General features: G+C 73.5%; 60 protein-coding genes (1 of these 60 only partly in view). 34 read left to right on the top strand and 26 right to left on the bottom strand.

The features are described 5' to 3' along the window. Nucleotides 1-159, top strand: the final stretch of a protein-coding gene (locus F9B16_RS08270; protein WP_151539391.1) for a phosphoribosylaminoimidazolesuccinocarboxamide synthase. The gene continues 675 nt to the left of window position 1, outside the view; the window shows 159 of its 834 coding nt (coding positions 676-834); its start codon lies off the left edge, out of view; the stop codon is at nt 157-159. 8 nt (nt 160-167) lie between these two features. Here F9B16_RS08270 and F9B16_RS08265 read toward each other — a convergent pair whose 3' ends face one another. Continuing rightward, nucleotides 168-962, bottom strand: a complete 795-nt coding sequence (locus tag F9B16_RS08265) for a phosphotransferase family protein (RefSeq protein WP_151539390.1) — start codon at nt 960-962, stop codon at nt 168-170. 93 nt (nt 963-1055) lie between these two features. On the opposite strand from F9B16_RS08265, the gene F9B16_RS08260 reads away from it, so the two are divergent. Beyond that, nucleotides 1056-1568, top strand: a complete 513-nt coding sequence (locus tag F9B16_RS08260; protein ID WP_151539389.1) for an ATP-binding protein — start codon at nt 1056-1058, stop codon at nt 1566-1568. Here F9B16_RS08260 and F9B16_RS53530 read toward each other — a convergent pair. Continuing rightward, the gene (locus F9B16_RS53530) at nt 1552-1674 is read right to left on the bottom strand and encodes a hypothetical protein (RefSeq protein ID WP_264159689.1); all 123 of its coding nucleotides are present in this window, start codon (nt 1672-1674) and stop codon (nt 1552-1554) included. The two genes, F9B16_RS08260 and F9B16_RS53530, sit on opposite strands and share 17 nt — an antisense overlap. Nucleotides 1675-1763: 89 nt before the next feature. Between F9B16_RS53530 and F9B16_RS08255 the strand changes: the two genes are divergently transcribed. The 5 genes from F9B16_RS08255 to F9B16_RS08235 all read left to right on the top strand — a co-directional run bounded on the left by F9B16_RS08255 (nt 1764) and on the right by F9B16_RS08235 (nt 6861). Next, complete coding sequence (locus tag F9B16_RS08255; RefSeq protein ID WP_151539388.1) at nt 1764-2006, top strand: hypothetical protein; 243 nt, start codon at nt 1764-1766, stop codon at nt 2004-2006. A 24-nt stretch (nt 2007-2030) separates the two neighbouring features. Continuing rightward, entirely contained in the window at nt 2031-2981 is a 951-nt protein-coding gene (locus F9B16_RS08250) for a GlxA family transcriptional regulator (RefSeq protein WP_151539387.1), read from the top strand. Then, entirely contained in the window at nt 2978-3580 is a 603-nt protein-coding gene (locus F9B16_RS08245) for a DJ-1/PfpI family protein (RefSeq protein ID WP_151539386.1), read from the top strand. The genes F9B16_RS08250 and F9B16_RS08245 overlap by 4 nt, the downstream gene beginning before the upstream one ends. A 113-nt stretch (nt 3581-3693) precedes the next feature. Then, on the top strand, nt 3694-5205 hold the full coding sequence (locus F9B16_RS08240; protein WP_151539385.1) for a hypothetical protein: 1512 nt from the start codon (nt 3694-3696) through the stop codon (nt 5203-5205). Nucleotides 5206-5253: 48 nt separating this feature from the next. Then, the gene (locus F9B16_RS08235; RefSeq protein WP_225991463.1) at nt 5254-6861 is read left to right on the top strand and encodes a CocE/NonD family hydrolase; all 1608 of its coding nucleotides are present in this window, start codon (nt 5254-5256) and stop codon (nt 6859-6861) included. A 1-nt stretch (nt 6862) separates the two neighbouring features. Here F9B16_RS08235 and def read toward each other — a convergent pair whose 3' ends face one another. Further along, nucleotides 6863-7390 carry a peptide deformylase gene (gene def, locus F9B16_RS08230; protein ID WP_151539384.1) on the bottom strand — a complete coding sequence of 176 codons (528 nt, stop codon included), beginning with the start codon at nt 7388-7390 and terminating at the stop codon, nt 6863-6865. Nucleotides 7391-7558: 168 nt separating this feature from the next. On the opposite strand from def, the gene F9B16_RS08225 reads away from it, so the two are divergent. Together F9B16_RS08225 and F9B16_RS08220 are read left to right on the top strand one after the other, a co-directional pair. Next, a complete protein-coding gene (locus tag F9B16_RS08225) occupies nt 7559-10693 on the top strand; it encodes an AfsR/SARP family transcriptional regulator (RefSeq protein ID WP_151539383.1) in 3135 nt (1044 codons plus the stop codon). A gap of 539 nt (nt 10694-11232) precedes the next feature. Then, nucleotides 11233-12159: a dienelactone hydrolase family protein gene (locus F9B16_RS08220; RefSeq protein WP_151539382.1), complete on the top strand. Its 927-nt coding sequence runs from the start codon at nt 11233-11235 to the stop codon at nt 12157-12159. Between the two features lie 47 nt (nt 12160-12206). On the opposite strand, the gene F9B16_RS08215 is transcribed toward F9B16_RS08220, so the two are convergent. Together F9B16_RS08215 and F9B16_RS08210 are read right to left on the bottom strand one after the other, a co-directional pair. Further along, nucleotides 12207-13427 carry a PucR family transcriptional regulator gene (locus tag F9B16_RS08215; protein ID WP_225991462.1) on the bottom strand — a complete coding sequence of 407 codons (1221 nt, stop codon included), beginning with the start codon at nt 13425-13427 and terminating at the stop codon, nt 12207-12209. A gap of 155 nt (nt 13428-13582) precedes the next feature. Further along, nucleotides 13583-14014 (bottom strand): MarR family winged helix-turn-helix transcriptional regulator, encoded by a 432-nt coding sequence (locus F9B16_RS08210; RefSeq protein WP_151539381.1) that lies wholly within the window; start codon nt 14012-14014, stop codon nt 13583-13585. An 87-nt stretch (nt 14015-14101) separates the two neighbouring features. Here F9B16_RS08210 and F9B16_RS08205 point away from each other — a divergent pair, with 87 nt between their 5' ends. The 3 genes from F9B16_RS08205 (at nt 14102) to F9B16_RS08195 (ending at nt 17218) form a co-directional block, all read left to right on the top strand. Further along, nucleotides 14102-15886, top strand: coding sequence for an ABC transporter ATP-binding protein (locus F9B16_RS08205; protein WP_151539380.1), 1785 nt, complete (start codon nt 14102-14104; stop codon nt 15884-15886). Nucleotides 15887-16151: 265 nt separating this feature from the next. Continuing rightward, nucleotides 16152-16400, top strand: a complete 249-nt coding sequence (locus tag F9B16_RS08200; protein ID WP_151539379.1) for a hypothetical protein — start codon at nt 16152-16154, stop codon at nt 16398-16400. 11 nt (nt 16401-16411) lie between these two features. Further along, complete coding sequence (locus F9B16_RS08195) at nt 16412-17218, top strand: hypothetical protein (RefSeq protein ID WP_151539378.1); 807 nt, start codon at nt 16412-16414, stop codon at nt 17216-17218. Nucleotides 17219-17277: 59 nt separating this feature from the next. Here F9B16_RS08195 and F9B16_RS08190 read toward each other — a convergent pair whose 3' ends face one another. Beyond that, a complete protein-coding gene (locus tag F9B16_RS08190) occupies nt 17278-17466 on the bottom strand; it encodes a hypothetical protein (RefSeq protein ID WP_151539377.1) in 189 nt (62 codons plus the stop codon). A 71-nt stretch (nt 17467-17537) separates the two neighbouring features. On the opposite strand from F9B16_RS08190, the gene F9B16_RS08185 reads away from it, so the two are divergent. Next, nucleotides 17538-17756 carry a hypothetical protein gene (locus F9B16_RS08185; RefSeq protein ID WP_151539376.1) on the top strand — a complete coding sequence of 73 codons (219 nt, stop codon included), beginning with the start codon at nt 17538-17540 and terminating at the stop codon, nt 17754-17756. 6 nt (nt 17757-17762) lie between these two features. On the opposite strand, the gene F9B16_RS08180 is transcribed toward F9B16_RS08185, so the two are convergent. Then, a complete protein-coding gene (locus tag F9B16_RS08180) occupies nt 17763-18971 on the bottom strand; it encodes an MFS transporter (protein ID WP_151539375.1) in 1209 nt (402 codons plus the stop codon). 73 nt (nt 18972-19044) lie between these two features. Here F9B16_RS08180 and F9B16_RS08175 point away from each other — a divergent pair, with 73 nt between their 5' ends. Continuing rightward, nucleotides 19045-19401 (top strand): DUF488 domain-containing protein, encoded by a 357-nt coding sequence (locus F9B16_RS08175; RefSeq protein ID WP_151539374.1) that lies wholly within the window; start codon nt 19045-19047, stop codon nt 19399-19401. A gap of 80 nt (nt 19402-19481) precedes the next feature. Further along, on the top strand, nt 19482-19919 hold the full coding sequence (locus F9B16_RS08170; protein WP_151539373.1) for a hypothetical protein: 438 nt from the start codon (nt 19482-19484) through the stop codon (nt 19917-19919). Between the two features lie 40 nt (nt 19920-19959). Here F9B16_RS08170 and F9B16_RS08165 read toward each other — a convergent pair whose 3' ends face one another. Beyond that, the gene (locus F9B16_RS08165) at nt 19960-20403 is read right to left on the bottom strand and encodes a hypothetical protein (RefSeq protein ID WP_225991461.1); all 444 of its coding nucleotides are present in this window, start codon (nt 20401-20403) and stop codon (nt 19960-19962) included. A 129-nt stretch (nt 20404-20532) separates the two neighbouring features. Here F9B16_RS08165 and F9B16_RS08160 point away from each other — a divergent pair, with 129 nt between their 5' ends. Beyond that, nucleotides 20533-21855, top strand: a complete 1323-nt coding sequence (locus tag F9B16_RS08160; protein WP_151539372.1) for a HEAT repeat domain-containing protein — start codon at nt 20533-20535, stop codon at nt 21853-21855. Nucleotides 21856-21877: 22 nt separating this feature from the next. Here F9B16_RS08160 and F9B16_RS08155 read toward each other — a convergent pair whose 3' ends face one another. Then, nucleotides 21878-22720, bottom strand: coding sequence for a helix-turn-helix transcriptional regulator (locus F9B16_RS08155; protein ID WP_225991460.1), 843 nt, complete (start codon nt 22718-22720; stop codon nt 21878-21880). A gap of 101 nt (nt 22721-22821) precedes the next feature. Between F9B16_RS08155 and F9B16_RS08150 the strand changes: the two genes are divergently transcribed. The 4 genes from F9B16_RS08150 (at nt 22822) to F9B16_RS08140 (ending at nt 24881) form a co-directional block, all read left to right on the top strand. Continuing rightward, nucleotides 22822-23412 carry a YbhB/YbcL family Raf kinase inhibitor-like protein gene (locus F9B16_RS08150; protein WP_151539370.1) on the top strand — a complete coding sequence of 197 codons (591 nt, stop codon included), beginning with the start codon at nt 22822-22824 and terminating at the stop codon, nt 23410-23412. 43 nt (nt 23413-23455) lie between these two features. Beyond that, complete coding sequence (locus F9B16_RS50730) at nt 23456-23611, top strand: hypothetical protein (RefSeq protein ID WP_192808666.1); 156 nt, start codon at nt 23456-23458, stop codon at nt 23609-23611. Continuing rightward, nucleotides 23608-24234 (top strand): HAD domain-containing protein, encoded by a 627-nt coding sequence (locus F9B16_RS08145; protein WP_225991459.1) that lies wholly within the window; start codon nt 23608-23610, stop codon nt 24232-24234. The genes F9B16_RS50730 and F9B16_RS08145 overlap by 4 nt, the downstream gene beginning before the upstream one ends. 122 nt (nt 24235-24356) lie before the next feature. Then, on the top strand, nt 24357-24881 hold the full coding sequence (locus F9B16_RS08140) for a VOC family protein (protein WP_192808665.1): 525 nt from the start codon (nt 24357-24359) through the stop codon (nt 24879-24881). 9 nt (nt 24882-24890) lie between these two features. Here F9B16_RS08140 and F9B16_RS08135 read toward each other — a convergent pair whose 3' ends face one another. After that, entirely contained in the window at nt 24891-25991 is a 1101-nt protein-coding gene (locus F9B16_RS08135) for a serine hydrolase domain-containing protein (protein WP_151539368.1), read from the bottom strand. 161 nt (nt 25992-26152) lie between these two features. On the opposite strand from F9B16_RS08135, the gene F9B16_RS08130 reads away from it, so the two are divergent. From F9B16_RS08130 to F9B16_RS08095, 8 genes are all read left to right on the top strand, one after another. Continuing rightward, entirely contained in the window at nt 26153-26929 is a 777-nt protein-coding gene (locus F9B16_RS08130; RefSeq protein WP_151539367.1) for an Fpg/Nei family DNA glycosylase, read from the top strand. A gap of 274 nt (nt 26930-27203) precedes the next feature. Then, on the top strand, nt 27204-28295 hold the full coding sequence (cbiM, locus tag F9B16_RS08125) for a cobalt transporter CbiM (protein ID WP_151539431.1): 1092 nt from the start codon (nt 27204-27206) through the stop codon (nt 28293-28295). Next, entirely contained in the window at nt 28292-29236 is a 945-nt protein-coding gene (gene cbiQ, locus F9B16_RS08120) for a cobalt ECF transporter T component CbiQ (protein ID WP_225991458.1), read from the top strand. The genes cbiM and cbiQ overlap by 4 nt, the downstream gene beginning before the upstream one ends. Beyond that, nucleotides 29226-30017, top strand: a complete 792-nt coding sequence (locus F9B16_RS08115) for an energy-coupling factor ABC transporter ATP-binding protein (RefSeq protein ID WP_151539366.1) — start codon at nt 29226-29228, stop codon at nt 30015-30017. The genes cbiQ and F9B16_RS08115 overlap by 11 nt, the downstream gene beginning before the upstream one ends. Before the next feature lie 99 nt (nt 30018-30116). Then, a complete protein-coding gene (locus tag F9B16_RS08110) occupies nt 30117-32645 on the top strand; it encodes an ATP-dependent Clp protease ATP-binding subunit (RefSeq protein WP_151539365.1) in 2529 nt (842 codons plus the stop codon). Nucleotides 32646-32771: 126 nt separating this feature from the next. After that, complete coding sequence (locus tag F9B16_RS08105; protein ID WP_151539364.1) at nt 32772-33401, top strand: DUF4232 domain-containing protein; 630 nt, start codon at nt 32772-32774, stop codon at nt 33399-33401. A gap of 51 nt (nt 33402-33452) precedes the next feature. After that, a complete protein-coding gene (locus tag F9B16_RS08100) occupies nt 33453-33911 on the top strand; it encodes a recombinase family protein (protein ID WP_151539363.1) in 459 nt (152 codons plus the stop codon). A 60-nt stretch (nt 33912-33971) separates the two neighbouring features. Beyond that, on the top strand, nt 33972-34790 hold the full coding sequence (locus tag F9B16_RS08095; RefSeq protein ID WP_225991457.1) for an IclR family transcriptional regulator: 819 nt from the start codon (nt 33972-33974) through the stop codon (nt 34788-34790). 6 nt (nt 34791-34796) lie between these two features. Here the strand turns inward: F9B16_RS08095 and F9B16_RS08090 are convergent, their stop codons facing one another. The 10 genes from F9B16_RS08090 to F9B16_RS08045 form a co-directional block, all read right to left on the bottom strand. Then, the gene (locus F9B16_RS08090; protein WP_151539362.1) at nt 34797-36041 is read right to left on the bottom strand and encodes an amidohydrolase family protein; all 1245 of its coding nucleotides are present in this window, start codon (nt 36039-36041) and stop codon (nt 34797-34799) included. Nucleotides 36042-36113: 72 nt separating this feature from the next. Next, complete coding sequence (locus tag F9B16_RS08085) at nt 36114-36884, bottom strand: alpha/beta hydrolase (RefSeq protein WP_151539361.1); 771 nt, start codon at nt 36882-36884, stop codon at nt 36114-36116. Continuing rightward, a complete protein-coding gene (locus tag F9B16_RS08080) occupies nt 36881-37732 on the bottom strand; it encodes a fumarylacetoacetate hydrolase family protein (RefSeq protein WP_151539360.1) in 852 nt (283 codons plus the stop codon). Before F9B16_RS08080 ends, F9B16_RS08085 begins: the two co-directional genes overlap by 4 nt. Beyond that, complete coding sequence (locus tag F9B16_RS08075) at nt 37729-38598, bottom strand: fumarylacetoacetate hydrolase family protein (protein ID WP_151539359.1); 870 nt, start codon at nt 38596-38598, stop codon at nt 37729-37731. The genes F9B16_RS08080 and F9B16_RS08075 overlap by 4 nt, the downstream gene beginning before the upstream one ends. A gap of 38 nt (nt 38599-38636) precedes the next feature. Next, on the bottom strand, nt 38637-39455 hold the full coding sequence (locus F9B16_RS08070) for an ABC transporter permease (RefSeq protein WP_151539358.1): 819 nt from the start codon (nt 39453-39455) through the stop codon (nt 38637-38639). 1 nt (nt 39456) lies between these two features. Next, on the bottom strand, nt 39457-40437 hold the full coding sequence (locus tag F9B16_RS08065) for an ABC transporter substrate-binding protein (protein ID WP_151539357.1): 981 nt from the start codon (nt 40435-40437) through the stop codon (nt 39457-39459). Further along, the gene (locus F9B16_RS08060; protein ID WP_151539356.1) at nt 40434-41192 is read right to left on the bottom strand and encodes an ABC transporter permease; all 759 of its coding nucleotides are present in this window, start codon (nt 41190-41192) and stop codon (nt 40434-40436) included. The genes F9B16_RS08065 and F9B16_RS08060 overlap by 4 nt, the downstream gene beginning before the upstream one ends. Continuing rightward, complete coding sequence (locus F9B16_RS08055; protein ID WP_151539355.1) at nt 41189-42007, bottom strand: ABC transporter ATP-binding protein; 819 nt, start codon at nt 42005-42007, stop codon at nt 41189-41191. The genes F9B16_RS08060 and F9B16_RS08055 overlap by 4 nt, the downstream gene beginning before the upstream one ends. Before the next feature lie 4 nt (nt 42008-42011). Continuing rightward, complete coding sequence (locus F9B16_RS08050; protein ID WP_151539354.1) at nt 42012-42794, bottom strand: SDR family NAD(P)-dependent oxidoreductase; 783 nt, start codon at nt 42792-42794, stop codon at nt 42012-42014. A 14-nt stretch (nt 42795-42808) separates the two neighbouring features. Further along, complete coding sequence (locus F9B16_RS08045) at nt 42809-43597, bottom strand: SDR family NAD(P)-dependent oxidoreductase (RefSeq protein ID WP_225991456.1); 789 nt, start codon at nt 43595-43597, stop codon at nt 42809-42811. 114 nt (nt 43598-43711) lie between these two features. On the opposite strand from F9B16_RS08045, the gene F9B16_RS08040 reads away from it, so the two are divergent. The 4 genes from F9B16_RS08040 (at nt 43712) to F9B16_RS08025 (ending at nt 47371) form a co-directional block, all read left to right on the top strand. Then, on the top strand, nt 43712-44551 hold the full coding sequence (locus F9B16_RS08040; RefSeq protein WP_151539353.1) for an IclR family transcriptional regulator: 840 nt from the start codon (nt 43712-43714) through the stop codon (nt 44549-44551). Next, the gene (locus tag F9B16_RS08035) at nt 44548-45099 is read left to right on the top strand and encodes a carboxymuconolactone decarboxylase family protein (RefSeq protein ID WP_151539352.1); all 552 of its coding nucleotides are present in this window, start codon (nt 44548-44550) and stop codon (nt 45097-45099) included. Before F9B16_RS08040 ends, F9B16_RS08035 begins: the two co-directional genes overlap by 4 nt. Before the next feature lie 81 nt (nt 45100-45180). Continuing rightward, entirely contained in the window at nt 45181-46452 is a 1272-nt protein-coding gene (locus tag F9B16_RS08030) for an MFS transporter (RefSeq protein WP_151539351.1), read from the top strand. Nucleotides 46453-46558: 106 nt separating this feature from the next. Continuing rightward, entirely contained in the window at nt 46559-47371 is an 813-nt protein-coding gene (locus F9B16_RS08025) for an ABC transporter ATP-binding protein (RefSeq protein WP_151539350.1), read from the top strand. 30 nt (nt 47372-47401) lie between these two features. Here the strand turns inward: F9B16_RS08025 and F9B16_RS08020 are convergent, their stop codons facing one another. From F9B16_RS08020 to F9B16_RS08005, 4 genes are read right to left on the bottom strand one after another with little or no spacing between them, the layout of a single operon-like run. Beyond that, nucleotides 47402-47698 carry a cytochrome C oxidase subunit IV family protein gene (locus F9B16_RS08020; protein ID WP_151539349.1) on the bottom strand — a complete coding sequence of 99 codons (297 nt, stop codon included), beginning with the start codon at nt 47696-47698 and terminating at the stop codon, nt 47402-47404. 5 nt (nt 47699-47703) lie between these two features. Further along, entirely contained in the window at nt 47704-48294 is a 591-nt protein-coding gene (locus F9B16_RS08015; protein ID WP_151539348.1) for a cytochrome c oxidase subunit 3, read from the bottom strand. Then, the gene (locus tag F9B16_RS08010; RefSeq protein WP_151539347.1) at nt 48291-49070 is read right to left on the bottom strand and encodes a hypothetical protein; all 780 of its coding nucleotides are present in this window, start codon (nt 49068-49070) and stop codon (nt 48291-48293) included. The genes F9B16_RS08015 and F9B16_RS08010 overlap by 4 nt, the downstream gene beginning before the upstream one ends. After that, nucleotides 49067-49807 carry a hypothetical protein gene (locus F9B16_RS08005; RefSeq protein WP_151539346.1) on the bottom strand — a complete coding sequence of 247 codons (741 nt, stop codon included), beginning with the start codon at nt 49805-49807 and terminating at the stop codon, nt 49067-49069. Before F9B16_RS08005 ends, F9B16_RS08010 begins: the two co-directional genes overlap by 4 nt. A 183-nt stretch (nt 49808-49990) precedes the next feature. Between F9B16_RS08005 and F9B16_RS08000 the strand changes: the two genes are divergently transcribed. Then, the gene (locus F9B16_RS08000; RefSeq protein ID WP_192808664.1) at nt 49991-50572 is read left to right on the top strand and encodes a TetR/AcrR family transcriptional regulator; all 582 of its coding nucleotides are present in this window, start codon (nt 49991-49993) and stop codon (nt 50570-50572) included. Between the two features lie 27 nt (nt 50573-50599). Here the strand turns inward: F9B16_RS08000 and F9B16_RS07995 are convergent, their stop codons facing one another. Continuing rightward, on the bottom strand, nt 50600-51934 hold the full coding sequence (locus F9B16_RS07995) for a carotenoid oxygenase family protein (RefSeq protein WP_151539344.1): 1335 nt from the start codon (nt 51932-51934) through the stop codon (nt 50600-50602). Beyond that, entirely contained in the window at nt 51934-52566 is a 633-nt protein-coding gene (locus F9B16_RS50725) for a TetR/AcrR family transcriptional regulator (RefSeq protein ID WP_192808663.1), read from the bottom strand. The genes F9B16_RS07995 and F9B16_RS50725 overlap by 1 nt, the downstream gene beginning before the upstream one ends. A 129-nt stretch (nt 52567-52695) precedes the next feature. On the opposite strand from F9B16_RS50725, the gene F9B16_RS50720 reads away from it, so the two are divergent. Further along, nucleotides 52696-53142, top strand: a complete 447-nt coding sequence (locus F9B16_RS50720) for a DUF6234 family protein (RefSeq protein WP_192808662.1) — start codon at nt 52696-52698, stop codon at nt 53140-53142. The last annotated feature ends 123 nt before the right edge of the window (nt 53143-53265 follow it).

The raw sequence follows: 53265 nt of genomic DNA, 5'->3' as shown, positions 1-53265 counted from the left end.
CGCTCGTACGACAAGCAGTACGTCCGCGACTGGAGCAGCACGCTGGACTGGGACCGCACGCCGCCCGGCCCGGCCATCCCGCAGGACGTCGTGGACGCCACCCGCGCCCGCTACATCGAGGTCTACGAGCGCCTCACCGGCCGCCCCTGGCGGTCCTGACCGCCAGGTCAGAGCAGGCCGAGCAGATGCTCGGCCTGGTGGTGGAGGGTACCGGGCGGGTTGCGCGGGTGCTCCGGGTCGTCGGACAGCAGGGCGAGCAGCCAGAAGACGGCCAGCAGGCGCCGGCATTCGGGAAGCCGGGCCCGCTCGGACGGCGCCAGCTCGAACCGGCCGAGCAGGACGTCGGGGGCCAGGACGTTCTTCGCGGAGACGTGTTCGGCGACCTCGGCGAGCTCGTAGGCCCGGTCGCCGCGTCCGGAGAACTCGAAGTCGACGAGGCGGACGCGCGACCCGTCCCACAGGAAGTTGGCGAGGTTGCCGTCGCCGGTGCCGAACACGGGCGGCGGCTCGGCGGCGAACACGGTGTCGAGGTGGGGTCGGCGGAGCCAGTCGCGGGCGCCGCGGAGGGCGGCGGCGGTCAGGGGGTCCGGGGGCGGTGGCACCCGCTCTGACCAGGCGCGGAGGTTCTTCAGGGCGTCGAGCGGGCGGAGCAGCCGCGGGGGCAGGGCGGCGACGGCCGCGGCGGGGATCGCGTTCTGGGAGGCCGACATCGCCTCGACGAGCGCGGTGAGCTGCGCGTCCGTGAGCGGGGCCGAGAGCGGCTCGCCGGGGAGGCGGGACATGGTGATGCTCGGCGGGTCGTCCCCGGCGGCGTAGCGCAGCGGTTCGGGGGCGAGGGCCGGCGCGTGTTCGGCCAGCAGGGTCAGCGCCCGCCATTCGCGTTCCGGCTGCCCCAGGTCCCAGGTCCGGTACCGCTTGGTGACGGTCGCGGGCCCCATCTCGACGGCGTGGGTGGTCGCCATGGTGGGGAGCGTAGCGGTGGGGTGAACGGGGGGCGGGTGCGGAGACGTACTGGGCGGTGACGGGCTGCTTTCGGACCGAGGGGGGCCGTCTGCGTGGGCGTCGAGGACGTGCTCGGAACCGCCGGCCGCGTCGCCGGCCATGGCCGGTACGGGGGAGGCGGTGGTGTGGACGGGGAAGGGCTCGTGGTGCTCGGCTCGGTGACGCTGCCGGGTGTCGGCAGGTCGGTGGGATGCGCGCGGGCGTTCGTCCGGGACCTCCTGGCGGGCCTCCCGGACCGCGACGACGTGGTGATGACGGTCAGCGAGACCGTCGCGAACGCGGTGACGCACACGGCGTCGGGCCTGGAGGGCGGCCTCGTGACGGTGACCGTGGCGGCCGGGTCCGGGGCGGTGCGGCTGGAGGTGACCGACGACGGGGCGTGGGGGACGCGGCCGTACGTGAAGGACGAGCCCGGCGCGGAGACGGGCCGGGGGATGCGGATCGTCCAGGGCCTCGCCGCGCGGTGGGGCTACCGGGCGGACGGGACCCGGACGGTGGTGTGGGCGGAGTTCCCGGCCCCGGACGGGTGGGTCCGGGGCCGGGATGCCGTCAGCGGCCCCGGTTGAACTGCCGGGTGGGCATCCGGCCGGCGGCGCGGCGGTTGTTCGCGAACGTCGCCGACCTGAAGTCGGTCTTGCTCTTCTTGACCTTCTTCTTCGTCGGGAAGGGCACGTTTTCGGGATTGTGGGAGCGCATGGAGAAACCACCTCCGGGCATGGGCGTATCGCCGCCGTGAAAGGGTGTCGGAAAAGGCCGCAGGCATGACGGGAACGCTGGTCACGCGAGTGCGCGTCGACCAGTGGAAGTGTTCGCGGAATGTCGCCTTCGGCGTGGAGAACGGGAGCGGGCCCGGCGGAATGCGGGGCGGCTCGACCTGGAAGTATCAAAGCTCCATGCCGATGATCATGCCTGAGCCCGGCAATGGTGTCAACCGCTTTTTCGGCGAATTCACGGCGGGCGAGGCGATGACGCGAACTGTGGGGTACGTGTCGTTGACGCCATGACCGGCCGGGACACACCCTGGAGCCATGCGCGTCGCGTTCGTGATCTATGACGGGTTCCAGGGGCTGGACCTGACCGGGCCGTTCGAGGTCCTCCAGGCGACCGGGCGGTACGAGTGCCTGGTCGTCGGGCCGCAGGCGGGCCCGGTGACGTCCAGCAGCGGGCTGCCCGTGATCGCCTCGCACGGCGTCGGCGACCTCCCGCCGGAGGGGTTCGACACGGTGCTGGTGGTGGGCGGGACCGGCGTCGACCGGGCCCGCGGGGACGCGGCGCTGGTCCGCTGGGTGACGGGCGCGGCGCGGGACGCGCGGCGCGTCGCGGCGGTGTGCAGCGGGGTGATCCTGCTCGCCGAGGCCGGGCTGCTCGACGGGCGGCGCGTCACGAGCCACTGGGGGCGCGAGGCCCAGCTCAGGGCCGAGTACCCGGCGCTGCGCGTCGACTGCGACCCGATCTTCATCCGGGACGGGCGGATCTGGACGTCCGCGGGCGTCACCGCGGGCATGGACCTCGCGCTCGCGCTCGTCGAGGACGACCACGGGCGGGCGGCCGCGCACGCGGTCGCGCGGGAGCTGGTGATGTTCCTGCGGCGGCCGGGCAGCCAGTCGCAGTTCAGCGTGCCGCTGTGGTCGGCGCAGCCGGCGTCGGACCCGATCCGGGTCGCGGTGACGGCGGTGCAGACCGATCCGGGCGCCCGGCACAGCGTCGCCGACCTGGCCGAATGTTCGGGGCTGAGCCCGCGGCACCTGCAGCGCCGGTTCACCGCCGAGATGGGGGTGCCGCCGTCGGTGTACGTGGAGCGGGTGCGGATCGAGGCGGCGCGGCGGGCGCTGGCGGAGGGCGACGAGCCGGTCGAGGCGCTGGCGCGGCGGCTCGGGTTCGGCACCGGCGAGACGCTGCGGCGGGCGTTCCACCGGCGGGTCGGGGTGGCGCCGTCCGACTACCGGGACCGATTCCGAGGGACGAAGGAGTACGCATGACGACCTACGGGCTGCTGGTGTTCGAGGACGCCGAGGAGCTGGACTTCGCGGGGCCGTGGGAGGTGTTCACGGCCTCGGCGATGCTGCGGGAGCAGGACGACAGGGCGGTGCTGGTCGCGGAGCGGCCCGGGCCGGTGCGCTGCGCGAAGGGGATGCGGGTCGTGCCGGACTGCACGTTCGACGACCACCCGGAGCTGGACGTCCTGCTGGTGCCGGGCGGGCGGGGCGCCCGCGTGACGCAGATCGGCAACGCGGCGCTGACGGGCTGGATCGCGAAGACCTCCGAGCGGGCCGACTGGACGGCGAGCGTGTGCACCGGCTCGTTCCTCCTGCACGAGGCGGGCCCGGCCAAGGGGCGGAGGGTCGCGACGCACTGGGCGTCCGAGGACCAGCTCGAGGCGCGCGGCGACGTGACGGTCGTCCGGGACGCGCGGTACGTCGTGGACGGCGACCTGGTCACGAGCCAAGGCGTGTCGGCCGGTATCGACATGGCGTTGTGGCTGATCGGCCGCATCCACGGGCGGGACCACGCGCGCGCGGTGCGACGCTACATCCAGTACGAGCCGGCCCCGCCGTACATGGCCGACGAGCCGCTCTAGGCCCGCCCCCGCGCGCGCCCTACAGCCGCCGCAGGGGCCGGGTTGGTTCCGAATCGGGATCGAACATTCCGCCATACCAGTGATGATCTTCGCTTATCGGCATAATCACGCGAATGGCGATGGCGCTTCCGGTGCGGATCCGCGGGGACGGCGTGCGCGTCGCGGTCGAGACCGACCCGGCGCACGCCCCGCTGCGCGACTTCCTGCTCAACGACCTGGGCGAGGACGTCGCCGCGATCGTCCGGGCGAAGGGCCTGCTGAGCGCGGGGGCGGCGGAGCCCGGCGGGCACCGGCCCTGGCAGGAGCTGTACCGCTTCCACCGGCTCGACTTCGACGGCGCGGTCGTCCACCTGCGGGACGTCGGCGGCTGGTCGTCCTGCGACCTCGACCCCGGCGTCCTGCTCCGCTGCCTGGAGGAGTACCTGGACAAGGTCGGGGCGGTGCGGCACCGGCAGATGCTCGAAGGCGTCCTCCAGGCCGGCACGGAGCGGTTCGTCCCGGACCGGGAGCTGCCCGTCGCGTTCCGCGTGGACGGCCCCGGGGACGTCGCGTGCGTCCCGGCGCCGGGCAACGAGCCGCTCGCCGGGCTCCTCGCCGACACCGAGTTCGTCCTCGGGCTGGACTGGATGCTCGCCGAGCTCGGCCGCCCCGGCGCCGCCGTGACGTGGCCGGGACGGGTGTTCCGGGTCGGCGTCGCGGTCGGCGTCGCCACCATCGAGGGCGAGAACGGCGCCTACCTGTGCCTGGACGCGGAGACGTTCCGGCAGGTCGTCGCGGCGTTCCGGCAGGCCCACGCGGACTCGCACCGCCCCGCCGGGCAGCACCGCGCGCCCGGGCACAGCGAGCCGGGACATGGCGAGCCCCGGCGCGGCGAGCCGGTGGCGGCGGTGCTCGCCCTCGGCGGGACGTCCCGGCGGACGCGCGGCTGGGCGCTCGTCCGCACGCCCCGCGCCACCCTCGAGGACGTCGCCGGCCTCACCCCGCACCCCGACGCCTGCCTCCCGCACGGCGTCCTCGGCACCGGTTCGGGCGCGTGCTGGGCCGACCTCGCCGTGCTGGACGAGGCGGGCGGGCGGCTGCGCGGCGGCACCAAGACCTTCATGCCGCGCGGCATCGACGCGGACAGGCTCGTCCCCGACCTGCGGGACGCGCTGTCCCGCGCCCGGTTCCTCGCGTCCGTCCCGGGTGCGTGGGCGTCGTTCGTCTCGGGCGTCCCGGTGCACGGCTACGTCGACCCCGACGCGGTGGTGCGGCTGCCGTGCGAACCGGTGGAGGCGGAGGGCGTCGCGCAGCACGTCCGCGTGTTCTTCCCGGAACTGGTCGAATCGGGCGTGGACCTGGAGGCGGCCGCCTCGCGCGCCGCCGGGACCGCCCGCGCGGTGAACGGCGCGCCGCACGTCCTGACGGCGTTCCTGCTGCACGACGTGCAGTGCCACCGGCACCACCTCGACGTCGTCCGCGCGGCGCGCCCCGGGTGGGAGCACACCGGGAACGCCTGCCATCTCCGGGTGGACGTCCGGACGGTCCGGCTCGAGCACCTCTGGCTGGACGGGCACGCCTGCGAGCTGCCGACCGGCGAGTTCGCGCGCGTCCTGGAGGAGTACGAGCGCCTCGCCGCGCTCTGACCGGCCGGGGCGTGGGACGGTGGGATTCCGATTCGTGGGAGGTTGCGCATGTCCATGGCGGGACGGCTCATCGACCGCCTCCTCGGGCTCCCCGAGGCCGATGACGCGGCCATCGACGTCGGCATGGCCCGCGACCTGCGGGTTCCCATGCCGGACGGAGCGGTGCTGGTCGCGGACCTGTACCGGCCGCGCGGCGCCGGGCCGCTGCCCGCCGTGCTCATCCGGACCCCGTACGGCAAGCGGCAGGCGCTCGTCCGGCTGCTCGCCGGGGTCCTCGCCCGGCGCGGCTTCCAGGTCGTCATACAGAATGTACGTGGGATACACGGGTCGGGCGGCGAGTTCCACGCGTTCCACGACGAGCGCGAGGACGGCCTCGCGACGCTGAAATGGGTGCGGGCGCAGCCGTGGTGCGACGGGCGCGTCGCGACGGCCGGGGCGAGCTACCTCGGCTACACGCAGTGGGCGATCGCGCCGTACGCGGACCCGCCGCTGGCGGCGATGGGGCTCGGCATCACCGCGTCCGAGTTCGTCAGCTCCTTCTACCCGGGCGGCGCGCTCGCCCTGCACAACACGCTCGTGTGGTCGTCGCTGATGGGGACGCGTGACGACCGGAGACACCCGCTCCACAACCGGCGCGTAAGGAACGCTATGCGGCACCTGCCGGTCGGCGAGGCAGACATGGCCGCGATAGGGCGAGCCGAGTCGTTCCTACGCGAGGTCACCGGCAACGCCGAGAACGCCGCGTTCTGGCGGGAGACCGACCACAGCGCGGGCGTCGCCACCACCACGTCGCCCGCGAGCATGGTGACGGGCTGGTGGGACCTGTTCCTACGCGGCCAGCTCCGCGACTTCGCCGCCCTGCACGCCGCCGGCCGCCAGGTCCGCATCACCATCGGCCCCTGGGGGCACGACGCCAAGGCGCTGCGCGCCGTCCTCGCCGACCAGGTGTCCTGGCTGAACGCGCACCTCCACGGGGACGCGGCGGAACTGCGGCGCGCACCCGTCCGCCTCTACCTGCAGAAGGCGGACCGCTGGCTCGACTTCCAGCAGTGGCCGCCGCCGGAGACCACCCCGGCGCCGCTGTACCTCTCCCACGGCCTGACCTGGGACGAGCCGTCCGGCCCGCTCGACCCGGTGGCGTTCACCTACGACCCGTACGACCCGACGCCGTCCACCGGCGGGCCGCTGCTGGCGCCCGGCCGGGGCGGGCAGCGCGACAACGGCCGGATCGAGGCGCGCGGCGACGTCGCCGTGCTGACCGGCGCCCGCCTCGACCGCGACCTCGACCTGATCGGGCCGGTGTCGGCGGCGTTCCACGTCCGGACGGACACCGGGCACGCCGACCTGTTCGTCCGGCTCTGCGACGTCGGCCCGGACGGCGCGTCCCGCAACGTCACCGACGGGATGCTCCGCATCGACGCCGCGCCGGGCGAGGTCGTCGCGGCGGAGATCGAGATGCACCCGACCGGCTACCGGTTCCGGCGCGGCCACCGGCCGCGCGTCATGCTCGCGGGCGGCGCGTTCCCGCGCTTCGCCCGCAACCACGGGCGCGGCGAGCCCGCCGGACGGGCCGTCGCGTCGCGCCGCGTCCGCATCGAGGTGCTGCGCGGCGCCGGGCACCCGTCGGCGCTGCACCTGCCCGTCTGGGCGCCATGACTTATTCGCCCGACGCGCGGAGTTCCTCGTACTCCTTGAGGACCTTCTTGCGCGCGCGGGCCGAGAGCCGGTCGATGTAGACCTTGCCTTCGAGGTGGTCGGTCTCGTGCTGGAGGCAGCGCGCGAGCAGGCCCGTCCCCTCGACCATGACCGGGTTTCCCTTGACGTCGAAGCCGCGCACGGTGGCGTGGTCGGGACGGGCGACGCGGGCGTGCGGGCCCGGCACCGACAGGCACCCCTCCTCACTGTCGTCGAGCCGCCGGTCCGCCAGATCGGGCAGCTCCAGCACCGGGTTCACCACCGTCCCCTTGTGCCGCTCGCCGTCCTCGTCGGGGCAGTCGTAGACGAATATCCGCAGGTCGACGCCGATCTGGTTGCCGGCGAGGCCCACGCCCTCCGCCGCGTACATGCTGGCGAACATGTCGTCGGCGAGCTCCGCCAGCGCCGCGTCGAACTCCTGCACCGGCCGGCACGCCCGGTGCAGGACCGGCGTCCCGACCAGCGTGATCGGCCGCACCTGTCCCGCCATCCGATCTCCTTCCGCGCTCGGTGACCATCCTGTCAAACGGCGGGCGGCGGCTCCGCCGCGGCACTTTTTTCGCACGACCGTGCAGAAATACCCGCACCGGACCCGCCGTGACTTTGATCAAATGGTGGAGTTCACTGTGCACCGGAGGCGACGTCGGGAGTGACGGACATGCGCACCGAGCGCGGGTCTGACCGGGAGCGCGAGCACGTCCGGATCGTCGTGCTCGGCCGGGTCGGCGTGGAGCGCGCCGGCCGGCGGACGCTGCCCTCCTCCGGCATCGCCCGCGCGCTGCTCGGCGCGCTCGCCGTCGCCTGGCTCGCCGGGCTGTCCGGCCTCGGCGACGACACGCTCAAGTCGCTGCTGTGGGGCGCCCGCGAGACCGTCATCTCCGACTCGACGCTGGCCGTCGCCGTCTACCGGCTGCGCCGCTGGCTGACCGAGACCGCGGGGCCGGGCGTCGAGGTCGTCCGCACCACCAACGGGTACGCGCTGGAGCTGCCGGGCGCCGACATCGACGCGGCCGCGTTCCGCCGCGCGGTCGCCGACGCGGCCATGCTGCCGGCCGACCGGCGCGCCGGTGCGCTGGAGCGCGCGCTCGGGCTGTGGCGGGGCCGCGCGCTGGAGGACGTGTCGCCCGACTCCGTCGACCAGGCCGCCGTCGACCGGCTGGAACGCGAGCGCGTCGAGGCGACGATGGAGCACGCCCGGACGGTGCTCGGCGCGGGTTCGCCCGAGCGCGCGCTGCCGCACCTCAGCCCGCTGGTGCGCGCCCACCCGCTCGACGAGCAGCTCCTCACCGTCTGGATCGAGGTGCTCGCGTCGTGCGGGCGGCAGGCCGAGGCGCTGGAGGCCTACGAGGAGGCGCGGGTCCGGCTGCTCGACCAGCTCGGCGTCGACCCCGGGCCCGAGCTGCGCGACGTCCACGTCCGCGTGCTGCGCCAGGAGACCGCCGGCGCGCCGGGCCCCGCCGAACCGCCGCGGGACGAGACCGACGACGGCTCCGAGGCCGACGCGGGCCGGGACGGCGACCGCGTCCCCCCGGCGCGGCCGAGCCAGCTGCCGCCCGCCGTGCCCGACTTCACCGGGCGCGGCGACCAGATCGACAGCATGCTCGCGCTGCTGACCGCCGGCGACGGCAACGAGCCCGTGTCGGTGTCGGCCGTCGCCGGGATGGGCGGGATCGGCAAGACGACCCTGGCCGTGCACATCGCGCACCGCATCCGCGACGCCTTCCCCGACGGCCAGCTCTTCGTGGACCTGCGCGGCGCCGAACGCGATCCCGCCGACCCCGCCGAGGTCCTCGGCCGGTTCCTGCGAGCGCTCGGCGTCAACGCCGCCGCCGTGCCGGAGAGCCCAGGCGAGCGCGCCGCGCTGTACCGCAGCCTCCTCGCCGACCGGCGCATCCTCGTCGTCCTCGACAACGCCGCCGACGAGACGCAGGTCGAGCCGCTGCTGCCGGGCGGGCGGCTGTCCCGCGCCGTCATCACCAGCCGCACCCGGCTCACCGCGCTGCCCGGCGCCCGCCTCATCGAGCTGGACGTGCTGACCCCCGCGCAGGCCGTCGACCTGCTCGTGCACATCGTCGGACGGGACCGGCTCGCCGCCGAGCCGGAGGCCGCCGCGGAACTCGCCCGCATGTGCGGGCACCTGCCGCTCGCGCTGCGCGTCGCCGGCGCCCGCCTCGCCGCGAAGGCGCACTGGAGCATCGCCGGGTTCGTCCGCCGGATGCGCGAGCAGGGCCGGCTGGACGAGCTGACGCAGCGCGGCCTCAGCGTCCGCACCACCCTGCACCTCAGCTACCGGGGGCTCGGCGCCGACGCGCGGCGGCTGTACCGGCTGCTCGGCCTCCTCGACGCCCCCGACTTCGCCTGCTGGACCGCCGCCGCGCTGCTGGACCGCCCGCCCGCCGAGGTCGCCGAGCTGCTGGAGACGCTCGTCGACGCGCAGCTCCTCGACGCGCAGCTCCGCACCGCGCAGGGGCGGCCCGCGATGCCCGGCGCGGTCCGCTACCGGTTCCACGACCTCGTCCGCGACCACGCCCGCGAGCTGTGCCTGGAGCAGGACGGCCCGGACGAGCGCACCGAGGCGCTGCGCCGCGCCCTCGGCGGCCTGCTGGCGCTCACCGACCGGGTCGTGGAGCTGGTCACGGGCGGCGGCGACTGCCTCGCCGCGGGCCGCGCCGTCCGGTACCCGCTGGACGAGGCGGTCGTGGAGCGGACGCTCGCGCAGGCCCCCGACTGGTTCGAGGACGAGCGGTTCGGGCTCACCACCGCGGTCCGGCAGGCCGCCCGGCTCGGCGAGGACGGGCTGGCCTGGGAGATCGCGGTCCGCTCGTCCATCCTGTTCCAGCCCGCGCACTACACCGACGACTGGCAGCAGGTCGTCGCGGACGCGCTGCCGGTCGTGCGGGCGGCGGGCGACCTGCGCGGCGAGGCGGCGCTGCTGGAGCGCACCACGGAGCTGGCGTGCGCGCGCCGCGACTACGACCGGGCGCTGCGGTCCGTCCGGGAGGCGCTGCGGCTTTTCGAGGAGACGGAGAACCCGCACGGCACCGCGCTCGCGCTCCGCCAGCTCGCGACCGTGCACCGGATGACGGGCCGGTTCGGCGACGCCGAGGCCGACGGCCGGCGGGCCCGCGAGCTGTTCCAGCGCGTCGGCGACGTCGCGGGCGAGTCGCACGCCGTCCTGGTGATCGGCTGCGCGCAGTACGAGCGCGGCGACGCCGGCGACGCGCTCGGCGTGCTCACCATGGCGCGTGACCTGGCGCGCCGCGCCCGCTACACCGGCGTCGAGCTGCAGGCGGTGTACTGGATCGGGCAGGCGTTGCTCGCCCTCGGCCGCCCCGGCGAGGCCCAGCCGCTGTTCGAGCACATCCACGAGGCGGGCACCGCGGCGGGCAGCCGGCTCGTCGGCATGTACGCCGCGCACGGCCTCGGCTGCACCAGCTTCGCGCTCGGCCGCACCGAGGAGGCCGAGCGGTCGCTGCGGCTGGCGCTGCGGCTCGCCGAGGAGCGCGGCGACCCGCTGATGCGCGCGCGCATCATGTACGTGCTCGGCGACCTGTACTGGGACCGCGGTGACCTCCTCTCGGCGCGGCGGCTGCTGGAGCGCGCGCTGGCGCTGGCGACCGAGGTCTCGGTGCCGCTCTGGCGGGCCAAATGCCTCTTCCTGCTCGGTGCCCTCCTTCAGGTGTCCGGCGAGGACGCCGGCGGCGCGGCCGACCCGCGCCGCGAGGCGCTGGAGATCTTCGGCGCGCTCGGCGTCCCGACCGAGGACGGGACGGCCGCGCACCTGCTGTGGTGACGGCGGCCTGCGGGCCCACCCCCGTGCGGCCCGCCGGCCCGCCGGCCGGTCTCCCGGCCGATCTCCACGCGGCAACGGTAGGCGGGGCCGATTACACCTCGCTTACATCCCGCTCCGCGCCGAACCGCCCGTGCGGGACGGGAGTCCGCGCGCGGGACAGAGGGATGGCCGATGCGGAGCGTGGTCCGTTCGTCGCACACCGTGTACCGTTCATCGACAGGCACGGTTGAAGCCTCGAACGGCGGGCGAGGGGCTCGCTACCTTCTTCTCATCCGCCGGGCGCCCCGCGCCGAAGCCGCTTCGGGGGGAGCGGCCGTCCCCAGTGCGCGTATCGGGCCGGCCCGCGGAACGGGGGGAGAGGGGTCACTCTGGGGGGAGTGGCCCCTCTCCGTTGCCCCCGCGTTTGTAACTTCGCTATAAGCGCCCCGAATTTAAGGCGTCGCCGCTTAAGCAGCGCCCGGCGGCGGCGCGGCCCACAATTCTGGCACCCGCGGACACCCACCCGCCGCGGTTCCGTCCAGTGAAGGGCACGCCCCCCGATGCACAGGAATCTCGCGCATTCGTTCCGGCTCCTCTCCGCCGCCTCCCTCATCGCCGCGGGCGCGGCACTGGCCCCGCCCGCGAGCGCCGCGGCGCCGGCCGGACCCGCGGCCGCGGAACGCGCGGCCGTGCGACGCGCCGCCGACAATCCGTACCAGCGCGGTCCCGCGCCGACCGAGGCGAGCATCACCGCGGAGAAGGGCCCGTTCGCCATCGAGACGATCCCCGTTCCGGCGGGCAGCGGCACCGGATTCAACAAGGGCACCGTCTACGCGCCCACCGACCTGAGCCAGGGCACGTTCGGCGCCATCGTCGTCTCGCCCGGCTTCGTCTCCCCCGAGGCGTGGATCTCCTGGTACGGGCCGCGGCTGGCCTCGCAGGGCTTCGTCGTCATGACGCTGGAGACCGACAGCCTCCTCGACGTCCCCGCCTCGCGCGGCGACCAGCTGCTCGCCGCCCTCGACTGGCTGACCGGCAAGAGCAGCGTCAAGAACCGCGTCGACGCGTCCCGAACCGCCGTCATGGGCCATTCCATGGGCGGCGGCGGGACGCTCGAGGCCGCGAACAAGCGGCCGTCCCTCAAGGCCGACATCCCGCTCGCGCCCTGGGACACCAACTACAGCTTCCCGAACATCAGGACCCCGACGCTGATCATGGGCGCGGACAACGACTTCATCGCGCCCGCGTCGTCGATGGCCGAGTCGTACTACAACAACGTCAAGACGGCGCCGGAAAAGGCGTACCTGCTGCTGAAGAACGCCGGCCACATGACATTCGTGTCGCCGAACACCACCATCGCGAAGTACTCCATCGCGTGGATGAAGCGGTTCGTCGACAATGACGCCCGCTACGACCAGTTCCTGTGCCCGGCGCCGAAGCCCGACGCGAACATCGCGAAATACTTGGACACCTGCCCGAACGGCTGACCCGCCCCGGACGGCGGCGGCGTCGACGGCGCCGTCGCCGTCCCGCGTCACGCGGGCGAGAGGCGCCGGTCCCCGGAGTCCAGCCGGACGAGGTGGTGCAGCAGGAGCAGCAGCTCGATCCGCCGGTCCGGGTCCAGCATCGCGCCGCCGAGGATCTCCTCCAGCCGCCGGATCCGGTACCGGACGGTCTGCTCGTGTACGAGGAGCCGCTCCGCCGCCGCCACCGCGTTGTCGCGGCACTCCATGTAGGTCAGCAGCGTGCGCGTCAGCGCGTCCCGGCGGTGCGGCGCCAGCTCCATCAGCCGCCCGAGCCGGGCGCCGAGCGCCACGTCCAGCAGCTCCTCGCTCTGCGCCGCGACCAGCGTCGGCAGGTGGTCCAGGCAGCGCAGCGGCTCCTTGCCCGGCAGGGCGCCGCGCTCGATCAGCGCGAGGCCGCGCCGGGCCCAGCGCAGCGACAGCGCGGCCCCCGCCGGCGGGACGGTCGGCCCGATCGCCGCCGCCCGCGTCCCCTTCACCGCCGCCGGCAGCCGGTCCCGGCCGGGACCGTCCGGGTCCGGGCAGATCAGATAGGGGTCCGCGGCGTCCCAGTCGGCGAGGAACGCGGGCGGCAGCACCGGGGCCGGCCCGCCGGGCGCCGGGCGGAACGCGACGACCGCGAGCGTCCGCGGCACCTGCCAGCCCGCCTCCCCGGCGAGCTCCCCGATCGCCGCGTCGCTGGCCGGCGGGTCCATGACCAGCAGGTCGCGCAGCCGCCGCCGGAACCGCTCCCGCTCGCCCGCGAGCTCGCCCTGCGCCCGCGCGTACCCCTGCCCGGCCGCGGCGGCGATCCGCTCCAGGAACACGAACAGCGACTCGGTGATCTTGCCGAGCACCTCCAGCGACCAGCCGAGCCGCCGCGCGTCCTTGATGAACCGGCGGCACGCGACCTGCCCGCCGACCCGGATCGCCGTCTGCAGCCCGTCCAGGCTGCGGCCCTGGCGCGCCTCGTACGCGCCGATGCCCTCGAAGATGCCGGCGACCGTGCCCCAGTCGATGTCGGGCCGGCCGATCGCGTCGACGAACTGCCGGACGGTCTGCTCGACGGCCCACCGCATCCTGCGCCCGTAGCGGCTCTCCGGCGGCCGCGCGTACTCGGGGACGAGCCCCTGGATCTCGCCGACCATCTCGATCGCGGCGGCCTCCAGGTACGGCCGGAGCGGCTCGGCGAGGCCGGCGGGGACGCCGGAGAGCGGGAAGTCCGGGGCGGCGGGATCGACGGACCGGCTCAAGGCACCCTCCTGGAACTCGCGAACCCCCGATGCCACTGGGCCTTCCAGGGTCCGCCGGTCCCGCCCGGCGACGCTAGGCAGAGCCGAGAAGGATCCGCCCGCCCCGATTGTCAGCCCGCTGACAGCGGGACGGGCCTCCGGCGGGCCCGGCCGGGCTAGCGGTGCGTGTGCGGTTCGGCGGCGGCGTCGACGACGGTGAGGAGTTCGCGGAGGGTCTCGCGCTGCGCGTCCGACAGGGGCGACAGCACCTCGCGGGCGGCCTCGCGGCGGGTCCCGGCGATGCGCGCGCGGACGGCCCGGCCCTCGTCCGTCGGGCGGACGAGCAACGACCGGCGGTTGGCCGGGTCGGGCTCGCGGGTGACGAGGCCGTCCGCCTCCAGGGCGTCCACCAGCGTCGTCGCCGAGCGGGGGACGATGTCGAGGCGGCGGGCGAGGTCGGTCATCCGCAGCGGGCCGTCGGTGCCGACGATCACCCGGAGCGCGCGCGACTGGGCGGGGGTGAGGCCGAGCGGCGCGAGCCGCTCGACCTGGTGCCGGCGGATCCGCTTGGCCGCCTTCAGGAACAGGTCGGCCAGATCGTTCTCCATGGATCCGAGCTTAGCTCATAGTTGTTCGGAAATAATTATGAGCTAACCTCAGTTACGTTGAGGGTCACCCCCCGGAAGGAGCCGCCCATGGCGAAGGACCCCACCGCTTCCAAGGAGACCACCGCTCGCACCGACCGCCGGCGCATCCTGCGCCTGTTCGTCCCGTACCGCGCCCGGCTCGCCGCCGTCGCGCTGCTCGTCGGCCTGTCCGCGCTCGTCTCGCTGGCCTCGCCGTTCATGCTCCGGCACATCCTGGACGTCGCGCTGCCGCAGCACCGCACCGGGCTGCTGTCCGCGCTCGCCCTCGGCATGATCGCGATCTCGGTCGCGACCAGCGTGTTCTCCGTCCTGCAGACCTACATCTCCACCGGCGTCGGGCAGCGCGTCATGCACGACCTGCGCACCGCCGTCTACGCGCACCTGCAGCGGATGCCGCTCGCGTTCTTCACCCGGACCCGCACCGGCGAGGTCCAGTCGCGGATCGCCAACGACATCGGCGGCATGCAGTCCACCGTCACCACCACCGTCACCTCGCTCGTCTCCAACTTCACCTCCGTGACCGCGACCGCGATCGCGATGCTCGCCCTCGACTGGCGGCTCACCCTCGTCACGATGGTCACGCTCCCGTTCTTCGTCTGGATCAGCCGCCGCGTCGGCGCCGAGCGCCGGAAGATCACCTCCCGGCGGCAGCGGCAGCTCGCCGCGATGTCGGCGATCGTCGAGGAGTCGCTGTCGGTCAGCGGCATCCTGCTCGGCCGCACCATGGGCCGCTCGCCCGCCCTCACCGACCGGTTCGCCGGCGAGTCCCGCGACCTCGCCGACCTGGAGATCCGCGCCGGCATGGCCGGACGGTGGCGGCAGTCCACGATCCAGATCGTCATGGCGGCGATGCCCGCCCTCACCTACTGGGCCGCCGGCCTCACCGTCTCGCACGGCCACCCGCTCGTGTCGATCGGCACCCTCGTCGCGTTCACCACGCTGCAGACCAGCCTGTTCCGGCCGACCGTCCAGCTGCTCCAGACCGCGGTGGACGTGCAGAGCTCCATGTCGCTGTTCCGGCGGATCTTCGAGTACCTCGACCTCGAACCCGGCCTGGAGGAGCCGGCCTCGCCGCGCCCGCTGCCGCGCGCCCGCGGCCACGTCCGGTTCGAGGACGTCGGCTTCTCCTACGACGCGGACTCCGCCGCGCTCACCGGCATCGACCTCGACGTCCCCGCCGGCACGTCCCTCGCCGTCGTCGGCGAGACCGGATCCGGCAAGACCACCCTCAGCTACCTGGTGCCGCGGCTGTACGACGCCACGTCCGGGCGCGTCACCATCGACGGCGTCGACGTGCGGGACCTGTCGTTCGCCGACCTGTCCGCCGCCGTCGGCGTCGTCTCCCAGGAGACGTACCTGTTCCACGCGTCCGTCGCCGACAACCTCCGGTTCGCCAAGCCCGGCGCGACGGACGCCGAGCTGCACGCCGCCGCCCGCGCCGCGCAGATCCACGACCACATCGCCGGCCTGCCCGACGGCTACGACACCGTCGTCGGCGAGCGCGGCTACCGGTTCTCCGGCGGCGAGAAGCAGCGCCTCGCCCTCGCCCGGACGATCCTGCGCAACCCGCCGATCCTCGTCCTGGACGAGGCGACCAGCGCCCTCGACACGCAGACCGAGCACGCCGTCCAGCAGGCCGTCGACGCGCTCGCCGAGGGCCGCACCACCATCACCATCGCGCACCGGCTCTCCACCGTCCGGGACGCCGGCCAGATCGTCGTCCTCGACCACGGGCGCGTCGCCGAGCGCGGCACCCACGCCGAGCTGCTCGCCGCCGGCGGCCTCTACGCCGCGCTGGTCTCCCGCGACGAGGACCTCACCCCCGCCGCCTGACCCCCGCCGTACGCCGCCGGCCCGGTCGCGGCGCCGCCCGCCGGAAAAGGCGATCTCCCCGCCGCCGCCCAACCGGAATTCTTGGCAAAGGAATCCACATCATCGGCCAAAAGGAACCGGATTACCGGGCAATGGCGAGAAGATCGGTGAGGCCGATGGGACGGTTCCGGCGGACTGTCGCGATGACCCTTTTCCGCGATCCCGCGCGAAAAACTTGACGCGTCGGAGGTCGACTTCCGCGGCACGCTGCGGAATGGTCTCCCGCATGGATTCCCGAATTCGAACCTCCACCGCCGCCGGCCCCACCGGGTGGCTCCTCACCTTTCTCGGCGCGCGGGAACAGGGCGTGCGCCCGCACAGCGGCCTCGCGGCGGGTCCCGCGGAATGGCTGCTGGTCTTCCTCGAGGTCGAGCGCGCGGAGCTGGCCGCCCGGCAGCGCCCCGCGGCCGTCCCGCACCGCTCCGGCCGGACCGAGGAGCACCCGTTCGGCCGCATGAACGCCCGCAGCGCATAGAGACGAAGGTCATGATCATCGAGATGTTCCTCGCCGCCCTGATCGGCGGCGCGATCGGAGTCGCCGAACTCGTCGCCCGCTACCGCGACAAGCCCGTCGCGGCGCTGCTGTCCCCGGGCGGCCTGCTGTTCGCCCTGGTCAACACCGGCGCGTCCGTGGTCGCGCTGATCGCGGTCACCGCCGCCGGCTGGCGGTTCGGGCTGCCCTACACGATGCCGCCGACCGCGCTGCTGGTCGTACACGTGATCGCCGCCGGGCTCGGGTCCGCGGCCGTGCTGCGCATGTCGTTCGCCCCGGCGCAGACCTCGACGCCGGGCACCGGGCCGATCGCCCTGCTCAACGGGATCCTGCGGATCGCCGACGGGGAGCTGGAGCGCAAGCGCGCCCTCAGCCGGCTCTCCCACAACGACCTCGCGGACCTGTCGTTCGAGCGCGACCACGCCGCGCTCGCCGAGCTCTGCTGCCACCTGCTGCGCGAGTTCGACCTGGCCGAGGCGCAGCGGCTCGGCGGGCTCGCCGCCGAGCTCAGCGCCCGCGACGACCTCACCGACGCCGACAAGCTGGACTGCTGGGGCCTGGAGCTGACCCGGCTGGTCGGCGAGCGGGCGCTGCGCCAGGCCGCCCGCCGGCTGCGCGACCGGCCGCAGGAGGAGCGCCGCCCCGCCGAGGACGAGCGGCTCGCGTCGGTCGCGGCCGAGCCGGACCCGCCGGCCGAGCCCGCGTCCGTCCCGCCGCCCCGGCCGCCGCTCGGCAAGACCTCCCGGCTCGCCCCGCACGCGAACGGCCGGAGCGAACGCAAATCGTTCAGCGATGTCTGACGCTCGGTGAGAACCGGTGTGCCCCTCGCCCGGGGCACACCGGTATTTCATTGCCCGCGCTATTTCGGCCGGGGGATCGGCGGCGCCGTTTCACCCCGCTCTTCCAGCACCGCGGCGATACGGTGCAGCGCCTCCGCCATCGAGATCATCGCCTGCACCTGCGCGGCCGCCATGAGATTCGCCGGCGACGGGTCCGCGGCCTGCGCCTCCGCAGCCGCGTCGCACGCTTGCTGGCTCCACCAATGCACCCGCCGATCCTATTCGAACCGACCATTCCGCACCGGCCGCCGCGCGGTCGCAACCGAAAGGCCCGAATTCCGTGAGCGCCCTCCCGCCCGCCCCGCGTCCCGGCCGGCCGAACGTCCCGCACCCGCGCTGGACCGGCAAGCCGCTCCGCCGCCTCACCGCCGGCGAGCTCGCCGAGGCCCTGGAGTACCTGGAGCGGCACCGGCCGGACGACGACGTCCTCGGCCGCGCGCTGGCCGGGGAGTTCGCCCGCCGCACCGCCGCCGAGCACCACGCCTTCCACTTCGACTGACTCCGGTCAGACCGGCGCGGGCTCCGGCAGCGGGCGCCCGGTGCGCCGGGCGAGGAGCGGGACGCACAGGAAGATGGACGTCCCCATGACCGCGAAGTACAGCGCCGTCCCCGCGTCCAGCAGGAACCCGCCCGCGACCGGCCCCAGGAAGAACCCGAGCTGCCGCACCTCCGACAGCCCGAAACAGGCGCCCTTCAGCTCGTCGGACGCCATCTCGTGGACGGCCATGTCCGGCATCGGCAGCAGGACGCCCTCGCCCACCGTCCAGAACACAATGCCCGCGTATAGCCAGGCGAGGCCCGCGGGGCTCGCCCAGAAGCAGCCGAACGCCAGCGTGAAGCCCGCCGCGCCCGCCCAGACCATCGTGGTGCGGCCGAGGCAGCCGGACACGCGGTCGATCGGGAGCTGGAACAGCAAGGCCAGGACGGCATTAGTGATGAACAGCGCCGCGAAGTACCCCTCGGCGCGGTCGCCGTACCGGCCCTTCATGTAGAGCGGGATCATCGACTCCAGCTGCGAGAACACGAAGAACACCAGGACGCCGCCGGCGACCACCGCGAGGAGCCGCCGGTCGCGCAGCGTCGCGCCGAGCGCTTGGAGCGTGGACGGGGCGGACGCGTCGCCGTCCCCGCTCGCCGGGTGCAGCGCCGCCAGCTCCCGGTTCCGCACCAGGACGAGCAGCAGGTAGGCGAGGTAGAAGGCGGCCGGGACGGCGAAGAACGCGACGGCGCCGACGTGGTACAGGACGCCGCCGATCGCGGGCCCGGCGATCGCCCCGGCGCACAGCGTCATGTACCGGATCCGGAAGATCCGCCCCTCTTCGTCGGCGGCGTGGGACAGCAGCTTCTTCGCGCCCGGCTCCACCAGCAGGCGCGCCGCGCCGAGCATCAGGAACAGCGCGACGATCGCGGCGGGGGCGCGCGCGGCGGCCAGCAGCCCGTACACGGCGACGTGGAGGACGAGCCCGGCCCGCATCAGCGGCACCGCGCCGAGGCGGTCGACGAGCACGCCGCCCGCGAGGCCGCCGAACGCGGCGGTGAGCGCGACGGCGCCGACCACCGCGCCGACGGCCGGTTTTCCGAGCCCGGTGTGCTCGCTCATGTAGAGGGGTGCGAAGGGCATGGCGGCGAAGAAGGCCACCGAGTTCAGCAGCGCGCCGCCTTCCAGCAGCCGCTGCGCCGGCGTCAGCCGCCACAGCGGTGTCCGGGCGCTCATGGCCCGAGTGTGCGCCGGGTGTCCGACATTTCCCGGGGCTCGTGGCGGCCGGGTAGCGGGTATGAACGGGTTCATGGGACGTGACGTGAGGGTGCGCCGGGTCTACGACGGCGCCACGGACGGGGACGGCGAGCGGGTCCTGGTGGACCGCGTGTGGCCGCGCGGCCTGTCGAAGGAGAAGGCCCGTCTCGACCGGTGGGAGAAGGACGTCGCCCCGTCCACCGAGCTGCGCAAGTGGTACGGGCACGATGTGGACAGGTTCGAGGAGTTCCGGCGCCGCTACGGCGCCGAGCTGGCGGACCCCGAGCGCGCCGCGGCCCTCGACCGCCTGCGCGGCGACGCCGATCCGGGCCCGTTGACGCTGCTCACGGCCACCAAGGACGTCGACCACAGCCAGGCCGCCGTGCTCGCGGACATCCTCGGCTCCTGACCGTCCCGGCCTCCTACTCGCGGGTAACTGAGTAGGAGCGCTCATGTGCCCGGACGGCCCGGTGCGGCATCGTGGCGGGCATGAGCGATCGCACGCCCCTTCTCGGCCCCGTCCTCGGCCGCCGCCTGGTCGTCGCGGCCCGCGCCGTCCTGTGGGCGCAGGCGGTGCTGCTCGTCTCCGCCGGGGCGGCGATGGTCGCGTACGGGGAGGCGGCGACCGGCGCCGAGGCCCGCGTGGGCGCCGCGATGATGTTCCTGGCCGTCTACCCGTTCGCGCTCGCCGCGGCGGCCGTCGCGCTGGCCGCCGCGTTCCGCGGCCGGCGGGCGAGCACGCGCGGCTGCGTCGCCGGGTACGAGGCGTTCCTCCTGGTGGTGACCGGGCCGTTCGTGAACCACCCGTCGCCCGGCGTCGCCGCGCTCGGCCTCTGCTCCATCCTGACCACCGCGTTCGTCATCGCCGTCATGGCGTCGCCCGCCGGTGCCGCGCACTTCGCCGCCTACCGGCACCTGAGCGCATGAGAAGGGCGGCGTCCCGGAGGACGCCGCCCTTCCGGCGGGGTCAGCGGGTCGCGAGGCCGAGGGCGCGGAAGGTGACCCGCTGGTCGAACCACAGCAGCGCGACGGTCGCGGCGGCCATGACCCCGGCGAGCGCGAGGTGCGCGGCGGTCCCGGTCACGTCGGCGCCGGCAGCGCCGAGGACGACGTGCAGCCCGATCCGCAGCGCGATCAGCCCGAACGCGATCACGCGGGTGCGGCCGTTCTTCAGCATCGCCTTGACGAGCTTGATCCGTCGGCGCAGCACCGTCAGGCCGAGGACGGCGTTCACCGCCGCGATCCCGGCGACGACCATCCACGCGGAATGCCACGCGTGGCAGATGTCGTACGCCGCGCCGAGCACGCCCTCGAAGGCGAAGAACCAGATCGGGAGCGGCTTGATCGCGTCCAGCCCGTCCTGCCGGGCGGGCTCCGCGGCGGCCTGCCGGCGGGTGAGGGTGGCGTTCATGTCCGCTCCTTCGGGTGCGCGTCCTGCTGACATCCCGATCGTGCCGCCCGCACCGGAACCGGCGGCAGAGCCGTTCCGCGCACCTTCGGCCGGGACAAATGTCCTAGACCACCGATACCGTCGGGGCGCGTGAGCATCGAGGAACTGATGCGGCGGCTCGCCGCCACGGAGACGCAGCGGGCGGCCGCCGACGAGCTGGTGGCGCTCGGCGCGCCCGCCGTCCGGCCCGTCCTGGACGCGCTGTGCGACGAGGAGTCGCCGGTCGAGTGGTCCACCAGTGCCACGGTCCTGCGGCGGATCGGGCGTCCCGCCCTGGAACCGCTGATGGAGGCGATGGCCGCGGCGCCGGCGCACGAGGTCGCGCGGCGCGCCGGCTGGGCGTACAGCGGGCTGGAGATCGACGACCTGGCGGCGTTCGAGCCCGGCCTGCGGCACCCGAGCCCCGAGGTGCGGAGCAACACCGCCTACGTCATGCAGCTCAAGGGCGAGCGGGCGCTCCCGTACGCTCCGCGCCTCATCGAGATGCTCGCCGACCCCGACGACGACGTCCGGCAGCGCGCGCAATGGGCGCTGGACGAGCTCGGCCCGGAGGTCGTGCCGCTGCTCCGGGAGGTCCGGCGGTCCCGCACGGCCGGCCGGCTGCGCCGCCCCGCCCTCGTCGCGCTCGCGTCCGCGGGCGGCCCGGAGGCGCTGGACGAGCGCGACCTCGCCCTCGTGCGCCGGCTCGTCCGGATCAAGATGCGGGACGAGGTCCCCGAGCCGATGCACCTGGACGGCTCGTGGTTCGCGCTGCCCACCGGCGACCAGGACGCCGTCCTCGACGCGTTCGGCCTCTCCGACCCCGAGCCGGTCACGATGCGGATGGGCGCGGCGGCCTGGGGCCAGGAGCACCACGGCTGGGGCTGGATCGACAGCCGCCGCATGTACGTCACGCCCCGCTTCGACGGCTGGACGCTGGTGTTCGGCTGCCCCGGGGGTGACGACGACGACACCGAGTTGCGCGACACCGTCCTCGCCTGGTGCGAGCGGCTGAGCGCCCGCTTCGGCGCCGCCCACTGGTACGGGACGAGCTGCGGCGACGGCTGGACGGCGTGGTGCATCGCCGAGCAAGGGCGCGTCGTCCGGTACTACGACGCCTTCGAGGAGGACGACCAGGTCGGCACCGGCCACCCCGCCGAGGAGGGCTACCTGCTCCCGCATGAGGACGGGTTCCCCGACGACGCCTTCGACGGCGTCGACACGTCCGACTCCGAGGCGTTCCGCGCCCGCTACGAGCAGGTCAAGGCGGAGCTCGGCGTCCCGGACACCTGCGAGGCGCCGGAGATCGCGGCCCGCGCGTCCGTCGACCCGTCCGCGCTCGGACCGGGCACGCGGGTCGAGGGCCACGGCGTCCTCGCCCTGACCGCCACCGGCCGCGAGGAGGGCCACCCGCGCGGCGCCCTCCCGATCTAGCGCGCGGCCGGCGGCCGCGAGGTCAGCCGGCGCTGGCCAGCGCGGTGGCGTGCGCCGCGACCAGGGTGCGCAGCGCCCGCTCGGCCGGCTCGTCCGCCGGGGTGAGGACGAAGAGCCGCTGGTCGGAGCCGTCCAGCGCGGCGAGCATGTCGTAGGCGACCGTCATCGTGCCGGCCGTCGCGTGCCGGATCCGCTTCGTGCCCCGCGACCGCTCGTGGACGTGCTGGTCGTCCCACCACGCCGCGAACTCGCGGCTCGCCGTCCGCAGCTCGGCGATCAGCTCGGCGAGGTGCGCGTCGTCCGGGTGCCGGGCCTGGTTGACGCGCAGGTTGCCGACCATCTCGGCGGCGAACGCCGCCCAGTCGAGGTTCGTCTCGCGGGTCTCCGGATCCAGGAACAGCATGCGGGCCGTGTTGCCGAGCCGCCCGTGGCCGAACTTGGGGCCGAACAGCGCGGCCGCCGCCGCGTTGCGGCCCAGGATGTCGAACCGGAAGTCCACCACGTAGGCGGGCAGCAGCGGCATCCCGTCGAGGACGGCGCGCAGGCTCCCGCCGAGCGGCGCCGGGACGTGCTGCTGCGGCGGCGCCTCGCCGCGCGCGATCAGGTGCAGGTGGACGCGCTCCGCCGGGGACAGCAGCAGCGCCGCCGCGATACCGTCCAGCACCCCCGATCCTGGCGTCCCGACCCGGCCCTGCTCCAGCCGGACGTACCAGTCGACGCTCACCGCCGCGAGCTCCGCGACCTCCTGCCGGCGCAGGCCGGGCGTGCGGCGGCGCCCCAGGTCGGGAAGCCCCACGTCCGCCGGGCGGACCCGTTCCCGCGCGGCCCGCAGGAAGGCCGCCAGTTCGCCGCGCCGTGCCGTCATCGTCCCAGGATGGCGCATTCCGGGCCGGTGAGGGTGGCACTCCGCGTACCAGGATGCGGACGACCTGTACCAGCCTCCGAGACGCCGGGATCGTTGCGGCCATGAGGAAACGAGTCGTCACCGCCCTGACCGCCGCCGCCGTCGCCGCCGTCACCGCCGCGTCCGTGACCGCCGCGTCCGCCCAGACCGCCCCCGCCTTCGGGTACCACAAGGTACGCACCGCGATCCCGAAACAGGCCGCGCACTTCCGCGTCACCAGCCCCGACCTGGCCCGCGGGACGTTCCCGGCCGCCTCGTACGCCGACGCGTTCGGCTGCACCGGCGGGAACGTCCCGCCCCGGCTGTCCTGGTCCGGCGCCCCCGCCGGGACGCGGAGCTTCGCCGTCACCATGTTCGACCCCGACGCCCCCACCGGCAGCGGCTTCTGGCACTGGTCGGTGCGCGACCTGCCCGCCACCGCCACGTCCGTCCCGGTCGGCGCCGCCGCGGGCGTCAACGACGCCGGGACCGCCGGCTACCTGGGCCCCTGCCCACCCGCCGGGGACCGTCCGCACCACTACGAGATCACCGTGCTGGCCCTGGACGTCCCGGACGCCGGCGTCCCCGCCACCGCGAGCCCGGCCCTGGTGTCCTTCGCCCTGGGCTCCCACGTACTGGCCTACGCCCGCCTGACCGCCACCGCCACCTCGTGATCCGCGCGATACCCGCAGGTCTCGGCTAGACGCGGACGCGCAGATGTGGGCGGCGCGGATCCTCGGCCCCGACCGGGCCCTCGCCCGGTCCGCCGCGCTCCGCGCGCTGGCGGTCGTCCAGCCGTCCGACCCGGATCCGTCCTGCCACCCGGACGGCGGCGTCTCCGTCGCGTCCATCCGCGACCACGCCGCCCGGTGAACCCCCTCGACGTCCTCAAAACCGCAGCGCTCAGAACCCCCGAATGGCGAGACGGCGCGGAGAGCGCAATGGCCGTGCGGCATGATCTGCCCATGACGTGGGGCATCGGCGGAATCCCGCGCCCGGGCACCCGACCCTCGGCGAAGCCTGTGTTGTACCTGGACATTGACGGCGTGCTGAATCCGGAGGCGCCCAGCCGTCCGGAGGACTTCGCCGAGCACCGCATCCGGATCACCGTCCGCCTTTCGGGTGAGCACGCCGAATGGCTGGCCGAGCTGGGGGAGTGTTACGAACTGGTCTGGGCGAGCACTTGGGAGGAGCACGCCAACACCTATATCGGTCCTCTTCTCGGGCTGCCCGAGCTGCCCTACGTGGCGTTGACGGCCTACAGGTACCGGCCCGACGATCCGAGGCTGCCGGTGACGCAGCTCCCCCGGATGCGGAAATGGGCGCCGATCCTCCGGCACGCGGACGGGCGCCGCTTTGCCTGGCTGGACGACGTCATCCCGTTCAGGGCCCGGCGCCAGGCCTGGCCGCATCGCGGTATCCGCCTCGTCCCCGTCTCTCCCGCCGAAGGGCTGCGGCGGCGACACGTCGACAGGTTGCTCGCCTGGCGCGGATGAACCTGAGGGCGGCGGGATGGGAGGGGGCCGCGGGAGGGTGCTTGTTTTTTCGACATTATGGACATGGGTCGTCGGCTGGCATGGAATGGGGGCATCGCCGTCGATGGTGAATGGAGACGTCCATGCCCGGGATCACGCAGCGTTCGTCGAAGGAACCCGCGGTGAAGACGCGGTTCCTGTCCCACGGAACGCTCAAGATCACCGATGTCGCCGCCAGCCGCCGCTTCTACGAGGAGGTCCTCGGGCTGGAGGTCGTCCAGCCGATGAAGGCGGCGCTCTACATTCGCCTCGGTGGCGACCACACGTATGTGTGCGTGGAATCGAAACCGGACCGGCCGGATATGCCGCTGCTTTATCACAATGGGCTTGACGTGGGCAGCGATGAGGAAGTGGACGAGGCGTACCGGGCGATCAGCGAGGTCGCGGACGAGTACGGCGTCAAGGAGCTGAACAAGCCGGTGCGGCAGCACGGCGTGTACTCGTTCTACCTCAAGGACCTGGACGGGAACTGGTGGGAGATCGGGCATCTGCCTCCCGGCGGGTACCGGTTCCGGTTCGCCGATCCGCGCAACGACCTGACCGGGCGCACGGACCTGACGGCGGCGGAGATCAAGGACGTGTTCGTCAATCCGCACGTGGCGGAGTGACGGGCGGGCTCAGCGGGTGCGGGCGACCTCGGCGGCGACGGCGCGGAAGGCGGGCAGGGTCTCGCCCTCGTCCGGGTTGAGGAACGTGCTCTTGACGATCACGACGTGGTACTTCGTCGAGACGTAGATGAGCTGGCCGCCGAGGCCGCTGGCGTAGTAGCCGTCCGTGCCGTCGATCCACCAGCCGAGCCCGTAGGACGGGCTGACGCCGGACGGCGTGCCCACCTGCGCCACCCAGGACGCCGGGACGACGCCGCGCCCGCCGTCCAGCATGAGCTTGCCCATGCGGGCGAAGTCGCGGTCGGTCGCGTAGATGCAGCAGTAGCCGAGGGCGTCGCCGTGGGAGTCGTTGCCGACGTAGGCGGTGGCGGCCATGCCGCCGGGGCCCCAGATCTTGTCCTGGAGGTACCGGTAGTACGGCTGGCCGGTGGCGCGCTGGAGGACGAGCGCGAGCACGGCGGTGTTCAGGCTCGTGTAGTTGAACTGGGTGCCCTGGTCGACGGCCTTGGTGCGCGTCGCGGCGAACTGAAGGGTGCTGTAGAGGCCGAGGCTGACGCCGACGTGCAGCGGGACGTCGTCGACGGTCTCGTTCCAGGCGATCCCGGACGCCATGCGGAGCAGGTTGCGGATCGTCACGGCCCCGTAGGCGGTGTTGGCGAGCTCGGGGACGTAGGCGCCGGCGGTGTCGTCGATCGAGCGGATCCTGCCTTCGCCGAGGGCGACGCCGATCGCGTCGGCGGTGTAGGACTTGGCCATCGACCAGGACTGGAACAGCGAGTCCTGGGAGTAGCCGGGGGCGTACCACTCGTCGACGATCTTGCTTCCGTCCAGGACGACGAAGCCCTGCGCGGCGCGGTTCAGGTAGTCCCGCACCGTGTGCGTCTGGCCGTTGTAGGTGTAGGTGACCTTGCCGAGGTCGTGCGGGTCGCTGGTCAGCTCGACGGGGTTCGCGGACGGGGTGAGCGGGTCGAAGTTGGGCAGCTTCGCCGCTTCGAGGGCGGCCGCGGCGGACGGCGAGACGGGTGGTCCGGGCGTGGCGAGCGCGGGGGCGGCGGTGAGGCCGAGGGTGAGGGCGGTGGCGAGCGCGACGGCGGCGGGCCTGCGGCGCATGGGGGCTCCCGGGGGGTGGGGTGGTCGGGCATGCGACGTCGAATCGAATAGCGATCGTTTCGGATTCGGCCTACCGAAACGTAACCCCGCGCGGGGCCCCGGGCTATGGCCAACGGTGACAAACCGGGGCGCGGAACGCGCACACCGGGTATGGGGACGGCATGCCGGAGCTGCCCGATGTCGAGGGGTTCCGCCGGGTGCTCGCCGAGCACGCCGGCGACCGGATCCGGTCCGTCGAGGTGCGCGACGCCGGGGTGCTGCGCGGGGTGGGCGCGCAGCGGCTGGCGCGCGCGCTGCGCGGGCACCGGTTCGAGGAGCCGCGCAGGCAGGGCAAATGGCTGATCGCGCCCGCCGAGGGCCCGGTGCTGATCCTCCATTTCGGGATGACCGGATCGCTGTCGTGGCATCCGGCGGGGGAGCCGGAGCACCGGCACGACCGGGTCGTGTGGCGGCTCGACGGCGGTGAGCTGCGCTTCCGCGACATGCGCAAACTGCAGGGCGTCCGGCTCGCCCGGGACAAGCGGGACGCGGAGCGCCGCCTGGCCGACCTCGGCCCGGACGCGCTGGACCTGTCCCGCGACGATCTCGCCGGGCTGCTGGCGAAGCGCCGCGGGCGGCTCAAGTCCGCGCTGACGGACCAGTCGGTGATCGCCGGGCTCGGCAACCTGCTGGCCGACGAGATCTGCTGGCGGGCCCGGATCGATCCGCTGCGGCAGGCCCGCGACCTGGACGAGGACGGGATCAAGGCGCTGCACAAGGCGATGCGGGACGTCCTGCGGGCGTCGATCGAGGCGGAGCGGGTACCGCCCCGCCGGACCTGGCTGACCGGGGCCCGCGACGACCCCGACGGCACCTGCCCGCGCTGCGGGACGCGGCTGTCGCGGCGGCGCGCGTCCGGCCGGATGACCGTGTGGTGCCGGCACTGCCAGCCCGCCTGAACCCGAGCCCGTGGGGCGGCGGGGCGCCTGAGCGGCAGGCGCGAACGGCGCGGGCACGAGCGGCGCGGGGGTGAGTGGCGCGGGCGCGAGCGGCGCGGGGTGAGTGGCCGGGGGCGGGCGGCAGGGGGCGGGCGGCAGGGGGCGGAGTGGCCAAAGGGTCGCAGTGGGCTTACCTGGCGGGGCGACTGTGGCCGGGTGTCCCGGGTTCGACTACCTTATTGCGAGAAGGTGGCAACTGCGGCTTCTGTGCGCCGTTGAGCGTGAGTGGGTGGGCATGCACATTCCGGACGGATACCTCAGTCCGCAGACCTGCGCGGTGGGCTACGTCATCGCCGTGCCGGCCTGGGCGGTCGCGGTCCGCCGCGTGCAGCGGGTGGTCCGCAACCGGCACGTGCCGACGCTGGCCGTGCTGGCCGCCGTCAGCTTCCTGGTGATGATGTTCAACATCCCGATCCCGGACGGCACCACCGCGCACGCGATCGGCGCCACCATCATCGCGATCTTGCTGGGGCCGTGGGCGGCGGTGCTCGCGGTCAGCGTGGCGCTGGGGTTCCAGGCCCTGCTGTTCGGGGACGGCGGCGTCCTGGCGTTCGGCTTCAACTGCGCGAACATGGCCGTCCTCGCGCCGTTCGCCGGGTACGGGGTCTACAAGCTGATCGCCGGGCGGTCCGAGCTGACCGCGCCGCGCCGGGCCCTCGCCGCGGCCGCCGGCGGGTACGCGGGGATCAACGCGGCGGCGTTCGCGGCGGCGATCGAGTTCGGCGTCCAGCCCGACCTGTTCCACAACTCGGCGGGCGCGCCGCTGTACGCGCCGTACCACCTGGACCAGACGATCCCCGCGATGATGCTGGCGCACCTGACCATCGCGGGCATCGCCGAGGGCATCCTGACCGGCGGCGTCGTCGCGTACCTGCAGCGCGCCAACGTCCCGCTGCTGCGCGTCAACCACGCCGGCGTTGCCGCGCCCGGCGAGAAGCCCGGCGAGAAGCCCGCGGGGCCGCGCCGTGTCCGTCCGCTGTACGTCGCGCTCGGCGCGGTCGCGGTCATGGCCGTGCTGACCCCGCTCGGGCTGCTCGCGCCCGGCGGCGCGTTCGGCGAGGACGCCCCCGAGGACCTCGACCTGCACAAGTACGGCCTGTCGGCGGTGCCGAGCGGGTTGAACAAGTACAACGGCTTCTGGCACCACGCGCTGTTCAACGGCTACGACTTCACCTCGGACGCGCACCCGACGATCGGCTACATCGTCTCCGCGGTGGTCGGGATCGCGATCGTCGGCGCCGCGATCTTCCTGATCACCATGGCGGTCCGCTGGATCGCCGCGCGGCGCGGCGCGTCCCGCCGGCACGAGACGGTGGAGCAGTCGTGAGCGAGCAGGCGGCCGTCTCCGAGCGGGTCCAGGTGCCGCAGTGGCTGCTGCAGCCGGAGCTGGGGATGTGCCCCTGCGGGTGCGTCGGCAAGCGGAAGAAGGGCAGCTACCTGCGCAAGACGCTGAACGGCGGCGCCGGGCTGCTGCGCCAGGTGATGTTCAGCGACGACACGGCGCGGCAGGACGGCCTGCTCCAGCGGATCGACCCGCGGGTGAAGTTCCTGTCGGTGATCGTGCTGCTGGTCGCGGCGGGGCTCGCCCGCAACATCGCGACGCTCGTCGCCGTCTACGCGGTGACGCTGGCGCTCGCCGCCGCGTCCCGGCTGCCGGTCGGGTTCTTCGTCAAGCGGGTCTGGCTGTTCGTGCCGATCTTCACGGGGATCATGGTGCTGCCCGCGACGCTGTCGGTCGTGACGCACGGGGACGTCGTCCTGACGCTGTGGCACTGGCACGGCCGCGCCGAGGGGTTCACCAGCCAGGGCCTGACGTCGGCGGGTCTGATCGTCAGCCGGGTCGCGGTGTCGATCTCGCTGGTGGTGCTGCTGACGCTGACGACGCCGTGGGTGCGGCTGCTCGCGGCGCTGCGCTCCGTCGGCGTCCCGCGGATCTTCATCCTGATCATCGGGATGGCGTACCGGTACATCTTCCTGCTGCTCAACACCGTCACCGACATGTACCAGGCGCGGACGTCCCGTACCATCGGGGCGGCCAAGCACGACGGCGGCGCCCGCGCCTTCCTCGGCGCCAGCGGCGGCGCGCTGTTCGGCAAGGCGAACCAACTGTCGGAAGAGGTGCACCAGGCGATGACGGCGCGCGGCTACCGCGGCGACGCCAAGACCCTCCAGTCGTTCCGGCTGAGGGGCCTCGACATCGCCGCCGCCCTCTGCTGCGCCGCGCTCGCCGCGGCGATTCTCATCGGGGACCACGTTCTTGGAAGCTGAAGCGGCACCGCAGACCCTCGCCACGGACGTCACGTTCGAATGCCGTGATGTCAGCTACTCCTACCTCGACCGGTATCCGGCGCTGGACGGGGTGTCGCTGACGGTCCGGCCCGGCGAGCGCGTCGCGCTGCTCGGCGCCAACGGCTGCGGCAAGTCGACGCTGCTCAAGCTGCTGGACGGGCTGGTCTTCCCGAGCTCCGGCGCGTTCACCGCGTTCGGGCATCCGGTCACCGAGGACACCCTGGAGGACGAGCAGTTCTCGCAGGCGTTCCGGTCCCGGGTCGGGTTCGTGTTCCAGAACTCCGACGCGCAGGTGTTCTCCCCGAACGTCCGCGAGGAGATCGCGTTCGGCCCGCTGCAGCTCGGGCTGGCCCCGGACGAGGCGTCCGCGCGGGTCGACGAGGTGATCGCGATGCTGGACATCGCGGCGCTGGCGGACCGGGCGCCGTTCCAGCTGTCCGGCGGGCAGAAGAAGCGCGTCGCGATCGCGTCGGTGCTGGCCACGAACCCCGAGGTGCTGCTGTTCGACGAGCCGACCGCGGCCCTCGACCCCCGCTCGCAGTACTGGCTCACCGACCTGATCGAGCAGCTCGGCGCGGCCGGGAAGACGATCGTGCACGCGACCCACGACCTGGACGTGCTGCCCCGCATCGCCGACCGCTGCGTGGTGTTCTCCGAGGAGCACCGGATCGTCGCGGAGGGCGCCCCGGAGGAGATCCTCGCCGACCGCGAGCTGCTCCTGTCGGTCAACCTCATCCATCCCGGCTCCCGCCTCCCCTAGCCCGCCACACGCCTCCCACCTGGGGTTTCCGGCGGATGCGCGCGGGCACGGTCCACTCGTTGCCATGGTGGGACCAAGCACGGGGACGGGAGGCTCTCAATGACGGCGTGGTACGGATCCGGCGGGATGGACCCGTTCGAGGAGATGCTCGCCCGGTTCTTCGGGACCCGGGCGCATCGGCGGCCGACCGAGCGGATCAACCTCGCCCGGCTGATGAGCGAGCCCGCGCGCGAGCTCGTCCGGGACGCGGCGACGCAGGCGGCGCAGTGGGGCAGCCGCGACCTCGACGCCGACCACCTGCTGTGGGCGGCGACGCGGCAGCAGGGCACCCGGCACTGGCTGGAGCGGGCGGGCGCCGACCCGGACGCGATCCAGCACGAGATCGAGAACCACGCGTACCGGGGGGAGCCGCGGGAGGTGCAGCCCGAGCTGACGCCGGCCGCCAAGCGCGCGCTGCTCGACTCGCACCAGGTCTCGCGCGCGCTCGGGTCGTCCTACATCGGCCCTGAGCATCTGCTGTTCGCGCTGGCGCTGGACCGGGGGTCGAGCGCGGGGCGCATCCTCGACGCGGCGCACGTCACGCCGGACTCGCTGAAGTCGGCGGCGGGCGGGGGCGGGCAGCCGCCCGCGAACGGGGGCGGCGAGGGCCGGTCCGACACCCCGACGCTGGACGAGTTCGGCCGCGACCTGACCGCGCTGGCCCGGGAGGGCCGGATCGACCCGGTGATCGGCCGGGACGAGGAGATCGAGGAGACCGTCGAGGTCCTGTCGCGCCGCACGAAGAACAACCCGGTGCTGATCGGCGACCCGGGCGTCGGCAAGACCGCGATCGCGGAGGGCCTCGCGCAGCGGATCGTGGACGACGACATCCCCGAGACGCTGCGGAACAAGCGGATCGTCCAGCTGGACCTGTCCGGCGTCGTCGCGGGCACCCGGTACCGGGGCGACTTCGAGGAGCGGCTGAAGAAGGTCGTGGACGAGATCCGCGAGCACGCCGACGAGCTGGTGGTGTTCATCGACGAGATCCACACCCTCGTCGGCGCCGGCGGGGCCGAGGGCGCGATGACCGCCGGGAACATGCTGAAGCCCGCGCTGGCGCGCGGCGAGCTGCACGTGGTCGGCGCGACGACGGTCGACGAGTACCGCCGCAACATCGAGAAGGACGCGGCGCTGGAGCGCCGCTTCCAGCCGATCATGGTGCCGGAGCCGTCCACCGACGACAGCATCGAGATCCTGCGCGGGCTGCGGGACCGGTACGAGGCGCACCACCAGGTCCGCTACACCGACGAGTCGCTGGTCGCGGCCGTCGACCTGTCCAGCCGGTACCTGACGGACCGGTTCCTGCCGGACAAGGCGATCGACCTGATCGACCAGGCGGGCGCGCGGGTGCGGCTGCGGTCCGGGACGCGCGACGGCGGCCGCCGCGAGCTGGAGGACCGGCTCGACCGGCGGCGCCGCGAGAAGGACCAGGCCGTCGCCGACGAGGACTACGAGAAGGCCAAGGAGCTCCGCGACGAGATCAACCGGCTGCAGACCGACCTCGCCGGGATGCGGGACGACCACGAGCCGGTCGGCGTCCCCGAGGTGACGACCGAGGACATCGCGGAGGTCGTGTCGCGGATCTCCGGCGTGCCGGTGACGCAGCTGACGCAGGCGGAGCGGGAGCGGCTGTCCCGGCTGGAGGAGCACCTGCACGAGCGCGTGATCGGCCAGGAGGACGCGGTCGCGGCGGTCGCCCGGGCCGTCCGGCGGTCCCGCGCCGGGATGGGCGACCCGGACCGCCCGATCGGCGGGTTCCTGTTCCTCGGCCCGACCGGCGTCGGGAAGACGGAGCTGGCGAAGGCCCTCGCCGAGGCGCTGTTCGGCAGCCAGGACCGGATGATCCGGTTCGACATGAGCGAGTTCCAGGAGCGGCACACCGTCAGCCGGCTGATGGGCGCGCCGCCCGGCTACGTCGGCTACGAGGAGGCGGGGCAGCTCACCGACGCGGTGCGGCGGCAGCCGTACTCGGTGATCCTGCTGGACGAGATCGAGAAGGCGCACCAGGACGTGTTCAACGTGCTGCTGCAGCTGCTCGACGACGGCCGGCTCACCGACGCGCAGGGCCGCACCGTCGACTTCCGCAACACCGTGGTGATCATGACGAGCAACCTCGGCTCCGACCTGATCACCGGGCGGACCGAGATCGGGTTCGGCGGCCGGGAGGGCGAGGACACCGCGCTGCGCGACCGGATCATGCGGCGGCTGCGCGAGTCGTTCCGGCCCGAGTTCCTCAACCGGATCGACGAGATCATCGTGTTCCAGCGGCTGGAGGCGGGGCAGCTCCGGCAGATCACCGACCTGCTGCTGGACGAGACGCGCCGCCGCCTGCGCGCGCAGGGCGTGACCGTGTCGTTCACCCCGGAGGCGGTCGACTGGATCGCCGAGCGCGGGCACCAGCCGGAGTTCGGCGCGCGCCCGCTGCGCCGCACCATCCAGCGGGAGGTGGACGACCAGCTGTCCGATCTGCTGCTGTCCGGGGACCTCGCGCACGGCCGGCACGTGGAGGTGTCCGCGGCGCCCGGCGGCCTCCAGTTCGACGTGTCCACGTCGGCGTCGCCGTCCGACCAGCCGATCACGTCGCGCTGACGCACCGCGCTCCTTGCCCCGGGGCGACGCTTTCCTCGCGGCGGGGGCCCGAACGGCCGGTGCCGGGCCATCATGGGTGGGCCCGGCACCGGGCATATAGGGCACATCCCGACGTGAGGAGGGCGTGTGCGAGCGCGAAGGAGCGTCACGCCGGCGTCCGCGCTGACGATCGCCGCCGCTGCCGCCGCACTGTGCGCCTGCGGAGGAGGAGGCTCGGGCGCGTCACCGGCCCCCTCCAGGACGGCGACCCCCACACCGCCGCCACCTGGCACCGGCGCGCCTACGGCGTCCGCGCCGCCGAGCACGTCCGGGCCGTCCCAGGCTTCGGGCCGGTGCCGCACCGACGAGCTGAAGGTCCGCATCAGCACCGCGGGACCGGCGGCCGGGCAGCGTTTCGCGTTCCTCACGCTGACGAACACCTCGGGCTCGGCCTGCCACGTCCGCGGCTACGTCGGGATGCTGCTGCTCACGGCGTCCGACCATCCGATCAAGACGAACCTCGAACGGCTCTCCCCGCCCGGCCCGCAGACCGTCGTCCTCCGGCCGGGCGGCAGCGCCTACGCGCGCCTGCAATGGACCGTCGTCCCGGGAGCGCGCGAGCCCGTGCACGGGGCCTGCGCCCCCACGCCGGGCCTCGTCTGGATCACCCCGCCGGACGAGCGCGCCCACCTCGCCGTCGCCTGGAACCAGGGCGTGGTCTGCGGCGGCGGCCACGTCTCGACCACCCCGCTGCGTCCGGGCGCCGCGCCCCGCTGACGGCGGACTATTGCATAATGCAATGGATCCGGCTGGGGAAGGAAGACCGTAGTGCCGAGACGCAACGCCGTCCCGTACGGGTACCGCCGCATCGACGACGCGCAGGGCAACTACGTGACGCAGCTCCCCGTCGAGCCGCAGGCGAGCGTCGTCCGCGAGATCATCAGCCGCGCGGCGCAGGGCCAGGCGATCGCGGGGATCCTGCGCGAGCTGGAGGCGCGGGGCGTCCCGGCGCCACGCGGCGGCCCCCGCTGGTCCTGGACGGTCGTACACGACATCGCCCGCAACCCCGCCTACATCGGGCGTCCCTCCGGCGCCGCCGACCCCGACGACCTCGACCGCGTGCACTGGACGCCGCTGGTCCCCGACCAGCTGTTCTTCACCGCGCAGCGCGCCCTCGCCCCGCCGCCCGGCGGCTCGCTGCCCGGCTACCAGGCGGTGGCCCTGCTCCTCTGCGCCCTGGCCCCCTGCCGCGACCTGATCGCCTCCCACCTGCCGTCCCTGTCCTGACTACGATGATGCGGCAGACCAGCGTGCGGGGAGTGAGCCGTGCGCGGAAAGTGAGCCGCAGTGCCGCCGCGTGACCAGACGACGCCCCGCCGGGCCGGCGGCGGCGCCCGTCCCAAGGGCGCCTACCACGTCGAGGCGCTCGCGAAGGGGCTGCGCATCCTCGGGCTGTTCTCCGAGCAGCGTCCTGCGATGAAGCTGACCGACATCGTCGCCGAGACGGGCCTGCCGATGCCGACCGCGTTCCGGATGGCGGCCACGCTCGCCGCCGAGGGGTTCCTCGAGCAGCTCCCGGACGGCGCGTACCGGCCCGCGCCGAAGGTGCTCACGCTCGGGTTCTCCGCGCTGCGCAGCCTCGACCTCGTGCAGCTCGCGGAGGGGCCGCTGCGCCGGCTCGTCGAGGCGACCGGGCAGACGGCGAACCTCGGCGTGCTGTCCGGCGACCACGTGCTGTACCTGGTCAGGCTGCGCAACAACGACCTGGTGACGGCGAACATCCAGGTGGGGTCGCGGCTTCCGGCCGTCCGCACGTCGATGGGCAAGCTGCTGCTCGCCCACCTGGACGGCGACGAGCTGGACCGCGTGCTGACCGGCGACTCGTTCGCCGGGACGGCGGGCCCGAACGCGCTGGCCTCGCCGGACGAGCTGCGTCCCGCGCTCGCCGAGATCCGCGAGCGCGGCTGGGCCCTTCAGGACGAGGAGCTGGCGTACGGGCTGCGGTCGGTCGCGGGGCCCGTCCGGGACGCGTCCGGCGGGGTCGTCGCGGCGGTGAACGTGGCGGTGCCCGCCACCGAGGTCTCGACGGACCGCCTGCTGGAGCGGATCCGCCCGCTGGTCCTGCGGACCTGCGCAGAGATCACCATGCTCCTCGGCGGCCGCTGACCCCGCTCACTGCGCCGGCTTGTGGAAGCGGCCGGCCTGCATGATGACGTTGAGGTTGGCGGGGTCCTGGAGGAGGGCGACGTCCCGCGTCGGGTCGCCCTGGACGACCAGGAGGTCGGCCAGGTAGCCGGAGGCGAGGACGCCCAGCTCGTCCGCCATGCCCATGACCTCGCCGCCCCACTTCGTCGCGGCGACGAGCGCCTCGGACGGGGTGTAGCCGAACAGGTCCACGAAGAGCTGCAGGTCGCGGGCGTTGCGGCCGATCGGCGTCTGCGGGAAGCCGTAGTCGCCGCCGGGCAGGACGCGGATGCCGCGCCTGCGCATCTCCGGGTACAGCGCGGTCTGCGCCTCCAGCTGCGCGACCGACCCCATGCGCTCGGCCATCGCCCGGTCGATGCCGAACTCCTCCGCCTCGTGGACGTTCGCCCACATGATCCCGACGGCCGGCGCGGTGAACAGCTCGTCCTTGTGCTCCTCGAGCAGGTCGAGGGCCTCCTCGTCGGCGTAGGAGCAGTGGTACACCGACCGGAACCCGTTCCGGACGGCCAGCTTGATCGACTCGGGGTTCTGCGCGTGGCAGTTCAGCCACACGCCCGCCTCCCGCGCCGCCGCGCCGGCCGCCGCGGCCTGCTCGGCGGTGTACTGGGTCTGCATCGAGCCGCCGGGGACGAACACGTCGTCGTTGCTGAGCAGCAGCTTCACCGAGTCGAACCCGAGCGCGGCCTGCTCGGCGATGAAGCGGGCGACGCCCGTCGGGGTGGTGTTCTCGGCGCCGTGCCGGACCGGGTTGTTGTCGCGCTCGAAGCTGGCGGCGCGCAGCCGCGGCCCGGGCGTCTCACCGGCGGCGATGCGGTCGCGGAGCTGGACCTCGACGTTGCCCGGGGTCAGCGAGCCCGCCGAGTACGCGCTGGTGAAGCCCGCGTCGAGGAGGATCCGGGCGTTGCGCTCGGCGAGCGCGAGGTGCTCCTCGGCGGTGGGCGGGTTCCCGAAGAACGACACGTCGACCGGCGGGTTGAAGCCGGGTTCGAGGTGGCCGACGGCGGACGGGAACGTCAGGTGCGCGTGCCCCTCGATCAGGCCCGGCATGACGGTCGCGCCCGCGCAGTCGACCACGGTGGCGCCCTCGGGGGCGGGGGAGTGGCCCGGACGGACGGCGGCGATCCGGTCGCCGCGCACGACGACCTCGCCGGGGAACGGCTCCCGGCCGGTCCCGTCGAACACCGATCCGCCGGTGAAGACGATCTCGCCCATCGCGGGCCTCCCTTCTAACTTTCAGTGTATGAAAGTCACTTTCTTAAGGTGGTAGTGCCAGCGTAATCCAGGTCACGCCACGGCGCCACGGGCGAAGTCCAGCGACGCCGCGAACACGGCGGCGACGTCCGGCGCGTTCCGCCAGATGTGGTCCGCGCCCTCGACCGGCCGGAACTCCACCGGCACGCCCGCCGCGCGCAGCGCGTCCGCCATCCGCTCGCTCTGCGCCATCGGCACGAACCGGTCCGCCGTCCCGTGCCACAGCTGGAACGGCGGCGCGCCCGCGTGGACGCGGTTGACCGGGCTGGCCTCGGCGGCGAAGTCCGGGACGTCGCGGACGGCCGCGCCGAGCAGCCGCGACTCCCGCGACGCCGGGTCGCCCGGATCCGGCATCGCGGACAGGTCGTACACCCCGTACCAGCCGACGACGGCCGCGATCCCCGGGCCGGTGAGCGCGGCGAGCGCGGCCAGGTGCGCCCCGGCCGACTCGCCCCACGCCACGATCCGCGACCCGTCGAACCCGTGCTCGCCGCCGTGCTCGCGCAGCCACCCGACCGCCGCGCGGACGTCGTGGAGCTGCGCCGGGTACCGGGCCTCGCCCGAGAGCCGGTAGTCCACGGACGCGACGGCGAACCCGGCCTCGGCGATCCGCTCGAACGGCGACGGCCGCCAATCGGCGAACTCGTGCCCGAAGTCGCGGCGCGTGCACCGCTGCCAGCCGCCGCCGTGTACGAAGAGCACGACCGGCGCGGCGTCCACAGGGGGCAGGTAGAGGTCGAGCAGCAGCGGCCGGTACCCGACCTCCGCCGCGTACTCGACGCCCTCCAGGACCCGGACGGTCACGACGCGCCGCCCGCCGCGACGAACCGCTGCGTGATGCTCCCGACCCCCTCCAGCTCGCTGACCAGGACCTCGCCCGGCCGGACGAACCGCTTCGGGGTGCGCGCGTTGCCGACGCCCGGCGGCGTCCCGGTGAAGACCAGGTCGCCGGGGAACAGCCGGCAGACCCGCGACAGCCGGACGACCAGCTCCGGAATGTCGTAGATCATCGACGACGTGCGGGCGCTCTGCACCGTCTCGCCCGCGAGGCTGCAGGAGATCGCGAGGTCGGCGGGGTCGTCGAACGCGTCGGGGGTGACGAGCCAGGGGCCGGTCGGCCCGAAGTTCGCGTGCGACTTGGCCAGGCTGAACTGCGGCTTCGCGCCCGCGAGCTGCGCCGTCCGCTCGGACAGGTCCTGGCCGAGGGTGATGCCCGCGACGTGGTCCCAGGCGTCCTCGCGCCGCACCCGGTACGCCTCCCGGGAGATCGCGACGACCGCCTCGACCTCCCAGTCCACCGTGTCGGACGGCAGCTCGACGTCGCACACCGGCCCGGCAAGGCAGCTCGCGAACTTCGTGAACGTCACCGGTGCCGATTCCGGCGGGTATCCGGCTTCGGCGGCGTGCTCGGCGTAGTTGATCCCGATCGCGAACACCTGCGACGGGCGCGGGACGGGCGCCCCGAGGTCCTCGACCGCGAACGGCGCGCCCTGCGCGGCGTCGAGCCCCGCGGCCCAGCCGCGGAACGCGTCCCACTCGGCGAAGACGGCCTGCGGGTCGGCGGCGAACCGCCCCCCGCTCGCCTCCGCGACGTCCACGGCCGTCTCGCCGACGACCACGACGAGGCGGCCCTTCAGGTTGGCGATCCTCACCAGTCGACCTTCTCCGGAGCGGGCTCGCCGTGCGCTTCCTGCCAGGACACGACGTGGTTGCGCAGCGTCCCGACGCCTTCGATCTCCGCCTCGACCACGTCACCGGGCCGCAGGTAGAAGTCGAACGGGTTCGGCTGCACGGCCGCGACGCCCGACACGGTGCCGGTGGTGATGATGTCGCCCGCGCTGAAGATCTGCGGCGAGTGGTAGGCCACCAGGTGCGGGATCGACACGCGCATCTGCTTGGTGTGCCCCGTCTGCCGGACGTCGCCGTTCACCCGCAGCTGCATCGCGAGGTTCTGCATGTCGTCGATCTCGTCGGCGGTGACGATGTACGGGCCGATCGGGCAGAACGTGTCGATCGCCTTGCTGAACGAGAACACGCCCGACTCCATCTCGCGGCGCTGGATGTCGCGCGCGGTGATGTCGTTGAAGACGGTGAACCCGGCGATGTGCTCCAGCGCCTCGTCCGGGCCGAAGAACTTGCCGGGCTTGCCGATGATCACGGCCAGCTCCAGCTCGTAGTCCAGCTCCTTGGTGAGGTGCTCGGGGTACACGATCGGGTCGTCCGGGCCGATGATCGCGTCCACGTTCTGGAAGAACACGATGCCCTTGTGCACCGGGTGCGACCAGTTGACGGCCTGCAGCTCCTCGTGGTGGTCGGCGAAGTTGCCGGCGGTGTGGAAGAACTTCTTCGGCGTGATCGGCGCGCGCAGCCGCACGTCCGCCAGCTTCAGCCGCTCGCCGGTCTCGCCGACCTTCCCGTCGCGCTCGAAGTACGCGCGGGTGGACGGGACGTCCAGCTCGATGACGTCGTCGCCGTCGAGCCGCCCGACCCGGCCCTCGTCGAAAGTGATCAGTTTCATGGCTTCCAGTTTCCTCGGTGAATGGGGGAATCGGCAGGTCAGGGACGGTCCGGACGGCCGCGCGAGGCGCGCTTCTCGACCGCGGACAGCGCCGCGTTGACGGCGAGCGCGCCGGCGCAGACGACCAGGACCATGGCGTCCAGCGCGGCGGCGCCGTGGTTGGTGATCTGGGTGGAGATGAACGTGCCGACGCCGTCCACCGAGATCATCAGCTCCGCGAGCAGCACGCCGAGCAGCGACAGCGCCGCGCCGATCTTCAGCGCGCCGATGATGTCCGGCAGGCAGGCGGGCACGACCAGGAACAGCAGCCGGCGCAGCCGCCCGGCGCCCATGGCGCGGCCGGAGTCCAGCACGGCGGGCTCGACCGCCGCGCCCGCCGTCATCGTCATGAGGATCACCGGGATGATCCCGTGGATGACGCCGAACGCGATCTCCGAGCCGTCGCCGAGGCCGAGCCAGAGCACGAACAGCGGGTACAGCGGCGCCATCGGCAGCGCGTACAGCACCGACACGACGTCGCGTCCGCCCAGGTAGACGTGCTTGTTGAGGCGTCCGAGCAGCAGCCCGACCGCGGGGCCCGCCACGGCGGTGACCGCGAAGGCGATCAGGAACCGGTACGTGGTGTACCCGACGAGGGTGAGCGAGCCGCCCTCCAGCACCTTCGGCAGGCCGTCGGCGACGATCCGGCTCGGCGAGGTGAGGTAGTCGCCGCCCGCGTCCGTCAGCCGGGTCACCGCCTCCCACACCGCGACCAGCGCGGCGACCGTGCCCCAGCGGACGAGCTGGACCGCCGCCGCCTCCCGCGGCCGCGCCGTGCGCCGCGCGGCCGCGGGAGCGGCTCCGGTGATGGCCGTCATGTCACTTCGCCGAGGTGATCGCGGTGCTGAGGTAGGAGTCCTGCGCCGGCGACGACGTCGCGATGCCGAGCTTCGGCAGCGCCTTGGCGTAGCCGGCCATGCCCGCGGCGCTGATGCCGCCGTCCGGGGTGAAGCCGCCGATCAGCGCGTCGTAGGTCTGCTCGGCGATCGGCTTCGGCATGCCGAGCTTGGCGACGGCGAGGTCCACGGTCGGCGCCTTGTTGGCCTTCATCCAGGTCAGCGCCTTGGTGTAGGCGCCGGCGAGCTTCTGCAGGTTCGCCTTGTTGCCGGAGATCGTGGACTTCTTCGCCATCAGCACGGCGAACTGCGAGTTCGGGCCGAGGACGTCCGCCGCCTTCTGCGCGATCCTGCCCTCGTGCTTGGCCTGGAGCAGGAACCCGAAGTTGACCGGCAGGACGAACCCGTCGACGTCGCCGCGCTTCATCGCCGACATCGTCGCGGCGGGGTCGCCGAGCGGGACCTCCTTGACCTTCTCGAAGTCCACGCCGGACGCCTCGGCGGTCGCGCGGGTGATGTAGTCGGTGAGCGAGCCGGCCTTGGAGATGCCGAGCTTCTTCCCCGCGATGCCGGAGAAGCCGGTGATGCCGGACTTCTCCGGGACGATCAGCGCCATCGGGCTCTGCCCCATCACGCCGAAGAACGCCTGCGTGTCGAGCTTCTTCGCGGCGCCCGACACCGCGTCCAGCCCGGTCGCGGCGCCGACGTCGACCGACCCGCCGGTCATCGCCTTGGTGAGGTCGGACCCGGCGCTGAAGTCGACGACCTTGACGTCCAGCCCGGCGTCCTTGAAGAACCCCTGCTGGACGGCGACCCGCGCGGGCATCGCGTGCACGAAGTCCTGCGCCTGGACGAGCCCCAGCTTGATCGAGGTGGACGGTCCGGACGACCCGCCGCCACCGCACGCGGTGAGCGCGGCGGCGCACAGCGCCGCGACCGCGGCGATCCTTGCGGTGACCTTCATCGGGTGACGCCTTTCTGGAGCATGTGGGTGGTGAGCGAGAACAGGAGGTTGACGGCGACCGTGACGAGGCAGGCGATCACGATCCAGGCGAACAGGCCGGGGCTGTCGAGGCTCTGGCTGGCGGTGCCGAGCTGGTAGCCGATGCCGGCGGCGCCCGCGATGAACTCGGACGCGATGACGGTGACGAGCGCGAGGCCGAGCGACACCCGCATCGCGGCGAGCACCGGGCCGAGCACCGCCGGCAGGACGACGCCGGTCAGCCACTGCGCGCGGGACGCGCCCATGGTCTGCGCGGCGGTGATGAGCCGGCCGTCGACGGTCGCGGTCGCGCGGGCCGCCGCGATCGCGATGGGGAAGAACGCGTACAGCGCGCCGAGCGCGATCTTGGAGTGCGAGCCGACCCCGAGCGTCGCCGCCAGCACCGGGTAGAGGATCACCAGCGGCAGCGCGTTCAGGCCGGTCAGCACGGGTTCGTACGCGCGGCGCAGCAGCCGCGACGAGCCGACGAGCACCCCCAGCGGGAGCGCGAGCACCGCCGCGATCCCGAACGCGGTCGCCGTCTCCTCCAGCGTGGTGCCGACCGGCTCCAGCAGCTTCGACGGCTCCGCGGCCAGGTCGGAGAGCGCCTGCCACACGTCGCCGATCGGCGGCAGCAGCAGCGGCGCGACCGCCCCGGTCCCGGCGAGCAGCGCCCACAGCGCGAGGACGGACGCGACCGTCCCCGCGTAGACGAGGACGCGGCGCGGCGCGATCACCGCACGTCTCCGGGGTCGTCCTCCAGCAGCAGCGCCGACAGCCGGTCGGTGAGCGCGTGGAACTCCGGCGTGCGCAGCACCTGCGGCTCGCGGGGGCGCGGCAGCGGGACCTCGATGACCTCCTTGATCGTCGCCGGGCGCGGCGTCATCACGATGATCCGGTCCGACAGGTACGCCGCCTCCGACAGGCTGTGCGTCACGAACAGCACCGTCTTGCCGTGCTCCTCCAGCAGCGTGACGAGCTGCTCGCCGATCTTCAGCCGGGACAGCTCGTCGAGCGCCGCGAACGGCTCGTCCAGCAGCAGGATCGACGCGTCCGACACCAGCGCACGCGCGATCGCGACCCGCTGCCGCATCCCGCCCGACAGCTGGTGGGGGAAGCGGTGCGGGACGTCGCCGAGCCCGACCGCGCCCAGCGCGTCCAGCGCGCGCGCCCGCCGCTCGGCGCGGCCCACACCGGCGAACTGCAACGCGATCTCGACGTTGCGCACGGCGCTGCGCCACGGGTACAGCGCGAGGTCCTGGAACACGAACGCCACGTCCCGGGGGCGGGGGCCGTCCACCGGCGTGCCGTCCACCAGCAGCTCCCCGGACACCGGCGCGAGCAGGCCGCCCACCGCGCGCAGCGCCGAGCTCTTCCCGCACCCGGACGGCCCGATCAGGCTGACGAACTCGCCCGGCCGCACGTCGAACGTCAGGTCCGTCGCCGCGGTCGTGTCGCCGTAGGCGAGGGTGAGGTCGCGGGCGGCCACCCTCGGCCGTTCCGCCTCCCGGACGCCTCCGGCCACGGCGCGGTCCTCGCGCTGTCCCGCCATGGCCCTACGCCCCGACCATGTTGAACCCGCCGTCGGCGAGCATGTAGGCGCCGGTGATGTGCGACGCGTCCTCGGTCGCGAGGAACAGCGCGGTGCCCGCGACGACCTCGGGCGGCGGGATCTGGCCCATCGGGGTCTGCGAGATCAGCTTCTCGCGGCGGCCCGACTTCCAGTCCTCGCGCTCCAGCGTCGCGCCGGTCTCCATGAACCCGGGCGCGAACGTGTTGACCCGGACGGCCGGCGCGAACGCCGCCGCGTACGACTTGGTGATGCCGAGCAGCCCGTACTTGGCGGCGGCGTACTGCGGAGCGCGCGCGCTGCCGCGCACCACGACGGTCGAGCCGATGTTCACGATCGAGCCGTGGCCCTGCACCAGCATCCGCGACCCGAACTCGTGCGTCATCAGCAGCGTGCCCTTGACGTCCACGTCGATGACGCGGTCGAGGGACTCCTGCGTCAGCTCCTTCCACGACATCTGCTCGGTCGCGACGTCGCCGACGTTGTTGACGAGCACGTCGAGCTCGCCGGCGATCCCGAACACCTCGTCGGCGAGGGCGCGGATCGCGTCCCACGAGCCGATGTCGGCCTGCACGACGAACGCCTCGGCGCCCGCCTCGCGGACCCGCTCCGCGGTGCGCTCGGCGCCCTGCTTGGAGGAGTTGTAGTGAACCCCGACGCGGGCGCCCTCCTGCGCGGCGCGGACGGCGATCTCGGCGCCGAAGCCGGTGCCGGCCCCCGTCACCAGCACCGTCTTCCCCTCGAACCGCGGGAAGATCTTCTGAGCCATGTCGTTCTCCCTTTTCAGACGAGCGTGCGTCCGCCGTCGACGTACATGACGTGGCCCGTCATGAACGCCGCGTGCGGTGAGGACAGGAACAGGATCGGGCCGACGACCTCGGCGGGCGTGCCGAGCCGGCCCGCCGGCACGAGCCGGACAAGATCCTCGCGGACGCCGGGCCGCGCCAGGTACTCGGCGGTCAGCGGCGTCTCGACGTAGCCGGGCGCGATCGCGTTCACGGTGACGCCGTGCCGGGCCCATTCGGCGGCCATGACCCGCATCATCTGGTTCATCCCGCCCTTGGACGCGGCGTACGGCCCGTGCTTCTGGTGCGCCAGGTGCCCCGACACCGAGGACAGGAAGACGATGCGGCCGTGGCCCGCCTCCACCATGTGCCGCCCGGCGGCCTGCGCCGCGCCGAACGCGGTGAACAGGTTGGTGCGCAGGATCCGCTCCCACTCGGCCTCGGTGAAGTCCAGCACCGGGCGGCGGTCGTTGATCCCGACGCAGTGCAGCAGCACGTCGAGGCCGCCCATCGTCTCGATCGCCCGTGCGACGACGGCGGCGCCGGCGCCCTCCTCGGTGAGGTCGGCGGCGATGGTGTGCGGCTTCGTCCCGCCGGGGCCGGGCTCCAGCGCGTCCAGCCGGTCCTGGTCCCGGTCGACCGCGGTGACGGCCGCGCCCGCGTCGAGGTAGCCGCGGGCGCACTCGGCGCCGATCCCGCCCACGCCGAGCACCAGCACCCGGGCGCCGTGCAGGCCCAGCCACGCGGTGCCCGTGCCGGGCGCCGCCTGAGTCGTCCCGTCTGCCACTTGCGGTTCCTCGCCTTCCCCAGCTAGCTTTCACTGTATGAAAGCTACTTTCACTAAGCCCGAGTATGGTGTGACGCCGGTCATGGCGTCAAGGCGGGCCCCGGGCGGCGGGCCGTGACCCCCGGCGACGCGGCCCCGTCCGGAGACGCGCGCGCCGACGCGAGCGCGGGCACGGGCGCCGAGCCGGACCGGTCGCGGTACCACATCGCCGCGCTCGCCAAGGGCCTGCAGGTCCTGAGCCTGTTCGACGGCGCGACGCTGTCCCTGCGCACCAGCGACATCGCCGCGCTGACCGGCATCCCGATGCCCACCGCGTTCCGGATCGTCTGCACCCTGGAGGACCTCGGCTACCTGGAGCGCCGGCACGACGGCACCGTCCAGCCCGGCGTCAAGGTGCTCACGCTCGGCTCGGCCGCGATGCGCGGCTCCGGCCTCGTGCAGCTCAGCGACCGGCCGCTGCGGCTGCTCGCCGACGCCACCGGCGAGACCGTCAACCTCGGCGTCCTCGTCGAGGACCGCGTCCTGTACCTCGCGCGGCTCCGCAACGCCGACCTCGTCACCGCCAACGTGCACGTCGGCTCGACCCTGCCCGCCACCTACACGTCCATGGGCAAGCTCCTGCTCGCCCACCTCCCGCCGGACGAGCTGGACCGCCGCCTCACCGACGCGTCGTTCGCCCCCGGCGCCGGGCCGAACGCGGTGCCGGACCGCGCCGCGCTCCACGCCCAGCTGGAGGAGATCCGCCGCGACGGGTACGCCGTCCAGGACCAGGAGCTCGCCCAGGGCCTGCGGTCGGTGTCGGTCCCCGTGCTCGGCCCGGACGGCGCCCCGGCGGCGGCGGTGAACGTCGCCGTGTCCGCGCTGCGCCGCCCCCTCGCCGACCTGCACGGCGAGATCCTCGACCGGCTCCGCGCCACCGCCGCCGACATCACCACGAGACTGAGGACCCGATGACCCGCAAGCACCCGTTCCGGCCCGCCGACCTCGACGGCGACCGGCTCGCCCTCTACCGCTCCATCACCGAGGGCCCCCGCGCGCAGGGCCCCCGCCTGTTCGACCTGGTCTCGGACGACGGCGTGCTGCTCGGGCCGTTCAACGAGTTCCTGCTGCGCCCGGCGCTCGGCGACGCTCTCCAGCGGGTCGGCGCGGCCGTCCGGTACGAGGGCGCGCTCGGCGGCCGGGCCCGCGAGATGGCGATCCTCGTCGTCGCCGCCCACTGGGACAGCGCCTTCGAGCGGACCGCGCACGAGGCCGTCGGACGGGCCGCCGGGCTCACCGGCGCCGAGCTCGCCGCGATCGCCGCCGGCGCGCCGCTGGACCTCGACGACCCCGCCGAGGCCGCCGTCCTCCGCCTCGCCCGGGCCCTCGTCACCGGCGACGTCGACGACGCGACCTGGGAAGCCTGTGTCCCGCCGCTGGACCGCGAGACGGTCTTCGAACTGACCACCCTCGTCGGCTACTACGCCACCCTCGCCCTCCAGATGCGCGTCTTCCGCGTCTGACACCGGGGCCCGCGCGCACACTGGTCCTCCACGCGGGCGACGGAAGGACGGACCGGAAATGCGATCAGCCGGCGGCCACCGATGACCACCCGGGACCGCGGCGCCGCGCTGTCGCCGTGGCGGTTCATCGTCGTGTTCGGCGTCGTCTCCCTGCTCATGGACGTCGTGTACGAGGGCGCGCGGTCGATCACCGGGCCGCTGCTCGCCTCGCTCGGCGCGTCCGCGACGGTGATCGGCGTCGTCACCGGGGCGGGCGAGGCCGCCGCGCTCGGCCTGCGGCTGGTGTCCGGCCCGCTCGCCGACCGCACCCGCCGGTTCTGGGCGCTCACCATCGGCGGGTACGCGCTGACCGCGGCCTCCGTGCCGCTGCTGGGCCTCGCCGGCGTCCTGTGGGCCGCGTGCGCGCTGGTCATTGCGGAACGCGTCGGCAAGGCCGTCCGGTCCCCGGCCAAGGACACGCTGCTTTCCCACGCCACCGCCACCACCGGACGGGGCCGCGGATTCGCCGTGCACGAGGCCCTGGACCAGATCGGCGCGTTCGTCGGCCCGCTGACCGTGGCGGGGGTGCTCGCGGTCACCGCCGACGACTACGCGCCCGCCCTCGGCGTGCTGGCCGTCCCGGGCGTAGCCGCGATGGCGATACTGCTCTGGCTCCGCGCCCGCGTCCCCGCCCCCGCCGACTACGAGCCCGAGCCCGCCGAGCCCGAGCCCGCCGAGCCCGCCGAGCCCGCTGGGCCTGCCGGGCCCGGTGAGTTCGTCGGCCGGGCGGGCGCGCCGCCGCCCGAGCGGGACGCCGCCGTGCCCGCGCTGCCGCGCGCCTTCGTCGTGTACGCGGCGTTCACCGCCGTCACCATGACCGGGTTCGCGACCTTCGGGGTGCTGTCGTTCCACCTCGTCCAGCGGCACCTGCTGGCCGCCGACCTCGTGCCGGTCGTGTACGCCGGGGCCATGGCCGCCGACGCCTTCTCCGCGCTGGCGAACGGCTGGCTCTACGACCGCGTCGGCCCGCGCGCGCTTGCCGTCCTGCCCGTCCTGTCGGCCGCGGTGCCCGTCCTGGCGTTCACCGGGTCGCTGGCCTTGGCCGTCGTGGGGGCGCTGGTGTGGGGCGCGGCCGTCGGGATCCAGGAGTCGACGCTGCGGGCGGTCGTCGCGGACCTCGTCCCGTCCCGGCGCAGGGCCACCGCCTACGGGATCTTCGCCGGCGTCCTCGGCGTGGCCGCGCTCGCGGGCGGCGCGCTCACCGGCGCCCTCTATGACCAATCGGTCACCTTGCTGGTCGCCGTGGTCGCCGCGATCCAGGCCGCCGCGCTCGCCCTCCTCGCCGTCCTGCGCGGCCGGACCGCCGGTGCGTGATCGGCGGGGCGATGAGTACCCGCCCGGCCCGCGGGAAGGACCTGCGCGAGCGAGCCCCGGCCGGGGCCGCCGCTGACGGTCGCGCGCCGAGCGGAAAGGACCTGCCATGCCGTCAGATCCCGAACCCGCGCCCCGCGAGGACCCCGGGACGGACGAGCACGCGGCCCCGCCCGTCCACCTCGGCGAAGACCCCATGGTCGTCGTCGACCGGCTGCACGTCACCTACCGCGTGCTCGGCGCCGACACCGACGACGGCTCCTCGCGCGTGCGCCGGGCGCTGCGCCGCGGCCGGCCCCGGCCCCGCGAGGTCCACGCCCTGCGCGGCGTCTCGTTCGTCCTGCACCGCGGCGAGGCCGTCGGCGTGATCGGCTCCAACGGCTCCGGCAAGACCACCCTGCTCCGCAGCATCGCGGGGCTCCTGCCCAGCGACCGCGGCCAGGTCTTCACCTGCGGGCAGCCCGTCCTGCTCGGCGTGAACGCCGCGCTGATGAACGACCTCACCGGCGAGCGCAACATCGTCCTCGGCTGCCTCGCCATGGGCATGCCGCTGCGCGAGGTCCGCGAGAAGTACGACGACGTGGTGGAGTTCTCCGGGCTCGGCAAGTTCGTCGACATGCCGATGAGGACCTACTCGACCGGCATGGCGCAGCGCCTCCGGTTCGCCATCGCCACCGCGCAGACCAGCGAGATCCTCATGATCGACGAGGCGCTCGCCACCGGCGACGCCCGCTTCCGCCGGCGCAGCGAGGACCGCCTGAAGGAGCTGCGCGACGAGGCCGCCACCGTCGTCCTCGTCAGCCACAGCCTCGGCACCATCGAGGAGACCTGCGACCGGACGATCTGGCTCGACCACGGCCGCGTCCGCATGGACGGCCCGTCCCCCGACGTGGTGGCCGCCTACCGCGACGAGCACGAGTGACCCGCCGCGGCGGCCCGGCCGCCGGTCAGGTCAGAGGAGGTAGCCGACCAGCAGGGCCGCCCAGAGGACGGCGAGCCATCCGTCCGTCGCGGCCCGGAGCCAGCGGGGCGCGTGGCGGACCTCCATGAAGCAGCGGATGATCAGGCGGCACTTGACGAGGCCGAGCACGGCGATGGCGGCGACGAGCCCGTCGCCCAGCGCCGTCGCGGACCGGGATTCGCCGGGGGTGAGGAACCGGGCGAGGACGGTCGCGGCCGTCAGGGCGGCCCAGGCGGCGAAGACGGCCCGCCTGTCCTTCCTCAGGAGCCGGTCGTCGGGTGCGCTCACGCGGGTCACCTCATCAGGTAGAGGAGGGCGAAGATGACGACCCACAGCAGGTCGACCATGTGCCAGAACAGGACGCTCTGCTCGACGATCGTGGGCCGTCGCCCGCGGGGACTCCGCAGCTCGCGGACCGCGACGCCGAGGACGAGCACGCCGAGGGCCAGGTGGACGAGGTGGACCCCCGTAAGGACGAAGTAGAAGCCGAAGAACCCGTCATGGATCGTGTGGCCGCGGCTGATCTCGGTGTGCCACTCGTAGGCCTTGATCAGGGCGAACAGCACGCCGCACGCGCCGGTGGCCCAGAGCAGCCGCCGGGCGCGCCGCCACGCCCCCTCCCGGACGGCGAGCACGGCGAGGGCGGCGAACAGGGAGCTGGTGAGCAGGACGACGGTGTTGGTGACACCGATGTCGATGTCCAGGTGCCGCTGGGAGGCGGTGAACCGTCCGGCCGACATGGCGCGGAAGACCATGTAGGTGACGAAGTAGCAGCCGAAGAAGAACAGGTCACCGAGGATCATCACCCACATGTCGGCGTCGCCGGGCAGGCGTCGTTCGCGGGCCGGGGGGCGGGGGCGCGTCGTGGTGCCGGGAGCGGTCATCGGGTGCCCTCCGCCTCGTAGAGGGCGGGGGTGTGGCCGGTCTCGCGGCCGGCGGCCTTGCGGAGGAGGACCAGCAGGCAGGCTACCCACAGGCCGAAGATGACGATCGCGATGTAGAGGGTGATCATGCCGTTCCAGGCGAACGCGCCGGAATGGTGCAGCCACATCTGGCTGGCCACGATCTCGGTGACGATCTGCCAGACGGTGACGTAGCCGAACCACTTGGGGAAGATGCGGTTGCGGTCGTAGAAGACGGCGATGGCCAGGACGGTGTACGCGGCCGTGAAGCAGCCGAGGGACCCGTTGTACGACAGCATGCCGAGGTCGTAGAGCAGGTACAGGATGTCGGGAGAGCGGTCGGGGCGGAACGTCGCGGTGAGCCAGCAGACCAGCAGCACCTGGAATCCGGGGACGGCGCCCACGCCCATGGCGGCTATGTAGGCGTAGGCGAGAGCCTTGCCGGACGACATCCGCTTCATGAAGTAGCCGATGATGCCGTTGGAGATCGCGGCGCCTCCGGCGATCACCAGCAGGAACACGAAGCCGATCTGGATGCCGAGGTGGTGCTCGTCGAACCAGGCGGCGGCCTGCAGTCCGGTGACGTCCGGGCGGGGCGGCGGGGTGGCGCGGCCCAGCAGGCATATCCCGACCGACAGGGCGGTGTAGAAGACGGTGAAGGCCCAGTAGACGAGCCAGACCTCCCGCTTGCCCGCGCGTTTCGGCTTCGCGGGCTCAGCGGCCCCTTCTTCGGCGGGAGCGGCGTCCGTGTCCGTCATGACGGCACCCCCTCCTGCTCGGCCTGGTGCCGGAGGGCGGCGCGCAGGACGAAGAACATCACCGCGGCGAAGAGCGCGAAGGCGCCGTTGCGCAGCCAGAACGACACCAGCCCGTCCCAGGCCAGGGGTCCGTCGCGGAACACCGCCGCGCCCGCCGAGGGCGCCATGGCCAGCGCGGTCAGCAGCGCGTAGTGCCCCACCCACCGCGGGAAGACCGGCGCCCCGCGGTCGTCGGCGTAGACGGCCAGGGCCAGCAGCACGAACTGGGCGACCAGCATGCCGATCGGTGCGATGAAGAAGAGCCACCCGAGGTCGTTGAGCAACTGGATCAGGTCGTCTCCCCGGCCGGGCCGGAAGGCGGCCGCGGCGAAGAAGACGTCCGACAGCGCGAACAGGGTCGCCCCGGCCACGACGGCGGTGAGGTAGGAGAAGGCGTAGATGTGGCTCTCGCTGCGCATCCGCTGCATCTGCACCATGATCAGGACGAAGAACGGGACGATCAGGATGCCGAACAGGTTGAAGCCGACCATGCTGAGCTGGATCAGCGCGGTGTCGTCCCGGTAGAACGCCCCGACCTCGGCCGCGGTCATGTCCGGCGACATGGGCGGGAAGAAGCCGGGGAAGGCGGCGAACAGCGCCAGCAGGACGAGCGCCAGCACGGGCGCGGACCAGAGGATCACCTGCTGGGCCCGCAGAGCCGAGTGGGACGACTCCTCTTCGTCGGTGAGGACCTGCATGCGCTTCCTCTCCCTCGCCGGGCTGGAAAGCAGATTCTCCTGTGCAGGAAGGTGGCCTTCCGTAGCTGGAGCATGCCTCGCTTCCTGACGGTAGTCAATAATTGTGACGCGGTAAGATCCCTTGCCATGGCGCATGTTCCACCCGGCCCGAAAGATGACCACGGTCAAGGAAGGGCCGTACCGGTGCGCGCGCGTTCCCACGCCAGCCGGGACGCGATCGTCCAGGGCGCGCTGGCCCTGTGGCGCACCAAGGGCTTCGCCGGGACCACCGTCACCGACATCTGCAAGGCCGCCGGCGTCTCCAAGGCGCTGTTCTACGTGTACTTCGCCCGCAAGGAGGACGTGCTCGCGGAGATCGAGGTGTTCACCATGCGCGACGCGCACCTCGCCGCCCGGGCCGTCGCGTCCCGCCCCTACACGCTCGCCGATCTGATCGAAGCCGTCGTCGAGGTCCTGGAGCGCAACATGCGCCGCTACCCGCCGGAGCTGGTCTTCGAAACCGTCATCGAGACCTACCGATTCGAACGGCGCGTCCTGGCCGGCGGCGCGACGGACGCCGACCTCGCCTTCCTCTTCCTCCAGCCCTTCCAGCAGGCGCACCGCGACGGCAGGCTCCCGGCGGAGGCGGACGTCGCGCGGACCGCGCGCGTCGCCCAGATGCTCGTCGCCGACGGCATCAGGGACTGGGCCGCCGCCGGCTTCACCGCCCGCCCCCTGGCCGGGCCCCTCGCCCAGGAGATCAGCGCGCTGATCGGCGGCCGCTGACCCGCACCGGACGGGCTCGGACGCGGGTCAGGCGTCGGGAAGCCAGTTGCCGTGGAAGCCGGGCGGGACGCGGACGGGCAGGTGGACGACGGCGACCGGGTCGCCGGTGAAGTCCTGCGCCGAGATGATGACGAGGTCGGTGGCGCCGCGGTCGGCGTCGTGGGCGAGGGCCATCAGGTAGCCGTCGTCCTCGGCGGCATCGGGCGCCGACGGGACGAAGACGGCCTCGCCGACCGCCGAGCCGGCGGCGAAGAGGCGGGTGTCGGTACGGCCCGTCCGGTAGTCGTGCTTGAGGAGTCCTTCGCCGACGAGCTCGCCGGGCGACGACTCCGAGGTGACGGTGTAGCCGTAGCGGTGCGGCAGGGACGTCAGCCGCTCGTCGACGCGCGGGAACTCCTGGGAGCGGTCGTCGCGGGTCTCCTGGGTCACGGTTCCGGCGGCCGGGTCGATGGTCCAGCGGTCCAGGACGGGCGGCGGGTTGCCCTCCAGGCGGCCGTCCCGCAGGAAGCTGGGGAACTTCGCCAGGTCCAGCACGATCCGGTCGCCGTCGTCGTAGGCGTTCATGGTGTGGAAGACCCAGCAGGGCTCGATGCCGATCCACCGCACGTCGGACGCGTCGCCGGTGCGGGGCAGGAGGCCGATCCGCGCGGGGTGCGCGTCGTTCCAGGCGTAGGGGAGGGCGGCGCCGGACGCGGCCAGCGGCATCGAGAACGTCACGGGCAGGTCGTAGACGATGACGTACTTCTCGGTGAGCGCGAGGTCGTGCACCATCGGGCTGTCGGAGACGGGGATCTCCACGGAGCGGGTGACGAGGCCGGTGGTGCTCAGCACCGTGTACTGGAGGTGCTCCCACCCGAAGTAGTAGGCGATGGCGTGGAGCTCGCCGGTGGCGGGATCCTTCTTGGTGTGTGCGGTGTAGCCGCCCTTGAGGGTGCCGCCGAAGTCGCAGGGGCCGACGGTGCCGAGGTCGTGGCTCAGCTCGTACGGCCGGAACCCGCCCTCGATCAGCGCGAACGTGCGGCCGGCGTGGCCGATCACGTTGGTGTTCGGGGCGATGTCGAAGCCGTCGAGGGCCGGGCCCTCCGGCCACGGCTCGCCGAGCTCGGCGGCGACGCGGCGGGACCGCACCCAGCGGTTCCGGTACCACTCGGCGCGGCCGTCGCGCAGCCGCACGCCGTGGACCATGCCGTCGCCCATGAACCAGTGGTAGGACTCGGGGTCGTCCAGCCCGAGCGGGTTCGGGCCGATCCGCAGGTAGCGGCCGTTGAGCTCGGCGGGGACGCGTCCGGTGACGGGCACGTCGTGCGCGGTGGTCTCCTCGGTGACGGGGGCGTAGGGGCCTTCCAGGAACGTGTTCGGCATCAGCGGCCTCGTTTCTCCGGGGCGGTGGGGGCGCGGAACAGGCCCGCTCCCATGGCGGCGAGGGTGGACTCGAAGACCTCGCCCGCGTCGGCGGGGAGGTGGCCGGCCAGCTCGAGGCTGACCACGCCGTGGATGGCGGCCCACAGGGACGCGGCGACGTGGCGCGGCTCGCCGCCGGACAGCAGCCCGGCGGCGGCGCAGGCGGCCACGGCGTCCTGCAGGATCGTGAAGGTCGCCGCGGCCTTCACGAGGGCCTCGTCGCTCGGCCGGAACCCGGGGATGGGCTCGCCGAACATCAGCCGGTAGTAGTTGCGGTCGGCCAGCGCGTTCTCCCGGTAGGCGCGGCCCAGGTCGGCGAGGTGCTCCAGCGGGTCGGAGCGCTCCGGCACCGCGGCCAGCCGCCGCCGGAACCGCTCGAACGCCTCCACGTACAGCGCCTCGATCAGCCCGGCCTTTCCGTCGAACATCCGGTACAGGACGGTCGTGGAGCAGCCGACCTCGGCGGCGATCCGGCGCAGCGCCAGCGCCCCCGGCCCCTCGGCGGCCAGCAGCCGGCTGGCGGCGTCCAGCAGCGATGTGCGGATCGCCTCGTCGCCCCGCTGCTGGGCCAGCTCGTACGCGCTCGAAGCCATACCGTCCTCAATAACACCGTTTTTGCTCAATAACGCTGTTATCGCACGCCCTCGAAGCCCCGTCAACCCCGCCGCGGATGAGTACTTGTACTCATGTGGCACGGCGGCGGGGCACCCGAGACTGGCCGCATGACTGCCTCGCAAGCAACGCCCGGCGGCGGCGCCGTCCAGCGCGGACCGGGCCGGGGAACCGACATCGGAGTGGCGATCCTGCTGATCGTCCTTCAGATGCCGGTGGTCGGGTACTCGTGGCTCTCGGCGGGCATGGACGGCTGGGCGCGCAGCTTCGACGACGAGAGCCAGTACGGGCCCGAGTGGGACCACGCAGTCCTCGTCACGCGGATCGCCGCAGCCGCCGGAGTGGCCGTCGCCCTGATGCTTCTGGCGTTCGGCAGAGGCAGGCGAGGCTGGCTGACCGCCATCACACAGAGCATCCTCGCCATCGTCCTGCTGGGCGGAGCGTACGCAGCGCACCACGAGGCCCACCCGCCAACGGCGCCCGTCCAACAGCAGCACACCGGCGAAGGCGTAACCTCCTGCACCGCCCAGGCCCACGCCAAAGCCGGCTGCAACTAGGGCGTGTTTCGAAGTAGGTGGAGCCATTCGTTGATGGCTGTGACTTCCAGGATGGCCTGGTAGCGGACGGAGAGCTTGTCGTAGCGGGTGGCCACCGCGCGGTGGCGCTTGAGGCGGTTGATG

The organism is Actinomadura montaniterrae (assembly GCF_008923365.1).
In the GTDB taxonomy this organism is placed as follows: domain Bacteria; phylum Actinomycetota; class Actinomycetes; order Streptosporangiales; family Streptosporangiaceae; genus Spirillospora; species Spirillospora montaniterrae.
The sequence above is the reverse complement of the archived record's forward strand: the minus strand, read 5'-3'. Positions and strand labels throughout refer to the sequence as shown.

What these genes read in the sequence shown, in the direction of transcription:
- F9B16_RS08265 (WP_151539390.1), bottom strand. Translation starts at nt 962, where the DNA reads ATGGCGACCACCCACGCCGTCGAGATGGGGCCCGCGACCGTCACCAAG.
- F9B16_RS50730 (WP_192808666.1), top strand. Translation starts at nt 23,456, where the DNA reads ATGTGGGCGGCGCGGATCCTCGGCCCCGACCGGGCCCTCGCCCGGTCC.
- F9B16_RS50725 (WP_192808663.1), bottom strand. Translation starts at nt 52,566, where the DNA reads ATGGCTTCGAGCGCGTACGAGCTGGCCCAGCAGCGGGGCGACGAGGCG.
- F9B16_RS08255 (WP_151539388.1), top strand. Translation starts at nt 1,764, where the DNA reads ATGACGGGAACGCTGGTCACGCGAGTGCGCGTCGACCAGTGGAAGTGT.
- F9B16_RS08210 (WP_151539381.1), bottom strand. Translation starts at nt 14,014, where the DNA reads ATGGAGAACGATCTGGCCGACCTGTTCCTGAAGGCGGCCAAGCGGATC.
- cbiM (WP_151539431.1), top strand. Translation starts at nt 27,204, where the DNA reads ATGCACATTCCGGACGGATACCTCAGTCCGCAGACCTGCGCGGTGGGC.
- F9B16_RS08130 (WP_151539367.1), top strand. Translation starts at nt 26,153, where the DNA reads ATGCCGGAGCTGCCCGATGTCGAGGGGTTCCGCCGGGTGCTCGCCGAG.
- F9B16_RS07995 (WP_151539344.1), bottom strand. Translation starts at nt 51,934, where the DNA reads ATGCCGAACACGTTCCTGGAAGGCCCCTACGCCCCCGTCACCGAGGAG.
- F9B16_RS08245 (WP_151539386.1), top strand. Translation starts at nt 2,978, where the DNA reads ATGACGACCTACGGGCTGCTGGTGTTCGAGGACGCCGAGGAGCTGGAC.
- F9B16_RS08135 (WP_151539368.1), bottom strand. Translation starts at nt 25,991, where the DNA reads ATGCGCCGCAGGCCCGCCGCCGTCGCGCTCGCCACCGCCCTCACCCTC.
- F9B16_RS08170 (WP_151539373.1), top strand. Translation starts at nt 19,482, where the DNA reads ATGAGCGATCGCACGCCCCTTCTCGGCCCCGTCCTCGGCCGCCGCCTG.
- F9B16_RS08225 (WP_151539383.1), top strand. Translation starts at nt 7,559, where the DNA reads ATGCGCACCGAGCGCGGGTCTGACCGGGAGCGCGAGCACGTCCGGATC.
- F9B16_RS08030 (WP_151539351.1), top strand. Translation starts at nt 45,181, where the DNA reads ATGACCACCCGGGACCGCGGCGCCGCGCTGTCGCCGTGGCGGTTCATC.
- F9B16_RS08050 (WP_151539354.1), bottom strand. Translation starts at nt 42,794, where the DNA reads ATGGCTCAGAAGATCTTCCCGCGGTTCGAGGGGAAGACGGTGCTGGTG.
- F9B16_RS08195 (WP_151539378.1), top strand. Translation starts at nt 16,412, where the DNA reads ATGATCATCGAGATGTTCCTCGCCGCCCTGATCGGCGGCGCGATCGGA.
- F9B16_RS08090 (WP_151539362.1), bottom strand. Translation starts at nt 36,041, where the DNA reads ATGGGCGAGATCGTCTTCACCGGCGGATCGGTGTTCGACGGGACCGGC.
- F9B16_RS08065 (WP_151539357.1), bottom strand. Translation starts at nt 40,437, where the DNA reads ATGAAGGTCACCGCAAGGATCGCCGCGGTCGCGGCGCTGTGCGCCGCC.
- F9B16_RS08165 (WP_225991461.1), bottom strand. Translation starts at nt 20,403, where the DNA reads ATGAACGCCACCCTCACCCGCCGGCAGGCCGCCGCGGAGCCCGCCCGG.
- F9B16_RS08250 (WP_151539387.1), top strand. Translation starts at nt 2,031, where the DNA reads ATGCGCGTCGCGTTCGTGATCTATGACGGGTTCCAGGGGCTGGACCTG.
- F9B16_RS08025 (WP_151539350.1), top strand. Translation starts at nt 46,559, where the DNA reads ATGCCGTCAGATCCCGAACCCGCGCCCCGCGAGGACCCCGGGACGGAC.
- F9B16_RS08155 (WP_225991460.1), bottom strand. Translation starts at nt 22,720, where the DNA reads ATGACGGCACGGCGCGGCGAACTGGCGGCCTTCCTGCGGGCCGCGCGG.
- F9B16_RS08010 (WP_151539347.1), bottom strand. Translation starts at nt 49,070, where the DNA reads ATGACGGACACGGACGCCGCTCCCGCCGAAGAAGGGGCCGCTGAGCCC.
- F9B16_RS08180 (WP_151539375.1), bottom strand. Translation starts at nt 18,971, where the DNA reads ATGAGCGCCCGGACACCGCTGTGGCGGCTGACGCCGGCGCAGCGGCTG.
- F9B16_RS08240 (WP_151539385.1), top strand. Translation starts at nt 3,694, where the DNA reads ATGGCGATGGCGCTTCCGGTGCGGATCCGCGGGGACGGCGTGCGCGTC.
- F9B16_RS08200 (WP_151539379.1), top strand. Translation starts at nt 16,152, where the DNA reads ATGGATTCCCGAATTCGAACCTCCACCGCCGCCGGCCCCACCGGGTGG.
- F9B16_RS08055 (WP_151539355.1), bottom strand. Translation starts at nt 42,007, where the DNA reads ATGGCGGGACAGCGCGAGGACCGCGCCGTGGCCGGAGGCGTCCGGGAG.
- F9B16_RS50720 (WP_192808662.1), top strand. Translation starts at nt 52,696, where the DNA reads ATGACTGCCTCGCAAGCAACGCCCGGCGGCGGCGCCGTCCAGCGCGGA.
- F9B16_RS08015 (WP_151539348.1), bottom strand. Translation starts at nt 48,294, where the DNA reads ATGACCGCTCCCGGCACCACGACGCGCCCCCGCCCCCCGGCCCGCGAA.
- F9B16_RS08005 (WP_151539346.1), bottom strand. Translation starts at nt 49,807, where the DNA reads ATGCAGGTCCTCACCGACGAAGAGGAGTCGTCCCACTCGGCTCTGCGG.
- F9B16_RS08220 (WP_151539382.1), top strand. Translation starts at nt 11,233, where the DNA reads ATGCACAGGAATCTCGCGCATTCGTTCCGGCTCCTCTCCGCCGCCTCC.
- F9B16_RS08035 (WP_151539352.1), top strand. Translation starts at nt 44,548, where the DNA reads ATGACCCGCAAGCACCCGTTCCGGCCCGCCGACCTCGACGGCGACCGG.
- F9B16_RS08205 (WP_151539380.1), top strand. Translation starts at nt 14,102, where the DNA reads ATGGCGAAGGACCCCACCGCTTCCAAGGAGACCACCGCTCGCACCGAC.
- F9B16_RS08235 (WP_225991463.1), top strand. Translation starts at nt 5,254, where the DNA reads ATGTCCATGGCGGGACGGCTCATCGACCGCCTCCTCGGGCTCCCCGAG.
- F9B16_RS08175 (WP_151539374.1), top strand. Translation starts at nt 19,045, where the DNA reads ATGGGACGTGACGTGAGGGTGCGCCGGGTCTACGACGGCGCCACGGAC.
- F9B16_RS08075 (WP_151539359.1), bottom strand. Translation starts at nt 38,598, where the DNA reads ATGAAACTGATCACTTTCGACGAGGGCCGGGTCGGGCGGCTCGACGGC.
- F9B16_RS08140 (WP_192808665.1), top strand. Translation starts at nt 24,357, where the DNA reads ATGCCCGGGATCACGCAGCGTTCGTCGAAGGAACCCGCGGTGAAGACG.
- F9B16_RS08070 (WP_151539358.1), bottom strand. Translation starts at nt 39,455, where the DNA reads ATGACGGCCATCACCGGAGCCGCTCCCGCGGCCGCGCGGCGCACGGCG.
- def (WP_151539384.1), bottom strand. Translation starts at nt 7,390, where the DNA reads ATGGCGGGACAGGTGCGGCCGATCACGCTGGTCGGGACGCCGGTCCTG.
- F9B16_RS08110 (WP_151539365.1), top strand. Translation starts at nt 30,117, where the DNA reads ATGACGGCGTGGTACGGATCCGGCGGGATGGACCCGTTCGAGGAGATG.
- F9B16_RS08150 (WP_151539370.1), top strand. Translation starts at nt 22,822, where the DNA reads ATGAGGAAACGAGTCGTCACCGCCCTGACCGCCGCCGCCGTCGCCGCC.